Origin of the sequence: Colwellia sp. 12G3 (genome assembly GCF_002836775.1) — a bacterium.
Classification (GTDB): domain Bacteria; phylum Pseudomonadota; class Gammaproteobacteria; order Enterobacterales; family Alteromonadaceae; genus Colwellia.
This window is the reverse complement of record NZ_PJAQ01000005.1, coordinates 1-57,671: the sequence shown is the minus strand read 5'-3', so window position 1 is coordinate 57,671 and position 57,671 is coordinate 1. Positions and strand designations below refer to the sequence as shown.

At 37.2% G+C, this 57,671-nt stretch carries 42 protein-coding genes (1 of these 42 running past the window's edge); 16 read left to right on the top strand and 26 right to left on the bottom strand.

Features of this window, described 5'->3' with window-relative positions; genetic code table 11:
* The 5 genes from ald to infA all read left to right on the top strand — a co-directional run.
* Positions 1-208 carry the end of an alanine dehydrogenase gene (ald, locus tag CXF71_RS01720; protein ID WP_101231270.1) on the top strand. The gene continues 911 nt to the left of window position 1, outside the view, so only the last 208 of its 1,119 coding nucleotides appear in the window; the start codon falls outside the window, past its left edge; it ends in the stop codon at positions 206-208.
* A gap of 225 nt (positions 209-433) precedes the next feature.
* Positions 434-1,381 carry a thioredoxin-disulfide reductase gene (trxB, locus tag CXF71_RS01715; protein ID WP_101231269.1) on the top strand — a complete coding sequence of 316 codons (948 nt, stop codon included), beginning with the start codon at positions 434-436 and terminating at the stop codon, positions 1,379-1,381.
* Between the two features lie 66 nt (positions 1,382-1,447).
* Positions 1,448-2,179, top strand: a complete 732-nt coding sequence (aat, locus tag CXF71_RS01710; RefSeq protein WP_101231268.1) for a leucyl/phenylalanyl-tRNA--protein transferase — start codon at positions 1,448-1,450, stop codon at positions 2,177-2,179.
* Positions 2,180-2,265: 86 nt separating this feature from the next.
* A complete protein-coding gene (locus CXF71_RS01705; RefSeq protein WP_101231267.1) occupies positions 2,266-3,000 on the top strand; it encodes an arginyltransferase in 735 nt (244 codons plus the stop codon).
* 469 nt (positions 3,001-3,469) lie between these two features.
* Entirely contained in the window at positions 3,470-3,688 is a 219-nt protein-coding gene (gene infA, locus CXF71_RS01700) for a translation initiation factor IF-1 (RefSeq protein WP_011043571.1), read from the top strand.
* Positions 3,689-3,978: 290 nt separating this feature from the next.
* Here infA and CXF71_RS01695 read toward each other — a convergent pair whose 3' ends face one another.
* The 4 genes from CXF71_RS01695 to recC all read right to left on the bottom strand — a co-directional run bounded on the left by CXF71_RS01695 (position 3,979) and on the right by recC (position 14,493).
* Complete coding sequence (locus CXF71_RS01695; RefSeq protein WP_101231266.1) at positions 3,979-4,539, bottom strand: DUF3087 family protein; 561 nt, start codon at positions 4,537-4,539, stop codon at positions 3,979-3,981.
* A gap of 84 nt (positions 4,540-4,623) precedes the next feature.
* Positions 4,624-6,861 carry an exodeoxyribonuclease V subunit alpha gene (recD, locus tag CXF71_RS01690; protein ID WP_101231265.1) on the bottom strand — a complete coding sequence of 746 codons (2,238 nt, stop codon included), beginning with the start codon at positions 6,859-6,861 and terminating at the stop codon, positions 4,624-4,626.
* A 1-nt stretch (position 6,862) separates the two neighbouring features.
* Positions 6,863-10,828 carry a UvrD-helicase domain-containing protein gene (locus tag CXF71_RS01685; RefSeq protein WP_101231264.1) on the bottom strand — a complete coding sequence of 1,322 codons (3,966 nt, stop codon included), beginning with the start codon at positions 10,826-10,828 and terminating at the stop codon, positions 6,863-6,865.
* Positions 10,828-14,493 (bottom strand): exodeoxyribonuclease V subunit gamma, encoded by a 3,666-nt coding sequence (gene recC / locus CXF71_RS01680; RefSeq protein ID WP_101231263.1) that lies wholly within the window; start codon positions 14,491-14,493, stop codon positions 10,828-10,830. The genes CXF71_RS01685 and recC overlap by 1 nt, the downstream gene beginning before the upstream one ends.
* A gap of 288 nt (positions 14,494-14,781) precedes the next feature.
* On the opposite strand from recC, the gene CXF71_RS01675 reads away from it, so the two are divergent.
* Genes CXF71_RS01675 through msbA form a run of 4 tightly spaced genes read left to right on the top strand, consistent with a single transcriptional unit; the run spans position 14,782 to position 19,458 of the window.
* Positions 14,782-16,485, top strand: coding sequence for an AMP-binding protein (locus tag CXF71_RS01675; protein WP_198559802.1), 1,704 nt, complete (start codon positions 14,782-14,784; stop codon positions 16,483-16,485).
* Positions 16,486-16,545: 60 nt separating this feature from the next.
* Positions 16,546-16,776 (top strand): hypothetical protein, encoded by a 231-nt coding sequence (locus tag CXF71_RS01670; RefSeq protein ID WP_101231261.1) that lies wholly within the window; start codon positions 16,546-16,548, stop codon positions 16,774-16,776.
* Positions 16,766-17,698 carry a lysophospholipid acyltransferase family protein gene (locus tag CXF71_RS01665; RefSeq protein WP_101231260.1) on the top strand — a complete coding sequence of 311 codons (933 nt, stop codon included), beginning with the start codon at positions 16,766-16,768 and terminating at the stop codon, positions 17,696-17,698. Before CXF71_RS01670 ends, CXF71_RS01665 begins: the two co-directional genes overlap by 11 nt.
* 5 nt (positions 17,699-17,703) lie before the next feature.
* Positions 17,704-19,458: a lipid A export permease/ATP-binding protein MsbA gene (gene msbA, locus CXF71_RS01660; RefSeq protein ID WP_101231259.1), complete on the top strand. Its 1,755-nt coding sequence runs from the start codon at positions 17,704-17,706 to the stop codon at positions 19,456-19,458.
* An 82-nt stretch (positions 19,459-19,540) separates the two neighbouring features.
* On the opposite strand, the gene CXF71_RS01655 is transcribed toward msbA, so the two are convergent.
* The 6 genes from CXF71_RS01655 to CXF71_RS01630 form a co-directional block, all read right to left on the bottom strand.
* Positions 19,541-19,900 (bottom strand): DUF4870 domain-containing protein, encoded by a 360-nt coding sequence (locus tag CXF71_RS01655; protein WP_101231258.1) that lies wholly within the window; start codon positions 19,898-19,900, stop codon positions 19,541-19,543.
* A gap of 178 nt (positions 19,901-20,078) precedes the next feature.
* The gene (locus CXF71_RS01650) at positions 20,079-22,280 is read right to left on the bottom strand and encodes a transglutaminase family protein (protein ID WP_101231257.1); all 2,202 of its coding nucleotides are present in this window, start codon (positions 22,278-22,280) and stop codon (positions 20,079-20,081) included.
* A complete protein-coding gene (locus tag CXF71_RS01645; RefSeq protein ID WP_101231256.1) occupies positions 22,277-23,299 on the bottom strand; it encodes a DUF58 domain-containing protein in 1,023 nt (340 codons plus the stop codon). The genes CXF71_RS01650 and CXF71_RS01645 overlap by 4 nt, the downstream gene beginning before the upstream one ends.
* 9 nt (positions 23,300-23,308) lie before the next feature.
* On the bottom strand, positions 23,309-24,373 hold the full coding sequence (locus CXF71_RS01640; RefSeq protein ID WP_101231255.1) for an AAA family ATPase: 1,065 nt from the start codon (positions 24,371-24,373) through the stop codon (positions 23,309-23,311).
* A gap of 82 nt (positions 24,374-24,455) precedes the next feature.
* Entirely contained in the window at positions 24,456-25,508 is a 1,053-nt protein-coding gene (aroG, locus tag CXF71_RS01635) for a 3-deoxy-7-phosphoheptulonate synthase AroG (protein ID WP_101231280.1), read from the bottom strand.
* A gap of 331 nt (positions 25,509-25,839) precedes the next feature.
* Positions 25,840-26,100, bottom strand: a complete 261-nt coding sequence (locus tag CXF71_RS01630) for a DUF5062 family protein (protein WP_101231254.1) — start codon at positions 26,098-26,100, stop codon at positions 25,840-25,842.
* Positions 26,101-26,326: 226 nt separating this feature from the next.
* Between CXF71_RS01630 and CXF71_RS01625 the strand changes: the two genes are divergently transcribed.
* Positions 26,327-27,442, top strand: a complete 1,116-nt coding sequence (locus CXF71_RS01625; RefSeq protein WP_101231253.1) for a DUF3083 family protein — start codon at positions 26,327-26,329, stop codon at positions 27,440-27,442.
* Positions 27,443-27,579: 137 nt separating this feature from the next.
* Here CXF71_RS01625 and CXF71_RS01620 read toward each other — a convergent pair whose 3' ends face one another.
* Genes CXF71_RS01620 through CXF71_RS01580 form a run of 9 tightly spaced genes read right to left on the bottom strand, consistent with a single transcriptional unit; the run spans position 27,580 to position 34,988 of the window.
* Positions 27,580-28,359 (bottom strand): hypothetical protein, encoded by a 780-nt coding sequence (locus CXF71_RS01620; protein WP_232771338.1) that lies wholly within the window; start codon positions 28,357-28,359, stop codon positions 27,580-27,582.
* On the bottom strand, positions 28,359-29,246 hold the full coding sequence (locus CXF71_RS01615) for a hypothetical protein (RefSeq protein ID WP_101231252.1): 888 nt from the start codon (positions 29,244-29,246) through the stop codon (positions 28,359-28,361). The genes CXF71_RS01620 and CXF71_RS01615 overlap by 1 nt, the downstream gene beginning before the upstream one ends.
* Positions 29,236-29,583, bottom strand: coding sequence for a cupredoxin domain-containing protein (locus CXF71_RS01610; protein WP_442871911.1), 348 nt, complete (start codon positions 29,581-29,583; stop codon positions 29,236-29,238). The genes CXF71_RS01615 and CXF71_RS01610 overlap by 11 nt, the downstream gene beginning before the upstream one ends.
* A gap of 52 nt (positions 29,584-29,635) precedes the next feature.
* Positions 29,636-31,159, bottom strand: a complete 1,524-nt coding sequence (locus tag CXF71_RS01605) for an ATP-binding protein (protein ID WP_101231250.1) — start codon at positions 31,157-31,159, stop codon at positions 29,636-29,638.
* Between the two features lie 51 nt (positions 31,160-31,210).
* Positions 31,211-31,939, bottom strand: coding sequence for a response regulator (locus tag CXF71_RS01600; protein WP_101231249.1), 729 nt, complete (start codon positions 31,937-31,939; stop codon positions 31,211-31,213).
* An 8-nt stretch (positions 31,940-31,947) separates the two neighbouring features.
* Positions 31,948-32,865 (bottom strand): FAD:protein FMN transferase, encoded by a 918-nt coding sequence (locus CXF71_RS01595; protein WP_101231248.1) that lies wholly within the window; start codon positions 32,863-32,865, stop codon positions 31,948-31,950.
* Positions 32,866-32,900: 35 nt separating this feature from the next.
* On the bottom strand, positions 32,901-34,235 hold the full coding sequence (locus tag CXF71_RS01590) for a DUF3570 domain-containing protein (RefSeq protein ID WP_101231247.1): 1,335 nt from the start codon (positions 34,233-34,235) through the stop codon (positions 32,901-32,903).
* The gene (locus CXF71_RS01585; protein WP_101231246.1) at positions 34,235-34,483 is read right to left on the bottom strand and encodes a DUF4266 domain-containing protein; all 249 of its coding nucleotides are present in this window, start codon (positions 34,481-34,483) and stop codon (positions 34,235-34,237) included. The genes CXF71_RS01590 and CXF71_RS01585 overlap by 1 nt, the downstream gene beginning before the upstream one ends.
* Complete coding sequence (locus tag CXF71_RS01580; RefSeq protein ID WP_101231245.1) at positions 34,470-34,988, bottom strand: TlpA disulfide reductase family protein; 519 nt, start codon at positions 34,986-34,988, stop codon at positions 34,470-34,472. The genes CXF71_RS01585 and CXF71_RS01580 overlap by 14 nt, the downstream gene beginning before the upstream one ends.
* A 191-nt stretch (positions 34,989-35,179) precedes the next feature.
* On the opposite strand from CXF71_RS01580, the gene CXF71_RS01575 reads away from it, so the two are divergent.
* Positions 35,180-35,464, top strand: a complete 285-nt coding sequence (locus CXF71_RS01575; protein WP_101231244.1) for a hypothetical protein — start codon at positions 35,180-35,182, stop codon at positions 35,462-35,464.
* Positions 35,465-35,757: 293 nt separating this feature from the next.
* Positions 35,758-37,002 carry a sodium:proton antiporter NhaD gene (nhaD, locus tag CXF71_RS01570; protein WP_198559801.1) on the top strand — a complete coding sequence of 415 codons (1,245 nt, stop codon included), beginning with the start codon at positions 35,758-35,760 and terminating at the stop codon, positions 37,000-37,002.
* A 136-nt stretch (positions 37,003-37,138) separates the two neighbouring features.
* Here nhaD and CXF71_RS01565 read toward each other — a convergent pair whose 3' ends face one another.
* A complete protein-coding gene (locus CXF71_RS01565) occupies positions 37,139-37,882 on the bottom strand; it encodes a substrate-binding periplasmic protein (RefSeq protein WP_232771337.1) in 744 nt (247 codons plus the stop codon).
* A gap of 619 nt (positions 37,883-38,501) precedes the next feature.
* Here CXF71_RS01565 and CXF71_RS01560 point away from each other — a divergent pair.
* The 3 genes from CXF71_RS01560 (at position 38,502) to asnB (ending at position 43,634) form a co-directional block, all read left to right on the top strand.
* Complete coding sequence (locus CXF71_RS01560) at positions 38,502-39,104, top strand: DNA-J related domain-containing protein (protein ID WP_101231243.1); 603 nt, start codon at positions 38,502-38,504, stop codon at positions 39,102-39,104.
* A gap of 261 nt (positions 39,105-39,365) precedes the next feature.
* Entirely contained in the window at positions 39,366-41,540 is a 2,175-nt protein-coding gene (locus CXF71_RS01555; RefSeq protein ID WP_101231242.1) for an ABC transporter substrate-binding protein, read from the top strand.
* A 429-nt stretch (positions 41,541-41,969) separates the two neighbouring features.
* Positions 41,970-43,634 (top strand): asparagine synthase B, encoded by a 1,665-nt coding sequence (asnB, locus tag CXF71_RS01550; protein WP_101231241.1) that lies wholly within the window; start codon positions 41,970-41,972, stop codon positions 43,632-43,634.
* Positions 43,635-43,788: 154 nt separating this feature from the next.
* Here the strand turns inward: asnB and CXF71_RS01545 are convergent, their stop codons facing one another.
* The 3 genes from CXF71_RS01545 to CXF71_RS01535 form a co-directional block, all read right to left on the bottom strand.
* Complete coding sequence (locus CXF71_RS01545) at positions 43,789-45,462, bottom strand: amidohydrolase (protein ID WP_101231240.1); 1,674 nt, start codon at positions 45,460-45,462, stop codon at positions 43,789-43,791.
* Between the two features lie 170 nt (positions 45,463-45,632).
* A complete protein-coding gene (locus CXF71_RS01540; RefSeq protein WP_101231239.1) occupies positions 45,633-47,531 on the bottom strand; it encodes a YfiR/HmsC family protein in 1,899 nt (632 codons plus the stop codon).
* 79 nt (positions 47,532-47,610) lie between these two features.
* Complete coding sequence (locus CXF71_RS01535; protein WP_198559800.1) at positions 47,611-49,653, bottom strand: TonB-dependent receptor plug domain-containing protein; 2,043 nt, start codon at positions 49,651-49,653, stop codon at positions 47,611-47,613.
* Between the two features lie 296 nt (positions 49,654-49,949).
* Between CXF71_RS01535 and CXF71_RS01530 the strand changes: the two genes are divergently transcribed.
* On the top strand, positions 49,950-50,636 hold the full coding sequence (locus tag CXF71_RS01530; protein ID WP_101231237.1) for a cytochrome b/b6 domain-containing protein: 687 nt from the start codon (positions 49,950-49,952) through the stop codon (positions 50,634-50,636).
* A gap of 198 nt (positions 50,637-50,834) precedes the next feature.
* Here the strand turns inward: CXF71_RS01530 and CXF71_RS01525 are convergent, their stop codons facing one another.
* The 3 genes from CXF71_RS01525 to CXF71_RS01515 all read right to left on the bottom strand — a co-directional run bounded on the left by CXF71_RS01525 (position 50,835) and on the right by CXF71_RS01515 (position 57,462).
* Complete coding sequence (locus CXF71_RS01525) at positions 50,835-51,314, bottom strand: c-type cytochrome (protein WP_101231236.1); 480 nt, start codon at positions 51,312-51,314, stop codon at positions 50,835-50,837.
* 138 nt (positions 51,315-51,452) lie between these two features.
* On the bottom strand, positions 51,453-52,463 hold the full coding sequence (pyrD, locus tag CXF71_RS01520; RefSeq protein ID WP_101231235.1) for a quinone-dependent dihydroorotate dehydrogenase: 1,011 nt from the start codon (positions 52,461-52,463) through the stop codon (positions 51,453-51,455).
* Between the two features lie 133 nt (positions 52,464-52,596).
* A complete protein-coding gene (locus tag CXF71_RS01515; protein WP_101231234.1) occupies positions 52,597-57,462 on the bottom strand; it encodes an NAD-glutamate dehydrogenase in 4,866 nt (1,621 codons plus the stop codon).
* Positions 57,463-57,671 lie beyond the last annotated feature (209 nt).

Sequence of the window (57,671 nt, the reverse complement as noted above, 5' to 3'; positions counted from 1 at the left end):
CGTAGCGCGTACTTCAACGATGGCGTTAACAAATGCAACAATGCCATTTGCTGTTACCATCGCAAACAAAGGTGCTAAGCAAGCATTATTGGACGATGAACATTTATTAGCAGGCTTAAACGTTGCTGCTGGTAAAATCACTTACAAGCCAGTTGCCGATGTACTAGGTTACGAATATGTTGATCCACGTGTTGCTTTAAACGCATAAAGTATCACTCGATTGACACGACTGTAAAAATATCTTTTTTATAGTCAATAGCGCACTTTTGCTTACAGTTAAGCACAAGTGCGTTTTTTTTATTTACCGTTTTGTTTATCTTATAACGAACTAGCTATTTACCCCCTTGCTTTATTTCCTTATCATCCCAACTAATGAATGTAAGGTAATTAAAAATTACCTATTTGAAAGTAATCAATTTTTCTTGGAGAACCCATGAGCGACGTAAGACACTGTCCCCTTCTAATTTTAGGCTCAGGCCCTGCTGGTTATACTGCTGCTGTTTATGCTGCCCGCGCAAACTTAAAACCAGTAATGATCACTGGTATGCAACAAGGTGGACAATTAACCACGACTACTGAAGTAGAAAACTGGCCAGGCGATGCTGATGATCTTACAGGTCCAGCATTAATGGAACGTATGCAAAAGCACGCTGAGAAGTTTGATACTGAGATTATTTTCGACCATATCGATTCAGTAGATTTTTCTTCTAAGCCTTATAGATTAAAAGGTAGCAGCGAATACACCTGTGACGCGCTAATTATTTGTACTGGTGCTTCTGCACAATACCTTGGTTTGCCATCTGAAGAAGCCTTTATGGGCCGTGGTGTTTCAGCTTGTGCTACTTGTGACGGTTTCTTTTACAAAAACCAGAAAGTTGCGGTTGTTGGTGGTGGTAATACTGCCGTTGAAGAAGCACTTTATTTATCTAACATTGCCAGTGAAGTTCATTTAATTCACCGTCGTGATACTTTCCGTAGTGAAAAAATATTAACGGATCGTTTATATGAGAAAGTCGCTAACGGTAATATCATTTTACACACTGACCGTACTTTAGATGAAGTATTGGGTGATAACATGGGTGTTACTGGCCTGCGTTTAAAAGAAATGAATTCAGATGCGACTGAAGAGCTTGAAGTATCAGGTGTATTTATCGCGATTGGTCATAAGCCAAACACTGATATTTTTAAAGGCCAACTTGATATGAAAGATGGTTATTTAACTATTCAAAGTGGCACGCAAGGTAATGCAACACAAACCAGTGTTGAAGGTGTTTTTGCTGCCGGTGATGTTGCTGATCATATTTATCGTCAAGCAATCACGTCTGCTGGTGCTGGTTGTATGGCTGCATTAGATTCAGAGCGCTATTTAGACGCGTTATAATCATTGCATTAACGTCGTTGTATCAATGCAATAACGTTATTATAAATACTATTGAGAGGAAAATTAATGGGTCAAATTTTATATCAACTTGATGATAATAGTTTGACCTTTCCTCCGATAGAATATGCCCTCACTGAGCCTAATGGTTTATTAGCGCTGGGTGGTGATTTATCACCAGAGCGATTAATAACGGCTTACAGTCAGGGCATCTTTCCTTGGTTCAGCGATGATGACCCCTTCATGTGGTGGTCACCCAATCCCAGAGCTATCATAGACATTGAAGAATTACGTATAAATCGAACTTTACGTAAAGCCATCAACAAATCACCTTATCAGATAACGATAAACCAAGCCTTTAGCCAAGTTACGCAGTTATGTGCCCACGCACCATTTCGCAGTGATGAAACCTGGATACTGCCTGAGATGGAAACTGCTTACCTAACGTTACATCAACAAGGCTACGCCCATTCTATTGAAATATGGCATACAGACGAGCAGTGTCATAAAGAATTAGTCGGTGGTTTATATGGCGTCGCCATTAATGGATTTTTTTCTGGTGAGTCGATGTTCTATAAACAAAGTAATGCGTCAAAGTTTGCCCTTATCGCCTTGGGTCAATTACTTAAGACGGCTGATATTCATTTTATTGATTGCCAATTACTTAACCCCTTTCTAGAAGACATGGGTGCTAAAGAAATAAGCCGTGATACTTTTCTTCAAAAACAACAAAATGCACTAACTAAGATAATGCCCGATAATTTCTGGCAACCACGATCATTAACTTTATTAACGATATAAGTTTAAATTTAAGCGGCGATTTAGGTTTAGTTTATGATTTTAGTTATAATTAACCATAAGAGTTATATGCAATTGGCAAATTATCAATGAGTGATACTTCCTATACATTGGGTGTAAGCAAAATATTTCCCTGTAATTACTTACCTGAACAACAAGAGTGCTTGTTGATTGCCGTTGATGAACGTTTACATAACAGCGAAAGTTATGCCTGGTTGATGACACAAGGTTTTCGTCGCAGTGGCGAGCAAAGTTATCGACCGAACTGTCCTAATTGCAATGCTTGTCAATCCATTCGCGTGTTAACTGATGACTTTGTCCCCTCTAAAAGCCAGAAACGGTCGAAGAAGCGTAATAGTCATCTTATTGTGAAACAATCTTCGCAGTTACAAGATAGCTATTACCCTTTGTTTGAAAACTATATCAACACCTTGCATCAAGACGGCAGTATGTACCCGGCTTCTTTTGCGCAGTTTGAAAGCTTCTTGAGCTGTAACCTAACTAAACAGCTGTTTATTGAAACTTGGGCACCTGTAGATGAAGAAAATGGAGTCAACGAAGAGGTACTCGTCTGCGTTGCTGTAACTGATGTATTAAGTAATGGCTTATCTGCTGTTTATACCTTTTATCATCCTGACTATAAAAAAAGTGGTTTAGGTATATTCTCAATTCTTACCCAACTTAGTTTTTGCCAACAAATGGCTTTACCTTATTTATATTTGGGTTATCAAATTGATGAATGCCAAAAGATGAATTATAAAGACCGTTATTTTCCCTTTGAACGCTTTATTGGTGGTCAATGGCTATTATACCAAGCAGATTAACTTATTAGTCAGTTTAGAGTTACATTAGCGAGCTTAAAACAAACAAAAGGAGTTAAGCATAGTTATTCTATCTTTATTTCTTTTTGTGATGTTATCAGTTTGCTAATGAACTCCCGTAGGGCGAGTCCCGAATAAAAGGTAAAGGCTTACATTCTGCGTTATAGATTTCGACAAGGACGCTGCATGGATTCAGCTCATTAGGGATATTCTCCTGATAACCATTCTCTTCAATCCATGCCCTGCCTCTAAGCCTTTTAATCCTCGCTAAGCGACGAATAATTTATTCCGATTGGTATTTAACAACAAGCCCACCAGTAATAAGCATGAAATTGCTAAATAAATAGCCACAAGCCTTTACATTAGCCAAGCAATTAGGCATCATTCGCGCAGCTTTTTTATCTGCCAAGAGATATCACCAATACTGGGGTATTTAATGGTTATTTGCACAACATTAGAGGTTTAGCGCCCCATGGCGAAAGAAGAAAATATTGAAATGCAAGGTACGGTTTTAGATACTTTACCAAACACTATGTTCCGAGTTGAACTTGAGAATGGCCACGTTGTAACTGCACATATTTCTGGAAAAATGCGTAAAAACTACATACGTATTTTAACTGGCGATAAAGTAACGGTTGAATTAACGCCATACGACTTATCAAAAGGTCGCATTATTTTCCGCGCTAGATAAGCCAGTTAATGACTTAGCCTTCCTTTTTTAATTAATTGTAGAAGTCGAAACAATAATACTAAAAACCAGCAACTCTTTTAGAATGCTGGTTTTTTATTGTCTGAAATATGAGTTAAAGAATCACTTCAAGCTTAGTCGTAGTCTTAAATATCAGTGCCTAGCTAACCGCTTGTTAGACCAGAGCCCTATTCAAATTTGGATCCCCGATTAACACCGCGGGCATGATGTTTAGCATAGTAAGAAACCTAAAGATAAAGCAGAGACAGCGCTATAGGCTTTCTCTTCATTGATTATTTATAGGTTGCTATCAAACTTTTTTCGAATTGATCGGCGCTGATAGTCAGGCCGTGCTCAGCGATAGTGTCGTTAACGTTTTGAAAATGTTTTTCAATCGTTTCTAAAGTAATCGTATTATCATCAAGCTTATAAATTTGCAGTTGGCTTTGGTAATAAAAAGATAAAATAATCAATGCTTTCTCTTCACCCTCTTTAGCAGCCAACTTGATCTTTTTGAGTTTTCGATAGACTAGGTTTTGTAACTGCTTTATCCGCCAAACATAATAAATTTCAGTAAAAAACGCACTGTTTTTAATACTATGTAAAATAGCGCCATTAGCTAACAGTGCTAGTACAACACCTAATAGGTTATATCTAAAATTAGAGTCTTGCTCAACTTGTACTGCATCACTAGCCACTTTGATTAACTCATTAACATCACCAGCCGTTGAAAATAAGCTGATAAGTAATGTGCCAAAAAGTAGTGACAGTACTAATAAAGAGCTAATAAAACCTACAATAACAATATTTAAATGTTTTCTATAACGTACTTTATCTATATCAATCAATTGCATGAGATAACTATAATCCTTGGTTTAACCTAAATAAAAAGAGAAAAAGGTAACAATAAATGTAATGGGTGCTAAAGCACTATCTTATCATTTTGACGTGTCATATGAATATAAATGTAAGCCTGAATGTCGTTTAACTTGCCCGGTGACACCTTGTTGCCAAATTCGTTGATTAGCGGCTATGGTCAGCTGTTTTTTCGCCCGAGTAATGCCTGTATAGAGTAACTCTCGAGATAATAACTTACTGCCGTTTTGCTGTTTTTCTTGTTGCCCGGTTTGCGTTGCACTTTGTGTCGCCGAAAGTACCATAGCGACATGAGAGAACTCACTACCTTGAGTTTTGTGGATAGTCATGGCATAAACACTTTCAAATTTAGGTAAACGTGATGGCAGTATCTGTTTGATAGCTTGCTGTGATGCCTCACGCTGCTCAAGTATTCCACTGCCAATGTCTTTACTTTGAACCGTTTCATTTTGAGAAGAGCTATCTTCAAAACACGCCATCAGATGTGTTTTACCTGCTTGATCAACCACTCGCCAGATAATACCTATATCACCATTGTATAAACCTAAGCGGTAGTCATTTTCATTTATCATAATCGGCTGACCATGATAAAGCGTTTGCTGGTTTTGCTGAAATGGTGCGTTATTTTTCCCTAAATAACCTTTAATCACTTCATTAACATTCTCAACACCGTATTCTCCCTGCCTTGTCGCACACAGTACTCTAAACTGTGATAACAAGGCAAAAGCATCTCTCACATCAGCACAATACTCAATCGGTTGATAATATTGTTTCACTAACGGCGCTAACCAAGTAGAAAGTTCACCTTGGGCAAGTGATAACTGAGCAGATTGGGGCGTTTGCTGTGCTTGATTCAACAGTTGCCAACTACTTTTAACATCACCTTGAATAACACTATTGGCTATTAAACCTATACCACCCTTACCGTCAAAGCGTCTTGATTTAACGAGAAAAGATAAATAGTCAAAGCTAGATTCAATACTTTGATTATTCTGATTACTTGGTTGATTACTTGGTTGATTACTTGGTTGATTACTTAAATGAGTACTAACGAAGTAATTATTAAGTTGATCCGCGTTGAGTTGACAAACTTGTGTTAAATATTTTTCATTATCAACACTAAAGCCACCGTGTGGTCGTGGTGCTATATCAGCTAAAACACTGCCTGCGGCGACAGAAGGCAGTTGATCGGCATCACCTAATAATATGACTTTCGCCGTCTTTTTTAACGCTCGAAATACTCGAGTCATTAAGGGTAAGTCGACCATAGACACTTCATCAATCAGCACAATATCATAGGCCAATAGATTATCTTCATGGTGCCTGAAATTAGGTGAATTGGGTAATACACCTAACAAACGGTGCAGGGTTTGTGCTTGTGTAGGGATTTGGGCGAGGACTTTCTCATCAATTAAGTTTTTAAAACCAGAAACCGCATTAACGATGGATTCTGACAAACGTTGTGCTGCTTTACCCGTAGGTGCAACAAGGGCAATATTGAGAATCGGTTTACCCTGCGCTTTTGGTTGATCACTTTGCTGCTCTGACTTTGACTGTTCTAACATAAGCAACGCAGCTAATAATTTAGTAACCGTATAGGTTTTACCTGTACCTGGACCGCCAGCAATAACACTAAAATTTTTATTAATAGCATTGGCTACCGCCACTTTCTGCCAATCAATTTCCCGTGCTCCTAAGTCTGTACCTGCTGCTTGAACAAGTTCATCTGGAAAAAGCGCGGCGATACACTGGCTAATGTGGTCGTTATCATACTGACATTGTTGTCGTAAACGCGAGTTTATAGCCTGTCCCAAATCACTTTCAAACTGAAAATAACGACGTAAGTATAAATTATCATGCGCAAGCACTAATAACTGTTGGTCCGATGCTAGGATGTTTAACTTACTAAATAGTGTATGAAGTTGTGCTAAGGGCGCAAACACAAAACCAGCGTGGCTGAGTTCCTGACTTAAGTCATCACTATTTTCTTTAGTTGTGATGGCAAAGCCTTTGCCCCAGTGTTGATCGGCAATCTCACTCAGTGGCAAACAGCTGTGACCTGCGCGCAAGCTAGCACTTAACGCTAAGAATACGTGGTATAAATTACGCTGATTGTTCCTCGCCGCTTCTGACTCAGCAGTTTCTTCTATGCTTGTTTCGCCATTAGTTTGAGGGGTTAACGCGCTGAGCATTTCTTTAGCAAAGAAATAATCAATGGCTTCAACACCTTGGATGACTTCTTTTACTTGGCTAAAACGACTGTACACTTGCTTAACTACTCCATAGTTATTATTAGCCATGTTACGCTTCCTCACTATTTTTCAAACTATCGGTTTGTTGAGAAGCTGTTTGCTGACTACTTTTTTTCTGGTCTGCGCTGTTATCAGAAAATAACGCCTCTAAATTGTTGATTTCTTGCTCTGTTATTTTTCGATAATAAACCCCTGCCCCTTGATGCGCTGGATCTGTCGTCATACCACGTAAGTATAAGTAATACACACCACCAAAATGCTGGTTAACATCATAGTCCACTAGCGTTTGCTTTAAATAACGATGCAAGGCCAATGAATATATAAGATATTGTAAGTCATAATAATTTTTCTCAACATTATCGAGCAAGGCATCAAACTGATAATCTTGAAAGTTATCCCCTAAGTGGCTTGATTTATAATCACATAGGTAATATTTCCCTTGATACTCAAAGATTAAATCGATAAAACCATGCATCATACCGGATAGTTTCTTGTAGCTAGGCAACATTACTGGATACCTTAACGATGTGCCTTTCCCCTCAGTATTATTGCGCTCGGCACTATTTCGGTGATCGGTTAGCAAATTAGCTAATGCACTCGTGCCCCCGCCTTGCATAGGAAAATAGAATTCACTTTCACGTAAGGTTTTATTGCTAGCAAGGTCTGCAAGACATCCCAAGGCGTCATTATCAATATTGTTCGAGGTGTTGTTATCCTTCTTGTTATCGCTCTTGTTATTGGCAATAAAAGGCGCGCTAAGCACTTCTTCTAGCCAATCAATTAAATCATCCGCAATGAATGAAGTACCTTTACTACCAGTATTCGTATTATTGCCATTGAGTTCGCCATAGGCTAACAAGGGCTTTTGCATACTTTCTTGCCAGTCTGGCGTACAAAAATCAGTTTGTTCTAAAATATCGTGTAATAAGTTACCCGTATGAGCACCTTTGGTTAATTTAAAGCAAATCTGCTCGCTATTAGACGCAATGTTTATCTCGGTCACAGGTAATGTTGCTATTTGGGCACTTGCCGTATCCGTATCTCTGTCAGGATTAGAAACTCCGGCATGGCGAATATTACGACTTAAGGCTGAGAATGAACTTAACCACCAATCTCGCTCTATTTTACCTATGAATTTACTGACCGCTGTATCAGTTAAATCTTGTTTAGTTTTATTTAACTGATTCAGCTCAGCTTTATCATCACTGTCTTCATCAAGGTAACATTCCAGTGCTACTTCACGAATGCCTATGGCATGCTCAGCACTTTTTCTCAGTGCTTGTAACGGTTTAATGATGCTCTCTTGCTCTTGAAACTGCAGTGTTTTACCTAAAGGCGATAAATGATAGTTATCAAAAGAGCAACACAATACATAACATCGTCGCTCCGCTCTGGTAATTGCAACATACAGCAAACGAATACTTTCAGCATAGGCCTCATTGCTCATCGCTGTTTTAGCTTCTTTTGAGCCATCAAGACTCAAACATAAATCCCCATTTTTATCATGATATTCCAGATAACTTACTGACTTATTGCCAAACTTAAGCGGATCTTTATGACGACAGGCAAAGGGAATGAAGACATAAGGGAATTCAAGACCTTTACAACCATGTTGAGTTATCAAACGGATAAGGTCGCCGTCACTCTCTAAACGTAGCTCAGCTTCAACATCATTGGTTTCTAAATGGCATTGCTGTTCAAACCAATGTAACAGTTCTTGCCCTTGGCTTAATCGAACACTCGCCGCTTGTAAAATTTCAAATAAATGCAGCACATTGGTCAAACAACGATCTTTATTATTCTGAGGAACATCAAGTAGATTGTGCATCAGATTAATGGCCATGGTGATAAAACCTTGTCGTTGCCACTGAGTTCGATAATCGACAAAAGCAAATTTCAACGTTTGATAAGCCAACTCATCTTGTTGTAATTTATGGAGTTTATTCGCATCAAAGCCTAATAACCCACAGGACAGCGCTGCGACAAATAATCGCTCATTCTCTGGTAATAATACCCCTTTAAGTAAGCCCAATAACTGTTTAGCTTGCTCGGAATGAAATAAATTGGCTCGATCTGATAGAAACACACTGTCAAGTCCTGCTTGTTGCAAGGCATGTTTTATATCTCGCGCTTCTGCGCCATCTCTGACAAGTATCGCGATGTCTTTTGGTTTTACTTTAGCTGACGCATCTTTTGCAGTCTCTCTAGATGACAATAAGGTAACAATCTCATTAGCACACCAGTTAGCCAACATAGGACGACTACCTTGACTCACTTTGTCACCTTTTGGGTTAGTATCATCGTCGGCATTTTCATGATCTGTGAAATGGATAAATTGCAGCGCTTTATCACTGTCTGCGATAACTGGTTCATCAATGGCTTGGGCTTTTTTCCCCGCTAGTCCTTTACCAGCTAATACGGGTAAATATGGAATACCAAAACCAAAGACACTCTCACTTTTTTGTGTAGATTGCTGTGTAGCTGACTCTTCAACCAAAGACTCATTACGCTTATAGGTAAAAAATTGATTGTAACCTGCAATCATTTCAGGTGATGAACGCCAATTTGTATCCATCAACCAATGGTAGTCACAGCCACTACGGGCATTTAAATAGGCAAATATATCACCGCCACGAAAGCCATAAATAGCTTGTTTTGGATCGCCAATGAGGAATAAACCCGCCTTTGCTTTTTTAGCATTCTCACCATAATAAATCGACTGTAAAATGCCAAATTGCTTTGGATCGGTATCTTGAAACTCATCAATTAAGGCGACTGGATATTGAGCGAGTAACTGCTGTGCTAGAAGGTTCGAATTTTCATCACCTGAGTTTTCGTCGCTGGAAAAGTCTTCGTTTGAAGTTTCATCGCTCGAGCTACTACCTTTTAACATGTCAGCGTTAAGACAATTGGCTAAGGTATTAATAAGATCGTCAAAGTCTAATAAGTTTAGCGCTTTTTTCTGTTCAATCACTTGTTGTCGAATAGTATAAATACCCGACTTAACAATGCCGTACGCTTTAGCTTTATTAATGTTGGTCGCTATTTTTTTAACTTGCTCTTTAACTTCTTTAACCGGGGCGAACGCTTCAAGTAAATCTGCTTTAAAAGTCGATCTGGCATAACGTTTACCATCAAAAAAGCCATCCGGCATTTTGACCTTACCCTGGCCAACATCAAGCAGTGATAATTCTTTGCTGATAATGCTTTCAAGCCAAGCGGTTAATTGCAATAGCTCGTCACGTCTCTTCTCTTGATCTGCGCCCTTTTTAACTAATATTAAGGCGTTTTCAAATAGATCACTGTTGGTACTTAACGTTTGCGAGGCAAGACGAACTAGTGCAATAAACTCCGCTTCAATACTTTCCACATCAACCACAGACAAAACACTGGTGTGTCCTATCGCTTTACTAAAGCTAGAGACAAAGCTGTCAGGTGTCGCCCAAAAACTAGCAAGCAACATAAAACTTTCATCGTCTGACTTGGCTAAACTGCGATACCAATCTTGACAAACTTGCAGAGTTATTTCAGACGAATTGGCAGCCATATTGGCATTGAACGGTAAACCACTGGTAAAGGCATATTGGTTTAATACTCGCTGACAGAAACCATGAATAGTAAAGATGGCAGCTTCATCTAAAAACAGTAATGCACGTTTTAAAAGAAATTCTCGCTGAGGTTTGTTAATACGCTTATCAAGTGTAGCAAAGTAGGCGTCTTGCTCACACAAGCTATCCCAATCACTAAGGGCTAAGCGAATAAAGCTATCAATACGGCCTCGTAGCTCTTGCGTGGCATCTTTGGTGAACGTCATCAATAAAATTTGTTCTACCGTTAATTCGCGTTCAAGCAGTAAACGTAAGTAGATACGGGTAATATTATAGGTTTTTCCGGTGCCAGCACTGGCTTCAATAAGATGTTTGCCATTTAATTGAATAGTCGCGGCATCTAAGTTTTTTAATTCAATTGCATCAGAAGTCGTCTTTGTATTCGGCGCTAGTGTCGTATCAGTCATTATTTAGCCTCCTTGCTAACAGTAGTAGATAGCTTAGCAGTACTTGTAGTCGCCTTTTTAGCTGCCGGCTTGGCTGCTTTTTTAGTGACGACTTGATATAAGTCTTGATAGACAAACTCAAGGTCCGCTTGGTGATTATAATACTGCGGACACTCAGGCCAGAAATAACTCAGGTAATCATCATCGCTTAATCCACGTGTACTCATATCACCTAACCACAAACCTTCAAAACGTGCTTGTGTCATTTCAACGAGTTGGCCACGTTTTTTAGTAAAAACCTGCTCTGCTAATTCTCCGTTTAGCAACAATACTTGCTGTTGCCCTTTAAAAAATAGCTTAATGAGGTTAATAAGTTTTGATTTGGCATCGGGTATATTTGCCACAGTGAATTGTTCTACTTTTTGCGCTTTAGTATTAAAATACAAACCGATAGTCTCGGTTACTTGCTGCAGTTTATCTGCGTGTTCATCGGTACTTATTGTATTAGACGTGTTCACTTCATTGGCAATAACTTGATCTTGCCATACCTGTAAAACAAGCTGTTGAAAATACATGATGAACTTGTCTTTGGCTTTGGCGCTTGAACTACGATAGTGCACTAACAAGTTATTCTTAACCGCTAATTTGGTATTCAGCAAAACCTTGATTTTTTTAGCGCTAAGTCCGCCAATGCTAGCATCGTCGATACTATTACCATCGATATTAAGCACTATGTTGCAGTCAATAAGTTCTGGATTTTCACAGCTAAGCTTATTGATTTCTTCGCTAAATAGTTGCACATCATGCTGGTAATCAGTAAACAGCGTTGACGTTGTAGGTAGATCTGGAAACTTACCTGATAACTGTGCACGGGTTAATACTTGCTCAGACTCATCTTTATATGACTGAGTATCGATTGTTCCAGTTAATGCCGCACTGAGTAAGTCTTGTCGCAATAAATAGCTTTGCAAGTGATTAACGCTAAAGGGCTCAACATCTTCAAGTACTGTATTGTTATTATCAAAATATAAATTAAGCTGCTGTTGCGCGAACATCTTCGCCGGATGCTGATAAAAACGTATTAATTGCTGGCAAGATAAACTCACTTCATTCGTTTTCTCTTCACTTTGCATCACTACTTGGGATGCTTCTAAATTCATATCCAGATCATTTTCAATAGTGTCCGCTGGACCTTGCCCTAATGCTAACCAGTTAGCATCGAAACTTGGCCATTTACCTTGATAGTTTTTCGGACTAAACGCTTGCATAGCTAACTGATAGATAGCTGATTTCTGTTGCTCTGCATCACTTTCATCGGTCTCTTCAGTAAACTGCCAACCATAACCTTGTGCTAAGTATTCCATTAGCTCTTTTACAACCAGTGAGGGTTCTTTTTGTTTGTTATTCTTGATATTTCGGCCTTGATAGCTCAGATATAACGAATCTCTTGCTGAGATAATTGCTTCAAGAAATAAATATCGGTCATCACCACGGCGTGATCTGTCTCCTAATTCAGCTTTAGATAGCGACATTAAATCAAACCCTAACGCTTGGCGTTGACGAGGAAATTGTCCATCATTCAAACCAAGCACCGCTATGACTTTAAAAGGGATACTACGCATAGGTAACATAGAGCAAAAGGTTACTTGCCCTACCATAAACTGCTTACTGGCATCACCCTGACTAAAATGCTGTGATAAATAATCAACAATAATTAATAGGGAAATATCATCGTCAAAATGTGCATGATGACAATGTTCAACTAGACCGGAAATCGCTTGTTCAATCACCATCAGGCTATTTTCATTACTGACGTTGTCCGCATCAACTCGGCTAAATAAATACCCTAATTGCTCAAGTAAAAAGCTCTGCCATTGAACTGCAGTGCGCGATCGTTGTAGGTTTTCACTAAAATAATGTAATTGTTCGATAAATAGCATTAACTGGCCGAGTAAAACGCCATCACTGCCTTCAACATTACTTAATAACAATTGCTCTTGATAAACCTGCTCGCTATCTGCATAAGCAAAACCACGCAGTAAGCGTGACAAGCCTTGTTGCCAAGTAAAAGAAGCGTTTGCTTGCTCTCCTAACAATGATTGTTTATGGGTTAAGTCTAAGCCCCAGTGGACTGTAGCTTGTTCCAGCCAAGCAGAAATTTTAGCAAGGTCTTCTGAGTTAATAGCAAAGTTATGCGCCATGGCAGGTAAACGTAAAAATGACAACAATTGTGATACACCAAATCGGCTATCAGGTAAGGTCAGTAATTCAGTAAAAGCTGCCACTAAAGGGTCACTATCTTTTGCACTGCGATCAGCAATAGAACAAGGTAGCGGCGGTACTTCACCGGCTATATCTTGCCAGCCACGGGTAAATACTGCATTGACATAAGGGGCATACTCTTCAATTTGTGGACACATAACCAAGATGTCTTTCGGTGTTAGACTTTTATCTTGATTAAATTGATGCAATAGATAGTCATGTAGCGCTTGAACTTCCCGTAAAGCACTATGACAACTGGTGATAATAATTGAATCATCATGCTGTGCTTCTTTAGGGTTAGCAGCATCAACAGTGGGAACTCTTGCGTCAGACAGTTCAAGAATATCATTTTGTAGATGATGTAAAACACTGCTTACTTCACCGGTAATTAAGTCGCCGCCAATTAGTTCGCCATAGTCATTTACTGATTGGCCGCTTTTAGCTTGCTCAAATAATTCAACATCAATGGTACTGTAATCTTGTAATATTGAGATAAATTCGCGCCCTTGCTGGCCTAAATTCGCCAAGAGCGGATTACCAACAAAGCTTTGTACATCGTCGACACCATCAGACCATTTAGATAACTTATTTAAAGCATGTTTTTCTTTGACTTCTTGTTTCTCGGTACGAATATCGCCCCAATAAGAGAAACAAGGATTAAGGTGAAAAAAGTGTACTTCAACATGTTCACTTAAGGCATTAAGAAAATTTAACCACATCGGCGCCATGGTATTAAGACCAAAGAAACTAATGCGCGGCGGAATAAGCTCTTTTTTGTTTTTTATATTGGCAATTGCATCATTAAGCAATTCAACCGGGTTATACGCTAACTGTTCAATTAACAAACACCATAATTTACCTTGCCATTTATGCTCGCTGGTTGAAATATTTTCTAACCCTTTAAGTTCAAAATTACCTTTTTCCCAGTTGTCTAACCACTGCGGTCTAAATATCAAATACTGTTCATATAGATCGGCTAATTGTGTTGCTAATTGATAGCGTTTTAACTGGGCATGTTTACTTTCATGATAGGTGTTTTCATCACCTTCGCTTGCCACTACGTCACCACGCCAATAATGAGTAGCTTGGCTAAAATCAGTATCTTTAACGACTGAATTGCGTGCTAATATTTCATGAATACGCCAACAAAGCACCTCTCTTGAGTAAGGTGACTGATCGGGTACTTTATCATCGCTAGCAAGCGACCTGATTAACTTCCACAAAAATTGAGCTGGTAACGCGTAACGCATATTCATGCTAATACCACGTTCTTTAGCAATAGCTAAATTAAGCCAATGCTGCATACCAGCATTTTGCACCACAATGACTTCTTGATTGAATACACCTAGAGGAGAAAGCTGTGAAATTTTGTTGAGCAAAAGCAACAAATTTTCCATTTTGTTGGCCGGATAAAGATGGATCAAGATGATGCCTTAATGGGTTGGTAACAGATGAGTATTCCCTAATAACAGGAAAATTAATGGCGTAATACATTGATATAAAAAACCAGATAAATTTAACCATAAGACATTAAAGAATACGAGTTAAATTAATCATATATAACACAAATCCCCTGCTGACTTTTAGCTATAAATTACAATTTTTAACAAATATAGACATCATTCCGACAGTTTGTCGACACTACCCATACTGAAATCGAGACTTAATTTAGTTAAATTTATTTTCATCTAATCCGTTCAGCAATGAAAATTATGAATTTATATCAAGCAAGTTTTTTAAATACTGTACGTAAGTTTCCTCATAATACCGCACTGTATACCGAAGGTAGCAGCGCCAAAAGCAATCATACACAGGCAAAAACATTTACCTATCAAGCGCTATTTCAATTGTGTCAACGATGGGGGAGTTATATTGCTCACTTTAATAAGGAACAAAGTCCTGTTGCAATTTATGGTGGGCGACAATGGCAAATGTATGCCGGAATATTAGCGATTCTGAGCACAAATAACGCCTATGTTCCACTCAATACCAAGCAACCAGCCTCTCGCAGTTCCAAGGTACTGTCACAAATAAATTGCCGAGTATTACTTGTTGCTCAACATGAAGATCCAACGGCATTATTGCACTTAACGAAACAAGCTTTACTTGTGATTTATTTAGGCCGTGATACCCCTGAGTGGTTAATTAATAACAGCCATCATACGTGCGTTAAGATTGAAGACATTAATGAATCAACGCCCGTTACCCTTACTTTATCAACAGAGGATAGCAGCTCGATAGCAACTGAATTAGATGCCGCTGAACGTAAATTAAAAACAGTAAATCGTTATGCTTATATCTTATTTACTTCTGGTAGTACAGGAACGCCAAAAGGTATTGCGGTCAGTCATAGCAATATTGTTAATCACCTTGCTCGACTCGATGAACTATTACAGTTGCAAGCCACCGACAAAGTAAGTCAGTTTTTTGAACTTTCTTTTGACCTCTCGGTACATGATATGTTTAGTTGTTGGAGCAAGGGTGCTGCGCTGTACGTTATTCCCAGCGAGCAACTCATGTGTCCACTGTCCTTTATTAAACACAACAAATTAACAGTCTTTTCCGGTGTCGCTTCTATCCTGTCTTTTATGGATAAATTCAGTTTACTCAAACCACAACTGCTACCACATCTAAGAGTTAGCTGCTTTGGTGGTGAAAAGTTATTAACCAGCCAAGCGCTAAAATGGCAACAATGTGCCCATCATAGCCGCGTACTAAATATTTACGGCCCGACTGAGTGCACCATTACTGCAACTTATTATGAATTGAACAAAAATCACGCCATCACATCAGCATCTGTACCTATTGGTAAGGCTTTACCTGGATTATCAGCCATATTAGTTAACGATAACAACACCATCACCACAGCCAATACCTTAGCCGAGTTATACCTGTCAGGTGATCAGCTTGTTGATGAATATTTTCAAGATGAAGAAAAAACAATAAAAGCGTTTATCACCTTAAACACAACCATGGAAAGTGCTGTCAATCGCTACTATCGAACGGGAGATATTGTTTATTATGACGAGCAAAAAAATATTGTTTTTCATGGCCGAAATGATCATCAATTTAAAGTTTCTGGCCATCGAGTTGAAGCGGCAGAAATTGAAGCGGCTATTGTTAATTTTTCCACCGATATAACCTGGTGTGTTGTATCAGCGCAAACTGAGCCCACGGGTAACACCAAAATTATAGCCTTCATAGAAAACGCCCTAGAGCAAAGCCATTCGTTTCATTCAGATGATAGCGAGCAGCAGATGATAAGTGCATTAAGGAAGCATTGTTTACAGCACTTACCGGCTTATATGGTGCCTGATGAATTTAATCTCTACCCATATTTACCCCGTAATCTCAGCGGAAAGGTAGAAATTAAATCCCTGCTTAAAAATGACAATAAAACGACTGTCCTAAGCTAAAACTACAGCCAGTAAGTTCAAAAGAATCAATAAGAAAATTTATTCAAAAGAGGCTACACCGTGTTAATTCAGCAAAGCATTATTCAGTTCATCGAAGAAAAAACCCATAACCAATCAACTGATTTATCGGACCATTTACTAAACACGATCAAGTCATTTGATTTTATGATGTTAATACTTGAACTTGAGCAGAAATTCAATCTTAGATTACCTTTTGAACAAGCGTTATCGGGCAACCTAAAACAAATAGATCAGTTTATTAGTTGGGTTGAATATCACCATGAAAGTTAAGCGTTCAGACAGGTCTAACACTAACGTTTGGGCAAGTGAGCAACTAAGGTCGATAAAACAAAAGTCACTGAGTAAGCTAATCAAATTGATAATCAGTGGTTTAACACAGTTAACGAGAACTAAGCGTAAAACGCTGATCAAAAATATTGGTAAGACACTATTATATTTTGCTAAAAAAACGCGATTAAGAGCAATAAAGAATATTGCCAACGCCATGCCAGAGCTTAGTTTAAAAGAAGTCTCAGATTTAGCTTTCGATGCTTATGGTAATTGTGCGTTTGGCGTGGTGGAATCTTTTTGGCTTGCTGAGATTGAACCCGAAATCTTTTGCGACGAGGATACCTTACGAATTTTACAATCAGGTGAAGGCGCTTGTATTGCGACTATGCATATGGGCTGTTATGAAGCCGTGCCATTAGCGATAGCAAAATTTTCGAACCAGTCGGTCACGTTAACCAATATACCGAGCTTTATAGCAGACTCAATGGATTTTTATTCTGCTGCGAATATTACCGCTATCAATAAAAAATCAACCAATGCCTTTAGTGAGTTATTAAAAGAGTCGGCCAGTAACGCTTATATCTCTTTGCACTGTGATCTTTATGCTAACCAAACAGACGTAACCTTCTTTGGGAAAAAAACCAAAGCCCCTGCTGGTATTGTCCTATTGGCAAAAATGAATAGAAAACCTCTATTACTCGCCTACGCTATTTATCAAGGTGATGGGCATGTACAAGTTTTTTTCGAAACCCTCTACGTGAATCAAAAACAGACTGATACAAACTTATCTGAACATTCATCAGAGCAAAAGGCTGAAGTAACTGTTGAACAACTAATGTCAAATATTTACCAACGCTTTGAACACATAATCAGACAATACCCTAATCAATGGTATTGGTCATATAACCGTTGGAAAAAATAATCCCCATGACACACGACAACACTACCACAGAAAAATCGATAGCCAGCGCGAATTTATACTCTCGACTATTCTCTTACTATCGAGTATATAAAAAGCTAATATTGGTTGCTTTAGCTGGGCTTTGCCTGTTTAGTTTAGTTGATGCGGGTATGATTTATTTTGTCAAACCTTTGATTGATCAAGGGTTAGGTAAAGCAGATAGCAGTACTCTGCAATTAGGGGCGTTATTCGTTATTGGTATATTTTTCCTGCGCGGTATTGCAAGTTTCACCTCAAGTTACGCTATTGCTTATATCAGTAGTAAAGTGACTTATCAGATCCGACAACAAGCTTTTGAAAAATTATTATTTTTACCGCGATCATATTTTGATCAGAACAATCGCGGCAGCCTTATTTCAAAAATAATTTATGATACTGAGCAACTATCACAAGCCTTTTCAAGTGCGGTAGTTATTGCCATTAGAGAGTCGGTAATCATCCTCGTCTTATTTTCTATGATGGTTTACAACAGTTGGCAATTAACGGCAATATTTTTATTTATAGTACCCCTTATTGCGTTAATAATTACTAAGGTTTCTAAGCGATTCAAAAATATTAGCCAAAATCTACAAAGCAGTATGGGGCAAGTCAGTAATAAAACAGAGCAAGCCATTTTAAATCAACAAGAAATCGTGTTACTCGATACGAGAACACAAATCAGCGCACAATTTGATAAAATAAATAACCATAACCGCCAACAAAATATGAAACTTCAGGCAACAACTGCATTGAGTAACCCGGTAATTCAGCTTATTGCTTCTTTCGCTATTGCTGCAGTGTTATTACTCGCCAGCATCGACCAAGTATTAAACCAACTCACTCCTGGCAGTTTTACCCTAATATTAATAGCTATGGGTTCACTGCTTAAGCCACTAAAACAACTCAGTAATATTAATCAACAATTACAAAAAGGTTTAATAGCCGCGAATAGCTTATTTAGTTTTTTAGATGAACGCGAAGAAGAGGATACCGGTAAACAATACTTATCAAAACTGTGTAGGAAGATAACGTTTAAAAACTTATCTTTCAGTTATCTAGGTAAAACACAGCCCGCTATTGCCCAATTTTCAATGAATATTAAGGGCGGAACAAGTATTGCGTTTGTTGGTGAGTCAGGCAGCGGTAAAAGTACCTTAGCTCGTTTACTACTACGTTTGTACCAATCGCCCAAGCAAAGTGTTTTTATCAATGATATTGCCATTGAAGACTATAAATTAAGCTCACTAAGGGCTCAGTTTGCCTTTGTATCACAAGACATCGTATTAATAGATGATACGTTAGCAAATAACATTAGCTTTGGTTGTAACCGCTCAGTGACAGACGAAGAGCTCCAAAAAGCGGCGATAAATGCTAATGTTATGGCCTTTGCCAAAGAGCTACCCTTGGGCTTAAATACAGAAGTAGGAGAAAATGGTCGAAACTTATCAGGAGGACAAAGGCAGCGTATCGCCATTGCCCGTGCGATTTTGCGAGATGCCAGTATTATCATATTAGATGAAGCAACATCGGCCTTAGATAACCACAGTGAAAAATATATCCAACAAGCTTTAACACGTTTGACCCAAAATAAAACGGTTCTAATTATTGCCCATAAATTATCGAGTATTGAGCATGTTGATGAAATCATTGTCATCAATAAAGGTCAATTGGTAGAACAAGGAAACCATCAATCCTTACTCGCTAAAGGTGGTTATTATCAAGCGCTTTATCACGGTCAATAACGGGGTGAACTCTTGCCAAACTGATGGATTTGCTAATACATCAAGCAGCTATGTATCAAGCACAGATATCAAATGGTTCTGGTTATTCAATAAAGTCTAAATGCTGTTGATAAAAATCACCTAACAAAGGTACTTTGTATTCTTGTCCTTGAATCGCCGCATAAAGCCCTAAAGCCCAACCTAATAAGACACCAATATTCAGTACCCATCCCACTAAGGGTATCAATGAAAGGATAGCACCGGTAATAATTAGACCTAAAGATTGACGTAAATGAAAGCTTGCTAGTGAGGATTGATGTTTATCATAAATCACCATGGCAACGACCCAGCCGATAAGTGTAAAGTAACTTATCACAGCAACTAGGGTCGCCATTTTAAATCGTTCTGCGAGGCTTAATTTCTTTTCAAAAACATTGTCATAGTCACTTGGGGTATGTGGCATAACAGACACTCCATCGTTAATGCTAAGGAAGACGGCCTAAGTATTTTATTGCAAATAATCAACTTAACCCTACTTTAAACTTAGGAAAAATAATGCCATTCAACAAGGCATTTTTTTGCTGTAATTTACACTAACGTCTAAATGTTTCAATTTTATGAATAAACCCGATAAAATATTTTTATGGTTGTTTTTTTAACGTTTGACAGAAGTCTTGATATTGTTGCTGCATTGTTAGTGTTAATTTTAATTGTTCATCTTTAGCTAATGTTTGATAACACAAACGATTATAACTGACACTAAGACGAGTAAAAACAATAGCTAACTCGGGATATTGTTCTCTTACCTGCTTAGAAAAATTATTAACTGTCATAGCAGCAGGTTTAACTATGCCCTGCTTTGCTAATTGTCCTAGCGATTTTTGATAGACTAATTGCCACTTAGCTAACGGTTTCTTTTTTGATTTGGAGCGATTAAGAAGGTGGAGAAACAACATAAGCATGACCATACTGATGACCAAAGCTATGGCAATAATCAAAGCGAATTTCCAACTCGCCATCTTGCCAAACCAATGTTTTAATAAATTATATTGCTGCTTACTATTAAAGCCAATGACCCATTTGGTCCATTGATAATCAAGAATATCAAATTGTAAGCGTAAGATATTAAGCAATGCTATATTTTTCAATTGATATAAACTAAACAACTCATTATTAAGGTTTGACTGTTGTTGCAATAATTCATTAGACCACCCTGAATTAACACGTTCAGGGTCTACGGCACCGGTAGGATCAACACGAACCCAGCCTTTACCTTGTACCCATATTTCAGACCATGCATGAGCATCATATTGATAGATACTCAAGTGTCCCTTATCTGACAATTTATCCCCAGTATTTGTGCCGTTAAACTCCCCACCTAAATAGCCAGTTACCAAACGTGCAGGAATGCCTGATGCACGCATAATAAAGGTAAAAGCACTGGCATAATGCACACAAAAACCGGCTTGAGTATCAAAGAAGAACTGGTCTAAGCTATTGTTGATTAATAATGGCGGTTGTAAAGTATAGGAATAATTTTGTTGATTTATACGTGACAGTACCGCTTGTGCACGTGCTTGAGGTTCAGGGTAATTATGTTGTAACTGCAACGCCATTTGCTCTAATCGAGGGTTACTACCCTCTGGGTAATGTAAATTAACTGTTCTACTATGCTCTGATAATTCAAGCGCTAACGGGAGTGATAAGAAACTGCTTAGTTGGTAGGATTTCGCTTGCGTTATAATCTTTGAACTCATCAAGGTGTAATCACTTTTTGCCCTAATGTCATTGCCCTCATTCGAGGCAATAGCCGGTGCTAAAGCAAATAAATACTTTTGAAAGCTTGGCTCTACGGTAATTTGATAATTCAAGGGGACAATATCGCTGCCATTGAGATTAACACTAAAGGTGTTGCTAGCGGATGCTTTGGCTGAATTCTTCGGCGCTGCTTTTATCCTAGTCCACTGTCTACCATCGAAATCCTCTAACACCATAGCACGCCAATATAACTGCGAATAATTAGGTATCGCTTGTTGACCAAAATCAGCCCGAAATGCCAATTTAGTTGATCGGGATAAATTAGCAATATCGCCGGGTTTAACGGTATCCGACAACCCCGTTTCTGCTGACTTTGCTCGCGGCATTTGCCAAAAAGGTGATAATCGAGGGAAAACTAAAAAAAGTACCACGGCTAATATCGCACTTTGCCCCAGTATGACAGTCATCACTTTGATATTTGAGGCAAAAGTTTTCTCTGATGAAAAAAAATGTAACAAAACCGATAAGTTGATGACCAATAAAATGAGTGTAATAAAGCTAAAAACTAAGTCTTGTCTAAAAATAAGTGATGAGGCTAAAACAAAAAGACCTAAAAGTAGTAGTTGATAGAAATCCCTTCGAGCCTTTAATTCAAACGCTTTAAGTACATAAGAAAAACAAAGTAAATGTACCATACTTGCGAGAATCCCGACTTCTTTAGCAGTAATAGCAATGGCTATACAGCCTAGTAAAGCAAAAATTCCAAGTATGATAGGTGACACAATGCTTGCCTGTTGTTTTTTATGGTGATTGTGTTGTCGTTGACTTAGGTGTTTAACTGTACTTACTTTCTTTCTCGTTTTTACACGATCTCGGCTGTTATGTAATAAGAGTGCCTGCCACGCTAGTGACAATGAAATAATAGCCAGCATCCAAGTACTTAATTCTAAGGCAATCACGGCAATATTTAAACATTGGCACAACCAAAGTAACCAAGCATTTTTTCTACTTAAACAGAAACTTACATTAACTTTACCTAGGGTTCCCGATGATGATTTTTTAGTTTTATTATTGAAAAAAATCATGAATATAAAGCCAATGCGGTTAAACAGGCTTGTTGATGTTCAACGCCAACGTTGGGAGGTATGTTCATTGACTTATTGCTGATATCAGCAGAAAGCGATAAACCAAACGCTTGATTCGTTGCTGTTAGCTCGCTAATAAGGAAACTTAAATAGGAAAGTTGTGTTTCAACATCATTACTGGGCATATCCTTAAGTTTTAACCACTGCAATTGCCCCTGACTTGCTTGATAATGTTTTGAATAGTGTCCCTGCCCTTTTGCTAATTGCTTCCAGGCTGTTCTTGCTCTTGATTCTCCTCGCACAAAACTTCTTAGTTCTGAGAAATCATCAGTGCCCACACTGTGAGTCGTTTGATAACTTTCTATACTTGGCTCATCTGGTTGAGCAGAAAATTGGTATTGACCGACAACCAAACTTTTCGGTTTAGGATAAATAATGGCATAGTGACCAAAACCTAATACTGTTTTGCTCTTAAAAAGACCTAACGAATATTCACTAAATACGGTGACTCGACCTAAAGTGTGCTTGCCTCGTTTAGCTGATTTATAGCTTAATTTTATTTCTTCACCCCCCTGTAAACATAGTGGGATTTTTTCTACATGGCTGTTTAGGTTGCTATCGGTAAAATGAGCATTGATATCATAATGCGTTTTTTCAGCGAAAATTTTAATTGGAAAATATAACGCTTCACCAGCATAACCTTGTTGTTTTGCCATGCTATAAAAGCGCAATTGAGAGAAGTTATAAAAACTATGTAACATGACACTAATAAATAAGCTCGCCAATAGGTAGCTAAACAGCAAAATGATATTATTTTGGTAGTTAGTCCCTAATAAAAACACCAATACCACAAAGCCTAGATACGACAAGCCAAAACGGGTTGGATATATCATGATGTTACGGCTATTTAATTGATGTTCTTTGCTATTTGGGATCCTCTTTGCAAGCCAACGCTCAAATTTTTTATGAAAAAATACACTGACCGATTTAGGTAAAGAAAATAGAGTCGTTATTCCCATCACTAAACCTTATGAATGACCAAGAGGATTTAGCACGTCAACAGATTTAAGTATCTGATTAGCCACACTGTTATCATTAATGTGACTAGCGCCTAACTGTTGACTCGGTTGCATTTCTAATCGATGTTGACAGACCACATAAAACACGGCTTGGACATCATCAGGTAAAACATAGTCACGGTTATCAATAAAAGCCATCGCCTTAGCCGCTTGTAACAGTGCCTTTGACGCTCTCGGCGATAATGGCTTACAGTTAATTTCAGCATCATTTACTTGGGTATTAGTTTGAGTACTATGAGTTACGTTACTGTGACTGCTATAAGCACGTCTGCTGACATGACTTAAGGCTATAATATATTCAATAACATCATTTGAAACGTTAATTTGAGTAACCGCATCTTGCATGGCAATAAGCTCTTCTTGCTCTATTACTCCCCCATTAGCAGCCGTATTATCTCGCGTAGTTTGATTCGTGCGTTGAGCTGTATTTAATAAAATTTTCTTTTCGGCTTTTAAATCAGGAAAGCCCAAAGATAAACGCATCATAAACCGGTCAAGTTGTGATTCTGGTAACGGATAAGTTCCTGCGTGGAATAACGGGTTTTGGGTGGCAATAACAAAAAATGGTAGAGGTAATTCATGGGTAATACCGTCAATGCTCACTTGTTGTTCGGCCATGGCTTCAAGCAGTGCACTTTGTGTTTTTGGACTGGCTCGGTTAATTTCATCAGCCAGCACCACTTGATTAAAAATGGGACCTTTGTGAAGTTCGAAACGATTAGACTCTTTATCAAAAATGGAAAAACCAACAACATCTGCAGGCAATAAATCATTGGTAAACTGAGTACGCTGATAGCTCAAACCTAATGTAGTCGCCAATACATGGGCAAGAGTAGTTTTCCCCATGCCGGGTAAGTCTTCTATCAATAAATGACCTTGGGCGAGTAAACAGGCAAGCGCTAATCGACATTCTTTAGGTTTACCTAAGACCACGGATTCAATTTTATTTAAAATGGCAGTAATAGACTGTTGACTTGCTTGGACTGTATCGACAATGTTCGGCGTTTGGGGCATAAAAAAACGTCTAATTATAAAGAGTTAATTAGACGTTTTATCATGAATCTGGAATAAAGGGAATTGTTAGCCCTTATTCGTTTTAAATATGTCGGCGGCTAACAACCGCTTCATTTAACTGACTTAATAGTTTTTCCGTATCATCCCAACCAATACAAGCATCGGTAATACTTTGTCCGTAGACTTCAGCTTTACCATTAACCAAACTCTGGTTGCCTTCAACTAAATGGCTTTCAACCATAACACCAAAAATGTTGTCATTACCTTCACTTATTTGACCACTAACATCAGTAGAGACCACCATTTGGTTCTCGAATTTTTTACTTGAGTTAGCGTGGCTAAAATCAATCATCACTTTGGTGTTCAAATCAGATGCGGTTAATTGTTCGGTAACCGCTTTAACACTATCAGCATCAAAGTTAGTCGTTCTGCCACCACGTAGAATAATATGACAATCACTGTTGCCTGTAGTTTCAACAATCGCAGCATGACCAAATTTTGTTACCGATAAAAAATGATGTGATGCAGCCGCTGAGCCGATAGCATCAATAGCTATTTTGATTGTGCCATCAGTACCGTTTTTAAAGCCGACTGGACATGAAAGACCTGAGGCTAATTCACGATGAACTTGTGATTCAGTAGTACGAGCACCAATCGCTCCCCAACACATAAGATCGGCCATATATTGCGGCGTGATCATATCTAAGAACTCACCCGCGGTTGGTAAACCAAGATCATTTAGCTCTACTAATAACTTACGACCTAAACGTAAACCGTCATTGAGTTTAAAACTGTTATCCATATAAGGGTCATTAATTAACCCCTTCCAACCAACGGTAGTACGTGGTTTTTCAAAATAAACACGCATAACAATCTCTAGACTGTCTTTATACTTGTTACGTAATTGAACTAAACGCTGGCCATATTCAAGTGCCGCTTTAGGATCGTGGATAGAACAAGGACCAATAACCACTAATAAACGGTCATCTTTGCCTTTAAGAATATTGTGAATAGCAGTTCTACCCGCAACAACTGATTTAGTTGCTTGCTCTGACGCAGGAAATCGTTCCAATAAAGCAATTGGAGGTAAAAGATCTTTAATTTTATTGATGCGTACATCGTCAGTTTGGTACATAGTTGGCTCTCTACTGCTATTTCGTTGTGTATTCATTACTAATTTATTAGCTTGAATGTTGACGATACTCATTGACGTTAGTTTTACTTAAATGTTTAGTTTACTAGCGTTCTTTATACTCATTAAGTTGATTAATGTGGTATTGAGTACCTTATTATTAATTCCTAATTAGAATCCCAACATTAATCTAGCAGTGTTGATGTTTGAATGCCACGGAAAATTGCTGTTACAAGCTAGTTTTTAGAATATTTAGTCTAACTGAGTAAAAATCGATAAAACGAAGTAAGTAATATGCACTATGAGTGCTAAACAAACAGGTAAATTCAAGCGCTTATTTTAGTAATTCATGGCCTTGTGGAAGTTGCTTTGCTATCCATAGGGCGAGTTTGTGTTTCATATTGGGTTGATCTTCACTATCTACTGCTAATGGCTGAATTAACTTATCATTAACCAATAAACGATAAAGGCTTTCGACTTTATCCTTGGCTGAATTTGTCGCTGAAAAACTATTGTAACCACGATTGACTGCATATTTTTCGCCAATTGTTAATGCTTTCTTTAATAATTCCGCTTCATTTTTTAATTTTTTCATTTAATTTTCAATCCTGATTTACCACAAATTATATGCTTATTACCATGCGTGAAATAAACATAAATATCAAGTTAATAGCGATTAACTTCATCGGTTAAGGTTTTAACTACAAGCCCTACTTTATATTGATTTACATCATGTAAACTCTATAGTAGCCTCTGTATAATATCGTCATATTAATCAGTACAATTTTTATTAACCGCATACATAAATACATAGGTGAAACATGCCCATATCACGCACCAAAAATCTTCAACATAAAGTGTATATTCCGTCGTCTGCTCGAGAAAACCAATATTTAATGGCTAAAATAGCATTGACTGATGAATTACTTGAAAAATATAGTGACTTAATTGATAACACTGCCGATGCGCCATATGAAAAACTTTATCAAACATTAGCGGATTATTTTTTCGCTATCAACGATAAATTAGCCATTGAAAGCACACAGTTTATTGCTAATGATAAGTTTGCCCGTGTACGCTTTAGCCCTGAAAAGCTGACTGCACAAACCAAACAACAAGTTCTATTTTTATATAACCCTAAATATCATGCTAGCCAAAATGCTTTCTATAATGGTCAAAATAAAGCTAAAAAAATCACCTTAGTCTTTTTAGCCAATGGTAATGATATTCGTATTCAATCAGCACAATTTCATCGTAAAGTGAAACAAGCGCTTGAAAGCTTTGCTAAGCAAGCATCCATTACGCTAGCCGACATAAGAATTTGTGATCATCAACACTTAACCTACGATTTATTTGCTAAAAACAAAGGAATTGAAGGGAGTCAACCCCATAAATTCCGTTCAATGACCGACAGATATTCAGCTGATGAGTTAGCTTTGCCGGATAATAGCGATGCGCTAACTTATGCGATAGCTGATTTTCCGATTAACCGTCGAGTTAGAGCATTAGCGCCATTAGATGAAAATCAGCAAGAGCGTTATAACCCACTATATAATCTTATCAGTGATACGTTTATTAGCGCGGCAAAACAGTGTAATTTGAATAATGGTGCTGTTATTGCTAACGGTTTAGTGCCGATTGTACGTCGTGGTGATGACGAAAATGTTATCGCAAATGGCGAGTTACTGATGTTAGGTTACAATCCTAAACATACGAGTTGTGGTTATACCTGTAAATGGAATTCAGCCAAACTTGTCGATTCAGTACAGCTGATTTTTGTTGCCAGTGAGCAAGATAAAACGTCTCACGGTTATGGTAAGTTTGTTAATAAAGTAGAACAAGTATTACGCGACTTTACTGACAAGTTAGGTTTTGTTAATGACCAGGAAGAAATGACTGTTCGTTTACATCAACATGTTGGCTTTTATACGAAATAAATTATGCCTTATATAGGGGATTTCTAATAGCGTGCTAATGAGATAACTAATATAAAACAGCAGTAACCATAAAAACCCGATATTTATATCGGGTTTTTTATTTTCTATTCATCTCTCTATAATAAGCTTAACGTTCTTTAAAACTCATATTCAATGGCTAACCGTAATATATGCCCTTGGCTTTCACTGTTTATTCCCGTGATAAAAGCCGCTTCCCATTTAAGTTGTTTTTGTCCACTAAAACGCTGTACGCCCATAAAAGCAGGCCCTATACCTAAGTAGTTTTCTCCTGAGTATACTTCAATAGCTGGCTGGAATTGCTCAAGATGACGGAAACGATATTGTAATCTAAATTCAGTTTCCATTTCGTCCTCAATAGTGTCGCCCCATTCATAAATTAAAAAGGCATTTAACGTTAAGCTAGTACGACCAAATTCTTTTTCCATAATAACGCCAGAGGTCACTTCCCAGTTATTCTCTTGATGCTCTTTTTCAACCTCAAACAACATGCCCCAATCAGCCCAATATTGGCCTTGCTCTGTCATCATCCAGCGTGCTTCAATCTCATAAGCACTGAGGGTGAAATTATCATTACTGTCGCGTTCACCAAGTACATAAAACTCCAACATTAGATTGTCGGTGACCGATTGACCATAAGCAAAACGCTGTGCTAAATCGTTACTAACACCATTTTCTCGTTGAGCTAGCATACGCCATTCTACTTCTCGCTCGTTTGGCAAAACGTATGGGTGATACACCTTATCAACGACAATACCATCCGCTAAAGCTGTATTTGAAAAGATCAAAACAGCAGATAAAAAACTACCTATAAGCACATAGTTACCAGGCTTAGGGTTAAAAAAATTAAAGCTAAAAAGGTTATAACTTAAAAAGTTCAGGCGAATAAAAGTAAACATTAATAAGTCCCTTCCATTAAAGAAGCTGTAGAATTTTGTTTATAGGTGATTAATTTAGCAATGAGAATTGGCACAATAATAGCGGCTAAATAAACGATTAGTTCCATAGCGGAAGGTGTTGCTTCATAACCAAATAAAATCGTGAGAAAATAACCCAGTTCGGAGTCTTCAGCAATCAGGTAACTAGTACTCCATAAATGTACATTGCTAGAGATAATATCAACTTGTTCAAGCAGTTGTAGTCCTTGCATCAACTGGGCAACACCAAATAATAATAAAAAATAGCAAATGACTTTACCCTTTAATTTTTTATCAAACGTTATCAGAATAAAATACAATAAGATGGCAATACTTAAACAAATACCTGTACCGATGATCACGCCAATCACAATGCCAGAATACAAGGTATCAATCACCGCATTCGAAATCGTTAAACTCATGACATAAAGACTAAAGTAACTGCCATGAACACAAAGTACCAGTAACAAGATGCCAAGACTCATATAGGTTTGCATCTGATTAAAAATTTGGTTTTTATTCAATTTATGGACAGAAGCTCGATTGAGTAAAAAGGATATAACAATGAAAATATAAATGAAGCTAAATAGTATAGAGAAAAAAATGTCTAAACCCGTGCCATCAAATAGTTGGCTTAATCCGGGCATATAATGACTGAATAAACCGACAATAATTAACCCTACAATCGTTGTTTTCACTAATTTTAAGACAGGTAAATAAGTAGGCTTATTATTCTTTTGATACCTAAGTGGAGTACTGGTTTGATTACTAAGTTGCACCCTAGCACCTTGTTGTGCAAACAGCAGGCTAAACACTACAAAAATAGGCAATATGTTTTGTAAAAAAACTAACACGGTATTAATTAGCATTATCGGCCCCCTTAACAACAGGCTTAGCTAATTCAACTCCGCTGACAATTATCACACCTCGGGCACTGTTTGGGTGATATTCACCAAAAAAATCATAACGCCCTGGGGATAATGGTCCGATATAAATAGTTGATTTTTGCTTGGGAAAAAGTACTTTTTCGCGATTAAGAGAAAAGCTATCAAACTCTTCAATGCTATCATCTTGATTATCTATAACCAATTTAACTTTTTTATTTGCAGGTATACTAATTTCAGCCGGATAAAAAAGGTGATCCTTGAGAGTAACACTAAACTCTTGTCGCTGAGCAGAGACGTTATAACTTACCATTAGCAGTATATAACTGATAATAAGCTGTGCTTTAGACAGGCTTTTTGATCTTGTTAGCGTTTTAGACACGTTCATCCTTGTTAACTAATTTACCATCGCTACTTGCTACTGTGTTCACCTTTGAACTTGCTTGCGCTTGCATCTGCTCAATGTTCTGCTCAAAAGAAACGTCAACACGTAATCCACCTAACAATGGTGATTGAGACAACGTAATATTTCCGCGATGCATATCAACAATATGTTTTACTATGGTTAGGCCTAAACCACAACCCAGTACGCTTGAATCGTGTTGATCGCCCCCCACTCGATAGAATCGGTCAAATACACGGTGGTATTCTTCTGCTGCAATCCCTTTACCTGAATCTTCAATAACAACAGTAATTTTAGTTGTTTGTGTTTGCTTGGTATCCAATTGAAGACACTGAGTACTGACCTTTATCTCTCCATTTTGTGGGGTATATTTATTAGCATTTGAGATTAAATTCGTTAACATTAACTGCAAAGAAAGTTCATCGCCCTTAAGGATTATTTCATCACTTGTTAGGGTTATTGTTTGATGTTTATTCGCGATAGCTTGGTAGAGATCGCCAATAACAGCTTGCAATAATGGTTTCAATTTTACCTGCTGTTGACTCTGGTTTATTTGGTCGGGGTTAGTGCGATTTAAATGCAGTATCTGATCTATTACATGCCCCATACGATCAACACTTACTGTTAATGGCTTAATTAAGTCTGTTGGATATTTTTGTCCTTGCTCATTCAAATCGCGCGAAAGATTATGGACATTTATTTTTAAGACACTCAAAGGCGTTTTCAGCTCATGCGCGGCATCAGCGGCAAAGTGCCGTTCTCGTTCGAACGCTAAGTTTAATCGAGCAAGGAGTTGATTTAAGGTTGATACCACACTACTTAGTTCACTGTTATCAACCTGTAAATCAAGTGGGGTAAAATCATTACTTTGTTTATTTGCTAACGCGGTAGTTAGCTTATGTAATGGCTTTAAACCTTGTGTAATGATGCCATAAATGAGCAGAGACAATAATACAATGGCGATAATCATTGGAGTAACTGCCGCAAGAATGACCTCTTGAGCAAGAAGAAACTGTTTCTTTAATGGTTGAGCAACAATGATAACCAATCTATTATCGCTTCCTTTAAAGGAATGAACGAGGCCATTATCGGGAGTATTACCTGCTGAATTAGCGGAGGAACTAGCTTGTTTATCGGCTAAATAAATGGCATGCCAACGTTGCCCAGAAAAATTCACTTCTCCAAAATGTGTTGAGTTTTGCTGTAGACTCATTATTGGTTTAATGGGTGAATTCGCACTCTGGATAACTAAGTTATCTCCTTGCCACACTTGAAAAGCAAAGCTGGTTTGCTGTTTAATAGAACTTAGCTGCGGCTTTTTATTATCAAAGGTTTGGTGCAGGCCTTTTACTATTTTAGCAAAATCGACTAATTGCTGTTCAAATAGTTTTTCAGCACGCGTCATACTCGCTTTATAGCCTTGAATAGCAGCAATAAAAGTAATTAAGGTTAATAAGGCGACTAAGGTTAATACCAAATAACGACGAATGCTCATAAACTTATTTCTATGTGTGAGTTATTTTCAAAAGAGATGATCTCAAGGTAATTAGTTTTGAGGTTGATTAATAATGTAACCCACACCGCGTACATTTTGTATAAATTTACTAGGTAGACTCTTTCTTAATTTATGGATATGAACTTCGACAGCATTACTTAACACCTCTTCACCCCAATGGTAAAGTTTAGACTCAATTTGTTCGCGCGATTGGATACGTCCTGCATTTTCCATTAATGCCTTTAACACCATAAATTCTTTTTTGGAAAAGTGTACCTCACTTGCAGCCTGTTCTTCTTCTTTTGTGTTACTTTGTTCGTTGTTTAGCGCATCTGTGCTCGCACATGGTAATAAAAAAACTTTATGAGCCTTAGTATCCAAACTGACACGGTCAATCGTTATCATTGAGCTCGATGCTGTGCCTAATCGACGTTCTATCACCCGCAATCTTGCCAATAATTCTTGCATATCAAACGGTTTTGCTAAGTAATCATCTGCACCATAATCTAAGCCTTGCACTTTACTATCAATGCTATCTCTGGCGGTTAAAATAATAACAGGTAAGTCATTCTTTTTAGCTCTTATCTCTTTTAGTACCGTTAAACCATCAATGTCTGGCAAGCCTAAATCGAGAATCACCATATCATGACTAGGCACAGCTAAAGCAGTTAGCGCCAGTTTGCCTCGAGATAAGTGATCTATAACAAAGCCTTCTCGTTCTAGAGACTGTTGTAATGCTTCGGCTAGTCCTTGATCATCTTCTACTAATAAAATTCTCATGTAGTTAGTTACCTTCTTGTCCAAAAAGTAATGTCTTGTTCTGTTAAAAATTGTTCGGCATGCTCACCTTGTAATAACGCTAAAGTGGCTAAAATACCTGCTTGTATACATTGTGGCGCTACGGTTGTGATAGAGCGTGGCGCGTGTATAATCGGCCAGCCTGTTTTAGCATTTAATACGTGGCCATAGCGCACCCCATCTTTTATTAAATACCGCCTGGCATCTCCACTAGTAGCTAAAGCCCCATGGTTCAGTGCAACAATCATATCTTGTTGTTGGCCAAGAGCATCACTGTCAGGGTGTTCAATAGCAACTTGCCATGCTTGATGATTAAGCCGGGGACCTGTTACTGCCAAATCGCCCCCTAAGTTCACTAAAATAGGGGCATCCGTTAATTGTTTTGCTAATAATATGCAACGGTCAACGGCATATTCTTTACCTATACCACCAAAATCTAGTTGCATGTTTTTTGGTAAAGAAATACTTTGTTGATCATAAACCACTCTTTGCCAGCCAACAAAACTCAGAATTTTGTTAACGTCGGTTGCGCTAGGAAAGTGTTGACATTCACCCTTTTGCCCATCAAAAGACCACACTTTTCTCAGTACACCTGAACTAATATCAAACAGGCCGTCACTTAACTGATAGCATTGTTCGGCAAAATTAAGTAACAGATAAGTTTCTTCATCAATGGCAATATGTTTACCATTACTGGTATTTATTTCACTACAAATACTACGGCTGTCATAGCGACTGTATTTATCTTCAATACGCCAAACTTCCTCACTAACAACTTGAGCAACTTGCTCAGCTAGGCACCTATCTTGTGTCTGTATTAAAACTTCACATGGACTGGCCATAGCATTAAAACTAATGCTATAGCCATCTTTTTGATAGTTTACTTTAACTGAACGTGGTTTTTGCATAGTGTTTTATAACAACTAAATACTTTTCGAACAGTTTAAAATGAATAACTCACTTGCGCAATAACGGCTTCAACTACCGGATACAAATCCAAGCTACTTATTCCTTGAGGATCAACAAACCCAGCATTAGTTGGCATTTGACGATAATATTCAATTCTAAACGACAGTTCATTACCACCGTTAAGCACAACCCCATATTTTGCTCCGACAGTAACCGCTGTCATTTCGCCAATACGATAATCTGCACTAACAAAACTTATCGGAGCTTGTTCGTCGACTACATACGGTTGGTAGAAGTCCGCTGCACCTTGTTGATAAAAGCGAATATGCGGTTCAATATAACTTGCTGCTCCAACTGGAATAGTAAAGCGGGTATCAATAGTATGAGAGTTAATTCCCCAATCATCCCACATATAGCGATAAGAGACATCCGCTACCGTATTAAGCAAACTATCATCAAAATGATATTTTGCCTGCATAAAAGTACTCTGTTTTACCCGTGAATCTGGTCGATTTTCATAAATATAATCTTGGGCTATCCCTTCGTTATTTAGCACACTGACCACTTTAAACGGGTCAGTTAAATAGCCATCGACCATAGAATAAGAATAATTAAAGGCGGTGATCATACGACGATTTATTACTTGGGTAAAACCAACAAGTATATCTGCAGTACTCTTATCCTCGCTATCCCCTATCCTTGTTTTGGCAAATTCAGTGTCCCAATCTGATGCTCCAGAGTCACCAACTAGCATTGATGAAAATGGTTTTGGAATGCCTCCCTCAGGGGTAAAGGTATCTTGGAAATAACTTAACCCCATTGAGATAGTCGAATTTTTCCTATTAAAATCATAGGCTAAATTACCATTAACACCTAAAGACAAATAATCATACTCTTTCGAAAAATGCCCGCCAACACTGCCGGTAATATTTTCCGCTAAGGGTTGTGTCCATTGGCCATTAAACTGAACACGTGTATCATGAAAAGTATCATCAAGCGGTGTTTCACCTGCTGGAGTAACATACTGTCCATTACCCGAAGGACGAGTGAATGTTTGTGCGTTAGGCTGGGCAATAGCGCCATTAGCTGATGCACCAGTTAAGGCATCAACCGTTAATTTCAAACTCAAAACCTCGTCATTATCAAAGGTTTTTGTACCCGCGATAATCGCTTCAGTTGCACTGACTCGGTCTACTTCTGAATATACTAAAAAGGCACTATCAAATTGCCACTCATTAGCTTCTTTTGCTTGTACTGCTGACGCTGAGACAACACTTGTACCAAGTAAAGCACTAGTCGCCAATGATAACGCTGCCTTTAAATTTGTATTTCTATTTTTTTTGTTACTTGTTTTATTTAGTTTATTCATTAGTTACACCCACAACCACCGCCACCAAAACTTTTCCCACCACTTGATGCTTCTTTAGAGAAATAGATATGATCATCTAAAGCTGCATCAACAGGGCTGGACGTAAGCGCCATTTCTTTTTTCGCCAATAAATCACGTTCCCAAGGCTCTACCCCTAAACTACTACAGGCGCTAAGACTGACAGTGACCGCTGTTAATAAAACAAGCTTAAATGTTGACGTTTTAAATTCGGGTTTATTCGCTTTCATGGTTGCCTCTGTTTGTCTTTTTCGAAAGAGTGGTTGATGACGAGTTAAGTAACTGTTTAATCTCATCTTCATATTGATTCATTTTACCGGTAAAAAATCCACTATGGCGAAATTTAATCTCACCATCTCGACTTATTAGCATACTTGTTGGCATGCCCTGAATCGAAAAATGTTTGGCTATGGTACCTTTATGATCATAAATGACCGCAAATAACGCAGGATTATCTTTTAAGAATTGACTGGCTTTAGTTTCATCTGCATCTAGATTGATACTGATAACAGTAAAACCCTGTTCTTTATATTGCTGTTGGATTTTATTCATCCAAGGAAAAGATTTAACACAAGGTCCACACCATGAGGCCCAAAAATCAATATATACGACCTTACCTTCCTGTGCTAACAGCGCCTGTTCAAGAGACTTTCGTGGACTATCAAATTGATCTGCTGGTAGAGCTGAAGCAGTAAAGCTTAATAGCAGCAAAGCAAACACGAGTGTTTTTTTCATCTATATATCCCTAAAAACTATTTGTAGTAACTGTATTAGTGCCGTTAGCTTAGACAAGTAAACTTAACTAAAACTTAAGAAAGCTAATTCTTAAGTTTTAGTTATATTTTATCGCTAAATTAACGTTCGTTTAAAACTAATTTGGGTATATACTGCGCCGCCATGGCGATAATTAATGATTCAACAAAATAATGACGACTCATAAGGCTTTTGCTTTATTGTATTTTTTATTATGCTTTTGCTTTTTAAGCACAGGTTATGCTCAACCTTGCTTGGCAGATAATAACTCAGCTAATGACTCTCATTGCCAACTGTCATTAGAAGATTTGCCTGAATCTAGCGCACTGTTAAACAATAACCAATATATAACATCATCTGGCCACACAGTCCTATTCATTGAAAACACTCCTTTAGAAAAGCAAAGAAGTCATACCTTACCTTGCTGTAATCGTGGTCCCCCTCCATTATTTTTATAAAATAGCAACCAATACGATAAGCCATGACTTATAACGAGTTGAAATGGCTTAGCATTTTATTTTTATTAAACAGGTATTCTTTATTAACAAATTGATTTATTAACAATTAATTTGTTAACTACCCGTAACAATCAAGATGCAACTTTTACATGACTTTATTCCGCAAAAATTAATCAAATCATAGAATATATGCTTAAATTTTTTTGCTTAAAGTGATTTTAATTACCACTAAAATCCTGCACTTTGAATGTTAACGAGTATCGAAGCCTCTTAACGCGTTAGTAGCCCTAATTATGATTAATACTGTTATTCTCATCTTAGTTATCATCAGCTTTTTGATGATTATTACTGAAGACTTAATTCACATCAACAAAGCTAAAACCACACTATTTTTTGGGACGCTTTGTTGGATCCTTGCTTTTATTTTCCCTATTAACAATAACTTGGCGAGTGAAACCACTCACCAACTTAATGAAAACTTACTTGAGATTGCTACCTTATGGTTGTTTCTAATGTCGGCAATGACGTTTGTTGCTTACTTAAATAGCAAAGGTTTTATTTCCGCATTAGTACAAAGAATACTGCCAAATTCTGTATCAGAACGTGGTTTGATGTTTGTTATTGCTATATTTGCCTTTGTTTTCTCATCTTTTGCCGATAATGTCACGGCAACCTTAGTGTCTATTACCGTGGTAATGAACTTACAGTTGGAAGTAAAGAAACGACTAAAATATGCCACTTTAATTATTTTTTCAGTCAATAGTGGTGGCGTTTCTCTTATTACCGGTGATGTAACAACGTTAATGATATTTCTCGAAAATAAAGTCACTATTTCCAATTTACTTATTTTAGTTTTACCTTCATTTTTAGGTGTATTAACCTTAGCGAGTTTATTATCCATGAAACTCTCTGGAGTGGTTGAATTAGCACAAGCACGCATTAAAATTGAAAAAGCCGATATCATAATAGCCCTCATTTTTGTATTTACTATTTCAGGTACTTTACTGGCCAATGTGCTATTTCAAATTCCTCCGGTATTAAGTTTTTTGTTTGGTTTATCCGTCATGTTTTTAGCAGCAAATCTATTACCTAATAAAAATAATAAGGATGTTTTAAACTATATACGCGAAGTTGAATATGATGCCCTACTGTTCTTTTTAGGGGTCTTATTGCTGGTAGGTATTTTAAAAGAAATTGGTGTGTTGAATGGTTTTACAGCGTTGTATCAATATTTTCCCGCCATAACAGTTAATTATTTAGTTGGTTTTCTATCATCAGTAATTGATAACGTTCCTTTAACTGCAGCCTTATTAAAAGCCGATGTTGATATGAAGGTTACCGAGTGGTTAATGTTAACGTATGCGACTGGCGTTGGTGGTTCAATTCTAGTAATAGGCTCTGCTGCAGGCATTATTGCTATGAGCAAAATAAAAGAACTAAACTTCATCAGTTACTTGAGAAATTCCTTATATTTAATTGTTGCTTATACAGTAGGTTATATTGGGGTGTATTTCGCCGCTAATTGGGCACTCACTTAATACAATCTAAAAGTAATGCTTGTTCCCTCTAGGTACTAATAACCTTGGGGGAATAAACAATTAAGAGGTAAATATACCTAGGAACACTTATCTTTAGTGATTTTTTGTCGTTACTAATGGTGCTAACTGGCGCAATTTACAAGTTCAAATACTTATCATAAATCTTTTGGAATGCTCCACTTTCTTTCAAGTAACTCAAACCTAGATTAAAGTCGTCACGTATTTTTTTATCTCTAAATACAGGACGATAATTCATTGGATCAACAGTGATAAATGGGTGTTCCTCAACAGCACTAATTTCTAATTTATCGATTAGCTTTATTTGATTAACAAAGTATTTGAAAATATAGCGATCGCAAAGCACGACATCAAATCGTCCTAGATGGAGTAATTTAACTTGTTTTAATTGATCACTGACCCCAAAAAATCTTTTTTCATTTACTACTTTTTCTAACCAATGTGCATAGCGTTTTTCAGCACCTTGAAAAGATGCCACGAGTAGTGGGTTTAAATCACTCGGTTTATTTATCACAATCTTTCTACTTTTGAGGGTAATAAAGACGTTGTCATAGATTACAGCAGGATTACCGTAAAAAGCCCCCTTTAACTCTACCCCCATATCGCCCATTGCAGCATCAACGAGATTCTGAACATAAGCGAGAGGAACTCTGCCTAAAGGATAATATAAAGGCTTTAGTGTATGTCCCTTATAGGCTAGAGCAGAAGAGATGATGTCAATTTCAATCCCGGTATTATTTTTTTCAATAATATAAGGTGGGATATCTTGGCTAAAGGCCATGACTATTTCTTTGCCGATAGCTTTGCTACACATTAACCCAATAATAAAAATCACACTATATTTGAGTAATTTAATTGTCATTCCTAATATTTAGTAAAGCTATAAGTCGTATATAACAACGATAGTAATTAAATTTAATAAAAATATATAGTGGTTATTTACTTTTATTACCTTAAAACGTCAGCTTAAATTCCTTACATCACTAACCAATAAACCACGCAGCCTATCCATCGAGCTAAAGTGAATCAACTAACTTAATTGCGCTATAAATACTTATCTAACCTGAGGTTTGGATAAGAGTTTTGTAACTTATTGAAGTTAGGTGAACAAATTAACTTAAAGTTCCAGTGACGAAATTTAAGTGTCTATTAAGATATTTTTACAAACCAATAACTGGTTATTGGGAGTAAAAATAACGCTGATAGGCGCTTAAATAGCGTTATTGGGCAAATTCGCTTATCCGAAGTTCAGGTTATCTAATATGCACACTAGAGTATTTCGTATTTTAGCAACGCCTTGAAGCCAATAGGTTATTTATTAACTGTCTTGTTGGTATATTGGTTTTCTGTAGTAGGTAAAGCTGCTATTCCTACTTTTAAAGCGAAGCTAAATTAAGATTAATTACCACAATGCTGGTATGCTCGCCAGCAGACCAGATAATTATGTACTATACCACCAACATTAATGACTGAGATCTACAATGCAGACTTTCAATCCTTATTTAATTCCCATAATGCATGAAATTGATCAATTCTTGAATTGTTTATCGCTAAGCAATGAATACAAAATAATCAAAAACTTACAAGACAAAAAAATCCCGCCTTTTGACGATTTTTCATTAGCTCACCCCAAAGATTTATTTAGTGCGCACTTTCTTTGTATGCACGCGCTCTATCATTTAAAAAAACAATATCAACACTCGCAAAAATTCACACTTATCATTCAATCGGTGCATATACAAAAAATAACGTTACATAATCCGATAGCTGTCCACGAAGCGTCACAAAAAGCTCTTGAAACAACTGACCCACTCGAAAGTTATTACTTAAATTCAAAGTACTATTTTGAAACGCAAGAAGATGAAATAAATGACATGCTGAAATCATTTTGGCAAAAATATATCGCGCAAGATAACAAAAAAGAGGCACTTGATACTTTAAATCTTCCGACTCATGCTGATGCAAAAATGATTAAAGCTCAATACCTTCGTCTCGCTCAACAGCACCATCCTGATAAAGGCGGATGTGCTGAAACGTTTACCAAAATTCGTCAAGCGAAAGCAGTATTAGATAAGATATTTTAAACACGTAGGCTTTTAATACTACACCTAGCATTTTATTCAGCTGAACTTAACTCTAAGATTCATCTTTTACCGGTAAAGTCGACTCTTTCTTGTGTTTGCTTATTTCTTGCAATAGCTATTTTTTGTCATACAATTAAAGAGTTACTTTATTCTTAACAAGAGAACACCATCAATAAATATCTACTTTTCATCGGTCTTATACTTTTTAGTGTAAGTCAGAGTGTACTTGCAAATGAAAAAGTTGTTTTACAACTTAAATGGATGCATTCCTTTCAATTTGCAGGCTACTATGCGGCAAAGAATCAGGGGTATTATCAAGATGCTGGTTTTGATGTTGAAATAAAACAAAGGGATATAAAAACAAGTCCTATTGATGATGTACTCGCAGAACGAGCAACGTTTGGTATTACTGATTCAAGTATTGTATTACAGCGTATGAACGGTAAGCCTGTGGTTGTGTTATCTGCCATTTATCAACATAGTCCATTGGTACTAATAGCATTAGCTGAATCGGGAATTCGTAGCCCTGAGGATTTAATAGGAAAACGAGTTTCTTATCAAGATGGCCTAGACAGTGCGACGATAACGGGAATGTTTTCAGCGCTGAATATAAAAAAAAGTCAATATCAGTATGTGCCTTTCAATTTTAATGATGAAATATTGATAGATGGCGATGTTGACGCGTTTTCTGCTTACATCACAGATCAACCTGGTTTATATCAACAAAAAAATATACCCATAACCATTATTGACCCGAGAAATTATGGCTTAGATTTTTATGGCGATATGATTTTCACCACTCAACATTATGTCGAATCTACACCGGAACGCGCACAAGCCTTTGTTGAAGCGAGTATTAAGGGCTGGGTCTATGCATTAAATCATCAAGAGGAAATGGTTGATTTAATTATTAATAAATACCGTTCAACCAGCGATAAATCACTATTACTCTTTCAAGCAAAAAAAACCAAGCCGTTAGTTCATTCTGAAGTAGTGCCTATTGGAACGATCTACAAAAATAGATTTTTACGTATTGCTGATGTTTATCGAGAATTAAATCTGGTTGATCACGAGAGTTCGTTAGATGGCTTATTACTCGAAGATTATATCAATAAAGAGCCTTTTTTAAGTACTCGATATTTATTGATAGGCACAGCAATGAGCCTTTTGTTATTGATGATTACTATTGGCTTTAATCATCAACTGCGTCGTCGAGTACAAATAAAAACATTGGCTCTGCAATCCGCCAATCAAAGCTTAAGCGACAAAATCACTTTAATTAACGAGCAGTATGTATTGCTCGAGCATGCAAAAGAAAAAGCGGATGACGCTAACAAAGCCAAAAGTCTTTTTGTTGCCAATATGAGCCATGAAGTGAGAACGCCAATGAATGGTATTTATGGTTCGTTACAGTTACTTAAAAATGAAAAACTTTCTGCCAATAGTGTTGAGTTAGTGTCTAATGCGTTTTCATCCACCAAAAAACTACTAACCATCATTAATGATATTTTAGACTTTTCGAAAATAGAAGCGGGTAAATTACATATTGAACATTGTGAATATAATCTTGTTGAAATCATTAATGAAATCAAATCTGATTTTTCACGTTTGGCAAATAAAAAGGGCGTGAAGTTTCAGTTGTCAATTGCACCTAAATTCATGCACTACTGGTTAGGCGATCCCGTTCGAACTAAACAAATACTGGTTAATATTTTATTTAACGCGGTCAAATTTACTGAAAAAGGCGTTGTCATATTGGCAGTAGACCTTAATCCAGCGATCAAAGGAATACGCTTTACCATTACAGATACCGGCATTGGTATGAATAAAGAAGCTGTAGCTGAATTGTTTGAGCAATTTACTCAAGCAGACTCATCGATAACGCGAAAATATGGTGGCACAGGCTTAGGTATGTCTATATCTAAGAACTTGATTGATTTAATGGCAGGAAAAATAAATGTCAGTAGTGAAATCAATATAGGGACAAGCTTTGTGGTCGATTTACCTATGGTTCAAGTTGAAAAACAGCCTCTATTCAAAGCAGATAAAGAAAGTAAAATCATCCCGCCAGATTTATCAGATAAAGTTATTCTAATTGCAGAAGATAATCGAATTAATCAGATCATCTTAAAAAAAATGTTGCTGTTAACGCAATCGACAATTTTATTAGCTGAAAATGGTATTCAAGCGATTGAGCAATATGAGGCTTATAAACCTGATTTAATTTTAATGGATATTCAAATGCCAGAACTTGATGGCGTTAGCGCTTGTCAAAAAATAAGAGAGAAATCGAGCGATATAATTATTATTGCGGTTACCGCCAATGTAATGAAAACTGAAGTTGAGCATTACCTAGAAACAGGATTTAATGCTCATTTAGGTAAACCAATAGATCAACATGCTTTTTATCAGTTATTAACAAAACACTTAATGTAACTCGTTTACTTTACGAATAATCTGCGTGCCTCCCTTGCCCTTCAACTATTTATAAAAGAACAGTGTATTTTCTTACTAGTTATTAGCAATAACCGATTTTATCTATGTCCACTCACCAGTCATTTTAATTTCATGCACAAGAGATTTATTATTATTTTTCGAGTACAACATAAATGAAGAGCCGCTGAAGAAATCGTAACTATGTATTTCTTTGTTAACGTATCTCATGGCTACTAGTTATATCAAGTTCATTGAAGTCATCGGCCCTTATATCTTTTATTATAATTTTTTCACTTATAGGTATTGATTTATTTCGATAACATGTCACTGTATGTAAGCTGAATAGTTATTCTACCTTACTGATTAACAATAATGTTCGTATTCAGTCCACAATTCGATTCAAACAATAATTAAAGGAGTAGCGCTTCAATGTGTTCGATCTTTGGTATATTAGATATAAAAACAGGTGCAGATGCACTTCGTCCTAAAGCATTAGAATATTCTCGTCTATTACGTCACCGCGGTCCTGATTGGTCAGGAATTTATCACAACGATAATGCAATATTAGTACATGAACGCTTATCTATTGTTGATACTGAGCATGGCGCTCAACCATTATACAATGGTGATAAAAGCAATGTACTCGCTGTTAATGGTGAAATTTATAACCATAAAGCTTTAGCCAGTAACTTAAACGTTGATTATGCTTTTCAAACCGCGTCAGATTGTGAAGTTATCTTACCTTTATATGAAGAATTTGGTGTCGAATTTGTTGATAAGCTTCAAGGTATGTTTGCCTTTTGCTTATATAACGCCACCGACAATAGCTATTTAATTGCCCGCGATCATATTGGTATTATTCCTTTATATACTGGTTATGATAGTGATGGTAATTTTTATGTGGCTTCAGAAATGAAAGCACTGATGCCTATTTGTAAAACAGTGTCTGAATTTCCTCCTGGGCATATTTTAGATAGTCGTGTTGGCGAGTTGCAGCAATATTATAAGCGCAATTGGCAAGATTATGCTGCCATTAAAGACAATACCACTAGTACCACTAAAATTCGTGAAGCGTTAGAAGAGTCGGTAAAAAGTCATTTAATGACCGATGTACCATACGGTGTATTATTATCCGGTGGTTTAGATTCTTCATTAATTTCGGCTATTACACAAAAATTTGCTGCTCGTAGAATTGAAGATAACGATTTAGCAGAAGCATGGTGGCCAAAAGTACACTCATTTGCTTGTGGTCTTGAAGGTGCTCCTGATTTAATTGCGGCCCAAACCGTCGCTGACAGTATTGGTACTATCCACCATAGTATTGTCTTCACTGAGCAAGAAGGTATCGATGCGCTTAAAGAAGTTATTTACCATTTAGAAACCTACGATGTAACAACTATCCGCGCTTCAACGCCAATGTATTTAATGGCACGTAAAATTAAAGCGATGGGTATTAAAATGGTCCTGTCTGGTGAAGGTGCTGATGAAATATTTGGTGGCTATTTATACTTCCACAAAGCGCCTAATGCCCAAGAGTTTCATGAAGAATTAAATCGTAAGTTAGATCGACTTCATAAATTTGATTGTTTACGTGCTAACAAGTCTATGTCTGCTTGGGGCATTGAAGCTAGAGTGCCATTTTTAGATAAAAACTTTATGGATGTTGCTATGCGCATCAATCCTCAAGATAAAATGTGTGGCAACGGCAAAATGGAAAAAGCAATTTTACGCGAATCTTTTGAAGGTTATTTACCTAAAGAAATATTATGGCGTCAAAAAGAGCAGTTTTCTGATGGTGTTGGTTATTCATGGATTGACGGCTTAAAAGTTTATGTTAATTCACAAGTAACTGATCAACAACTTGAAAGTGCTAGCTTTAGATTTCCGGTAAATACACCAGATAGTAAAGAAGCATATTTCTATCGTTGTGTCTTCGAAGAAAGATTCCCGTTAGCGTCTGCTGCCGACTGTGTCATAGGCGGCAAGTCAGTTGCTTGTAGTACAGAAGAAGCGCTTGCTTGGGATGAGAGCTTTCAAAACAACGCCGATCCATCGGGTCGTGCTGTACTGAGCGTTCATAACGAAAGTTACTAGTTCAAGCGTGTAAGAAAATAACTAACTTACAGTAACAAAAAAAAGCCGATAATACGTATTATCGGCTTTTTTAATACCTGAGTATGGAGTCTTGAAGGATTTTAATGGCGCCATTGCAAGCGTATTTTATTACGCCCTACTCTTTGTAGCTCACTTATTTAGTTGATGAAACATCAATAGCAGAGAAAACTTTTTTACCTGCTACCCAAGTTTGTAATACCTTTCCTTGCCAAACTTTACTTTCCGCCATAGTAAATATGTCATCCGCCAGAAGAATGAAGTCCGCCTTTTTACCTGCCTCTAAGCTGCCTATAATTTTTTCTTGATGGCCAGCATAAGCTGCATCAAGTGTAAAACTCCTCAAGGCTTCAAGAGGCGTCATTTTCTGGTCTGCATACCAGCCACCAAGGGGTAAATCTTTATGATCTTGTCGGGTAATTGATGCATGTAAACCATAAAATGGGTTGGGTGATTCTACCGGAAAATCAGAGCCAGCGGCAATAACAGCATTACTATCTAGCAATTTTCGCCAAGCATAAGCACCTAAAATACGTGCTGTGCCCAGACGAGAAACCGCCATATTTTTATCACTCGTGGCATGTGTGGCTTGCATTGAAGCAATGATATTTAGCGATGAAAATCGAGGAATATCTTCTAAACGCAGCACTTGAGCATGCTCTATTCTATGACGTAATTTTTTAGTATCACTCTTTTGTATTGCTTGTTGATAAAGATCTAAAATCAATTTATTAGCATTATCGCCAATGGCATGAGTATTCACTTGAAAGCCTGCATCCATAGCAAAATCAATATAGTGCTTTAGCGTTTTATTATCATGCAATAACAAGCCTTTGTGGCCCGAATGATCGCTGTAATCACTAATTAATGATGCACCTCTACTGCCTAATGCGCCATCAGCTTGAATTTTGACACTGTGAAGAACGAACATATCATCTTCAGTTTTATAAGGCCCCTGCTGCAATTGTTGTTGCCAGTTCTTACTCGGTAAATACAACATACCATTAATACGAATAGCCATATTGCCTTCACGAGCAAGCATTTTATATAAACCAATATTTTTTTGGTCTATACCTGCATCATGTACACTGGTTAAACCTAAACTTGCCAATGACTTCATGGCCTTTGTTAAAGCGACTTTATCTTCTGCAAGTGAAGGTTGAGTTATACTCTCAATGATTAAGTCCATTGCATTATCAATAAAAACACCCGTAGGCTGGCCATTTTTATCTTTTATTATTTCCCCTCCCGCAGGCGCCTTGCTTGCTGAAGTAATTCCCGCCAACGCCATCGCTTTAGAATTTGCCCAGCCAGCATGGCCATCCACTCGTCTTAGCCATACAGGCTTATTAGGGAACGCTTCATCTAGGCTTTTAGCATTTGGATAAGCATTATTAGACCATTGCACCTGATTCCAACCACGACCAAGTATCCAACTCAATGAGGGATTCTCCTTGGCATAGGATATCGCCCGATTAACAGCATCATTCTCTGAAGTAGTATTGACCAAATCCACTTGCAGTAAGCTGTGTCCATACCCAAGGACATGACCATGTGCATCAATTAACCCCGGTAACATAGTATGACCTTGGCCATTAATCACAATCGCATCATTAGGCGTTTCAACCACATCACCTAGCAGGTAAACTTTATTTATCGTGTCATTAGTAAATGAAATGGCAGAAAACTGTTTTAGCGATTTATCGATGATAGTATAGCCATTAACATTCGTTATCAACGTTGTTTGGGCCATAAGTTGGGAGCTGATTAGCAGCATAGAAAAGGTACTAATAAATTTAATTTTTTTCATAGTATGTGTCTTATTATAGTATTGTTTCATTGACTTTTTTGTAGCTAACTCACCTTAACATGATCCTAAAAATATGCGAAAAGATCAAATAGTTAATACTAATTTTCTTACTATTAAAGCTTAAAGTATTGTGAGCATGCTCATAATGACGTTATCTAAATCACTTACGGTTAAATGACAAGAGGTAAGGTAATAGTTATGGATGTGCCAACGCCTTCTTCTGACGTCACTTTAATCAAACCTTTTAGCTGTTGATTAACTAAGTTATAAACAATATTCATGCCTAAACCTGTACTTCCCGAACCTCTTTTAGTGGTAAAGAAAGGTTCAAAAATATTTTCCAATGTCTGTTCGTCCATACCTTTACCCGTATCACGATAACTGATCTCAACGTTTTGCTTTGCGGTCTCAAGTATAGTAATTGTAATCCCCCCTGCTCGCACATCATCAAAACCATGAACCAGTGAATTCATCACTAGATTAGATAGCACTTGTGAAAAGACCCCTGGTATCGTTGTAATGAGTACTTTATCTAGACCATTTCGCTTATAGGTTATATTACGCTTTTTCATTTCAACAGAAAGTGTCGACATTACCTCGTCACTATATTTCGCTAAGTTTATTTCCCGGTGTTCACTGACTATTTGATCTGCCGCTACCAATTTAAAGTTTCTTAATAAATCTTTAACACGTTCCAGTGCTTTTTCAGACATAATTAATGATTGCTCAGTTTTATCTATATGCTCATCCATTCTGTTTTTACTTAATGAAGCACCTTCAATTTTATCTTTAATTTCTAAAGTATCATCTAATACCAAGCTATTAGCTGTTATCGCAATACTTAAAGGCGTATTTATTTCATGAGCTACGCCCGCCACCAACCGACCTAAAGACGCCATTTTTTCTGATTGAACTAACTGTTCTTGTGCTTCATTTAAATGGGCCAATGTTTTTGTTAATTTTTTAGTCGTTTTTTTATTTTTATTAAAAAAGAAGATAATGAGCAATGTTCCGAGTATAGCCATGGTTGTTACAACAGTGGTCAAAAACAAGTAGGTTCTCTGATTACTGATTATTTGTTTTTTACTCATTAAATCATCACTTTGGTCTTTTAACAGTGCTCTATGTTGAGCTAGTTCCCCTTTTTGTATCGTTAACACTTTTTTGTTTTGCTCAACAGTAGCTAATATCGCTTGGTTTTGTGCTGATTTCTCAGCTAGTTTTATTTGTTGAGAAATCAGCTCACTTTCTGTTTTTGTTGATTGTTCGGTTACTTGCTCTAAAGTGAGTCTTTGCTGCTCTAATTGCTGCTGCTTTTTAGTCACATTGAGCTTTAATTGAATTAATTCAGATTTTTGTAATTCTGCAGCGTTAGCCTTTTGAGATAATTCGCTATTTAACCTGTTAAGTGCTTGCTTAGAAATAGTTAATTGCTGTTGCTGCTTTGTTAAGTTATTTTGTAATTCTATACTTATTTCTCGAGTCTTTTGCATTGCCATTTCGGTTTCACGATAAAGTGTTGCTATATCTAATTCACTACCACCGAGCAACAATAAGTCTGCTGACATGCTAAGTTTTTCATAAATGATATTCGATTTGTTCACTTCAAAAGAGATTACAGTCGAGTTATCTTGATGCATCAGGTTTATCATCACATCGTGCTTATTTTGGCTATTGTCTGAGATTATTAAGGTATTAGTTCCGCGTAGAGCACTTGCTATTTTATGTAGATCATCATTGAATTGCTGCGGAATATATACGCTATCGGCGCGTTTTAGTTCGTCGACGTTATTAGCATAACTGACGAGGATTGTTTTGTTCTTAATTTTTTTATTTTTAAGTGCTGTAGAAAGGAAGTTAAAATAGTCAGACTCCTTATAAATAGCCAAATGATAGTTGTTTTTATTGCGCTCATTAGGCCAAGTAATATGTTTAAAGAAATTAACCATATAAGCTGATTTTATATGCTTTGCTTCGAAATTTTTCGCATTAACAACAGTAATGAAACTGACAGTAAAGTATATGCATAATAGCAAAAGAGGGTTATGCCAACCAAATTTTCGTGTCATTCATAATAATCGTATAATAGATTGTATTTAAAGCATAAGGCACCCTATTTAAAAATCAAGCCTAACGAAAGCATCTTGACTAAAATTGGTAAGATAAGCCGATTTCTATGGCTCGGCCTGGTAGTGGGTTACCTAGTTCACCATCGATAGAATGATAATAATGTTGATTGAAGACATTAGATATTTTTAGGTAGGTACTTATATAATCATTTTTCATGTTGTTTTGCCGAGAAAAAGTAATATCAAACCTTGAGATATAATCAAGTTCTCCATTAAAGTCACTATGATAAAGCTGCATAAGATTAACCGTAAACCAACTGAATATTCCTGTTAGTGACAGATTACTTTTAAACTTTGCAATATCGATTGTAGCTTCTTTAGAATCTTCTTTTGGGATCACTTGGCTGATAAAACTATTCAGCTGCCAGTTTTGGGCAAAACGCCACTGTAATTCGACTTCAGCACCATAGACAGAATAATCTTGTGATAAGTTTACAAAGGTATTTTGACTACTTATATTGTCATTCTTATTAACAAAAAATACTGGCTGACCATTTAATAAGTTCTCTGTATGGTTATAAAAATTATTAATCTTTATCAAAAAATTATTTTGCTGATAAGAAATAGACAACTCGGTAGAATCAATTGTCTCTGCTAGCAAATGGTTCGGAAGGCGAGCTAAAACTTTTTCAGGATTTTGCGCCTCTTGATTGATGAGTTCGATTGCTTCAGTATTTAATAAGTATTCTTTTAAACTAGGCGCACGAAAAGCAGAGCTATAAGACGCTTTTAGTGTCCATTGCGGGTTCAACACTTTGACCAATGCAATACGAGGTGACCACTGAGAAAAGCTATCCGTTAAATACTCCCCTTTATCAAATCGAATGCCTGCCGTTAAGTGAATATCAGCCAAAGAAGACAATAAGTCATAATATTGAAAATACACTCCCTGATTAGTTTTTATTGCGGAGTCTGTTCGAGGGAAATAGTCAACGCTGGGTAAATCATAAGGTGGCTGAGATAAGTTACTTTGATTAAAGCCTGTCGCGAAATAATCTCCTTGCTCTTGTCTTTCTTCAATTGAGGCACCAAATATTAAAGATTGCTGGTCCGCAATATGCCAGTTTATCTCACCTTCCACTAGCTGGGCATTTACCTTAACCCGATAGCGACTATAGGTAACAGTATCGCCTTGACTAATTTGCATACGGTTCTCATTACTTGATACGCCCTGCTCTGTTGAATCATTGTTGACAATCTTTATAGCCACATTAACGTCTTCACCAAATTGTTGTTGCCAAGATAGATAACTAATTTTAGTTGTCCAATCAATTTCATTCTCTATGTCTGAAAAGTCACCAGTCCAATGCTCCCCTAATCCACTTTGTCTATTTAATTCAATATAACCCAAGGTAAAGTTACCCAATCGGTCCGTTTTAGCGTGTTGTCTTGCATAAATAAACTCAGAATTTTGATCATCATAGTATTTTTGCATAGGAGAAAGTATTGGTCCTACTAATGCATCATCACTCTCGTTTTGATAATGCGAATAGGCAAGATAGCTATGTCCAAATTGAGAGTGTAAGTTCCCTTTCAAATTAGCTCTTATTCCTTTACTCGTATTTTGATAACTAGCTTGTGCCGAAAAATCATTGTCGCTATTAAATGCTGAGTTTAAACTTGTTACCCCTAAGAAAGCACTTTGCCCATAAAGCGCTGATGCAGGGCCACGTAATAACTCTAATTTACTCAACATCCACAAGGGTAATTCATTTTCTACCGGCGCTTTATTTGCCCTAACATGATTAATACGAATACCATCAAGTAAGACGAGATGTTTGTTATTTTCAAAGCTACCCGATTTTTGGCCTCGTGTTTCAAATATCCGTTCTCCATAGATACTGTAACTACTGTAACCTGGACTTATATCAGCTAAATCAGCTAATTGATGTATACCCTGCTGGAATAATTGTTCATGACTATAAGTACTTACTGTTGCAGGCGAAAGATTTAATGGCAAATCGACTTTCGACGATACTGAAACATTAACTCGTGATAACTGCTCTAGTGTTAAATCAAAGACAGACTCTTGTCCGACACATACTAGTGAGTTTAGTAACAACGAGCCTACTATGATTTTTTTATAATCGTTGGCCGTAGTGAAACATTTTAAAAGTGAACTAAACATATAACAGTAATGATCAATGGTAAGTTACATAATATTACTTTAGGTTAATTTATTTGATATTACAAAATGTTATCTGTATCTATCCAAACCTCCTTTACCTAATGAATTCAACTCGAATTAGAAATATTTTGAAGTAGTATAGGTATACATTTTGTCTTAACTTCAAAGAGTAAAATAGGGTAAAATAACCTTCTTATTATTAAGCTATCAAATCAATTAAAGGTTATCGCGTGACAGATAAACATCTTATTTGGGACTTACCCTTACGCATTTTTCATTGGAGTTTCGCGGTTACTATTCTAGCTTGTTGGTATACTGCTGAACAAGGCGCTGATCTGGTTGAAATACATATGAAACTAGGTTTTGTTGCCATAACTTTAATTGTATTTCGGGTTTTGTGGGGCTTAATCGGTCCTAAACATGCTCGGTTTTCTCAGTTTGTGCCTTCGCCAAAAACCCTTTTATCCTATTTACGAAAATCAAAGTCCGATAAAACAACACCAGGGCATAATCCATTGGGTGCCATGATGGTTATTTTAATGATATTACTCATATCAACACAGGCAATTAGCGGCTTATTTATCAATGATGATGTATTTTCTTCAGGTCCCTATTACGGCAGTATAAGTAACGGGTTAGAAAAAATAATGCGTTTATTACACCACAATACCTTTGACTTTATGATTGCAGCAATTGGCTTACACCTAGCAGCAGTTGCTTACTATTGGCGTGTAAAGAAACAAAACCTAGTTCTACCTATGATCACGGGGAAAAAATCTGCTGAACAAGTTAACGCTGTTGATGCCATACCCCATTCAAAGATAATTCTTGCCTGTGTTGTTGCGGTTTGCTGTGTCGGTTTTGTTTATTGGCTGGTTGTGATGAATGCGCCTGTGATAGAAGAATTCTATTACTAACGCTCAAATATATTGAAGTAAATCTAATAGCGCGAAAATATGACGAGTTTATCTTATGGTAATTGAGAGCAACACGACTTGGAATATTTAACCGGCACAAGTGGGTATTAATAATGGGATTGGTATTATTATAAAAAAACCTTTGCAGAATATAATCCTGCAAAGGCTATTTTAAAATAGTAAAGTACTAGGATTTATTTATTCTTCTTTAAAATGGTCATGACAACCACCACACGTTTTACCTACACCACCAATGGCCTTTTTAATAGCGCTTTCATCTTTTGACAGTGCGGCAACCATTAACGCTGTTGATGCTACCGTTAATTTATCGATATCTTTGCTGAAATGTTCAGGATCTTGCCAAATTTTAGCTAATGCTTCTGTTTTTACATTAAACTTAGATGTATCTGTACTAGCATAATCAGCAATCATTAAAGATAATTGATTGATACGCGTCGCATTTTTTTCAACTACTGCTGCATCTACAGGGATTTTTCCCTTAGCCATTGGGCCCAAAGGACCCATGTTACTACCAAGTAGTTTGAATATAGATTGACGTAACTCAGTTGCATAGACTGCATGTTTTTCAGAGCTTGCTGGTTGTGCCATGCTAGCGGTTGCAACCACTAAACTTGCTGAAACGGTTATCGCTAAAATACTTTTTTTCAGAACACTCATCGAGTTTCTCTCTTAATAATTATTATTTGATGATTTTTACAGGGCTAGTGTAGCGTAATAACTCGCCACAACAAGCAACAACTTGTAACTAAAGCCAGAGGCTTATTGCGGTTAAATAAGCCCAACTGTTAAAGCCGTTTATAAGCCATTAACAATTTCTTTAACTAATGGCGGTCCTTGATAAATAAAGCCGGTATACACTTGTACTAAACTGGCACCCGCTTGCAGTTTTTCATTGGCATCAGCGCTTGATGCGATACCACCCACACCGATAATGGGTAATTTATTATCAAGGGCTTCACTTAATAGTTTTATCACTAAAGTGCTTTTTTCTTTAACTGGCTGCCCACTCAATCCACCTTGTTCATCACCGAACTCAAGACCTTCAACACCTTCGCGCGATAACGTTGTATTGGTTGCAATAACGCCATCAATACCATTATCAATTAAAGATTTAGCAATAGATTTCACTTCGTCGGCACTTAGATCGGGGGCGATCTTAACGGCTAGCGGTATATACTTGCCATATTTTTCAGCAAGTATGCCCTGCTCTGCTTTTAATGCAGACAACAACTCATTCAAGGCATCGCCATATTGTAATGAACGTAAACCAGGGGTATTTGGAGACGATATATTTACTGTGATGTATGTCGCTAAGTCGTAGACTTTTCGCATACAGTGAATGTAATCATCTTTAGCATTCTCATCAGGCGTGTCTTTATTCTTACCAATATTAATGCCAAGAACACCTTTGAAATTTGCGGCTTGTACTTGTGATACTAAGTAATCAACACCTTTATTATTAAAACCCATTCGATTAATTACTGCGTTTGCAGACGGTAATCTAAAGATACGAGGTTTGTCATTACCTGGTTGTGGACGTGGCGTTATAGTGCCAACTTCGACAAAACCAAAGCCCATTGCAGCAAAGGCATTAATACACTCACCGTTTTTATCAAGGCCTGCCGCTAAACCCACAGGGTTAGGAAAATTAATCCCCATAACAGTAACAGGTTTATCTTGAACTTGTTGTTTATAGAACACATTAAGTGGAGATTTTCCTGTGTTTTTTAAGCCTTTAATAGTCAACTCATGGATGGTTTCAGCATCAAACTGAAAAAGTACTTTACGAATGGCTGGATAAAACATAATGCCTCGGCTTATTGCAAATTATAAAAATAAAAAATCCCCGCGTGGCGAGGATTTTATCAGTTAAGGCTAGCATTACAATATGCTAGCTCTGTTTGACTAAAATAAACTTACTTCATTGTACTTTTGGTGTTTATTTAGCTGAAACAGGTTGGCAATTTAAACTCAATAACATTAATTCACGTAACGCGACTGAGAATTTTGCGAAATCATGAGATTGGCCAACTTTAAAGTCAGCTAAAATGTGCTTCCAGCGTTCAAGTGGCTGCTCATTCGTGTCAATCCATAGGGTAAGTAACTGGTCTAAATCAGCAAATTGTGTGTCACATTGACATCGTAAAACAACCGAGGTCAATGAACGTTGCTGCCAATCCAACTCTTCTCTAAATGATGCACGAGCAAGTGCTTGCCAATGGTTTGCCACTGGCTGGCGAGTAATTTGGTCTAAGAACCAATGTAACTCTAAACGTGCCCCAAGTTGAAAGTACAAACTTGCTGCTTGTTCAACGGTACAGTTATTTTCATGGGCAATTTCAGCAATATCCATGGTTGAAAATAACGTACTTAGTTGCGAGAGTCGTGTAGCAATGACTTTAGGTACACCTGACTCAACTAAATCATGAGCAACACGCTCAATTGATTCCATTTCATCACTGTTCATAAAGCTAGCTAATTGCTCAGTCAATATTACAAAGGTAGGTTGATATAAGGCAATTGACTCTGCAATAGACAGTGATTTATTACGGTGACGTAAGAACCAACGAGTTACACGACGAACAGTTCTACGATATTGGAACAACATTTCGGTTTGAATAGCCGTTGTTATTTGGTTGTTCAACACTTCAATTTCTTTCCAGAATTTTTCTAGTTCAAATACAGCACTGGCAATAGTGTAGCAATTGGCTATTTCAGCAACGCTTGCGCCTGTTTCTTCTTGCATACGGTTGACAAAATTAAAGCCCATATCGTTACCAATTCTGTTGGCAAGTTTGGTCGCTATAATTTCTGCACGCAATGGATGCAGTTGCATTTCATTTTGATATTTTTCACGTAATAGTTTAGGGAACGCTTCTATCAGTAGCGCGTTATGGTAAGGGTTATCTGTAATTTCAATGTGCACTAAATCATCTTTGAGTACCATTTTACTATAAGCAAGTAATACAGATAGCTCTGGACGTGTTAAGCCTTTACCTTTTGACAATCTATCCGCAATTTCTTCATCATCAGGAATAAACTCAAGACCTCGATTTAATTTCCCTGCTCTTTCAAGCTCCTGAATAAAGCGAACTTGCTCTTTCAATTGATTAACACCACGCATTGCTGTGATAGATAAAGAATGCGTTTGACGGTAACAATCTTCAATAACAATTTCACCAACGTCATCGGTCATATCGTAAAGTATGTTATTACGTTGCTTAACGGTTAAGTCACCATTTTGGACCAAGGTATTGAGTAATATTTTAATGTTTACTTCATTGTCTGAACAATCAACACCACCAGCGTTATCAACAGCATCCGTATTAATGCGACCACCGTTGGCTGCATATTCAATACGACCTAATTGCGTTAATCCTAAGTTACCACCTTCACCAACCACCTTGGCTTGTAGATCTGCACCATTGATACGTAACGTATCATTAGCTCTATCGCCCACTTCAAGATCTGTCTCTTTAGAACCTTTAACATAAGTACCAATACCACCATTCCACAAAAGATCCACTTCCATGGTTAATATGGCTTGCATCAAATCAGTTGGCGCCATGCTTTGCTTTTGTGTGCCAATCATTTTCTTAATTTCAGGCGTTAACTTGATTGATTTAACATGGCGACTGAAAATACCACCACCTTTAGAGATTAGTTCTTTGTTATAATCTTCCCAAGTACAACCCGGAAGGTTAAATAAACGTTCTCGTTCTACATACGAACTCGATGCTTCTGGGCTTGGGTCAATAAAGATATGCATATGGTTAAATGCGGCTTGTAAACGAATATGCTTTGATAGCAACATACCATTACCAAAGACATCACCCGCCATATCGCCAATAGCAATACAAGTAAAATCAGTGCTTTGACAATCAACATCCATTTCTCTGAAGTGACGTTTAACTGATTCCCAAGCACCCTTGGCTGTAATACCCATGGCTTTATGATCGTAACCAACACTGCCACCTGAGGCAAAAGCATCGCCTAGCCAGAAGTTATACTCATCTGAAATAGCATTTGCAACATCAGAGAAAGTCGCTGTGCCTTTATCTGCAGCAACAACTAAATAAGCATCATCTTCATCTAAACGAACGACATTTTTTGGCGGTACAATTTCACCTGCAACGATATTATCAGTAATATCTAGTAGAGCGCGAATGAAGGTACGGTAGCACTCTTTACCGGCTTCAAATATTTCTTCACGAGAACCATCAGGTAATTGTTTACAAACAAAACCACCTTTAGCGCCAACAGGAACAATTACACTGTTTTTAACTTGTTGAGCTTTAACTAAACCAAGCACTTCCGTACGGAAATCTTCACTTCGGTCTGACCAACGCAGTCCACCACGAGCAACTTTACCGCCACGTAAATGAACACCTTCAATTTGCGGAGAATAAACAAATATCTCAAATTTTGGTACCGGTTGAGGCATTTCACTGATTAATTCAGGAAGCATCTTAAATGAAATGTATGACTTATCACCTTTAACTGGATCTGGTTGAAAATAGTTAGTACGGATAGTGGCATTAATCATTTCAACAAAGCGACGAATAATACGGTCATCATCTAAGTTAGCCACATCCTCAAGTGAGCTTTCGATTTCAGCTAATAGTTTGCTAGTCGCTTTCTCTTTCGCACTTGGAGTAGATTTACTTTTTGGGTCAAAACGTAAGGTAAATAAGTTGATCAGCAATTCAGCAATTTCAGGATAACGAGAGAAGGTATTCTCGATATAACTTTGAGTGAAACGACCTGCTATTTGGCGTTCATATTTCGCATAGGCACGTAAAATAGAAACAGCACGGCCTTCAATACCAGCACCTAAAATCAGACGGTTAAAACCATCGTCTTCTAAGTCCCCATGCCATACTTTGGCAAAAGCATCTTGAAACAGTGTTCTGACTTTATAGACATCAAACTTACCTTCACCAGTAAGTAACATGGAGAAGTCTAATATCCAACTCGTTTCTTCTTCTGTTGTTTTAATAGCATATGGGCTTTCGCCAATAACACGTAAACCAAAGTTTTCTAACATAGGTAACACATCACTTAAGTGAATTGGTTCGCCTTTGTGAAATAATTTTAGTTTTACAAAACGGCTCTCAGCTTTCTCTTCAAGCGGTTGATAAAAAAGCATTTCTAGATTATTTTCAGCACTGATATTTTCAAGCTTTTCAATGTCAGCAATGGCTGAGCCTGGTAATACTTCGTCTTTGTAAGCTTGTGGGAATTTAATATATTTACGGCTAAGGGCTTTAGCTGCAGATTCACCAAGATTATCACCTAATGCACTGACCAATTTATCGTCCCAGTTACGGGCCGCTTCATTTAAATTCTTTTCTATTTCTTTCACATCAATATCTGCTTTAGTTGAGTTCACTCGAACGATGTAATGGGTTCTAGCATGAACCGACTCTGAGAAGAAGGTGGTGAATTCAACTTCTTCATTACTATTAAACACTTCTTGTAATAAGTTTTGCGTTTCAATACGTAATTTAGTGTTGTAGCGCTCTCTTGGTACATAAACCATACATGAGTAGAAACGATCAAATGAATCACGACGAACAAATAAACCAGTATAATCACGTTCCTGCATCTGTAAGATACCAGTCACATTGTGCAGTAGCTCATTTACAGAAGACTGTAAAATTTCATCTCTTGGATAAGTTTCTAGTATATTAATTAACGTTTTATAATTATGTGTACCTTTCGCGAACGGAGATGCTTCACATACAGCCATTACCTTAGAATTGATAAGTGGTAAATCTAAAGCACTGTTTGTGTAATAAGCAGAGCCAAAAAGACCAATAAAGCGCTCTTCACCAACAACACTACCTTTATCATCAAATCGCTTAATACCGATATAATCAAGCTGGGCTGGACGATGTACACGCGAACTAGAATTGGTTTTTGTTAAAACAAGATGGCTATTACCCAAGGCAACTTCACGACCTTTTTCGCTTAAACTGGAGACTAATCGAGATTTAGAACCCTGTGAATTTTTCATCAAACCAAGACTAGACTCAACATTCGCTTCTAAGGAAATATCACCTTTAACCGCTTTAACATCATATGAACGATAGCCCATTAAAGTAAAGTTGTTCGCTGCTATCCAGTTTAAGAAACTTAAAGTATCTTCTTTTTGTTTTTTAGTTCCAGGCAATTTAGCTTTTTTAACTTCCGTAATTACCTTGTTTAAACAAGACAACATTGGCTGCCAATCACTTACCGTTAATCGAATGTCTTCGACAACAGACAATAGCGTTTCTTTAATAGCATCTAATTCTTCTTGGTTAGATTGGCAGTCTATTTCAATTAAAAAGACAGTTTCTTTTGAGTCAGCTTTAACCTGATGATCAACAATGGCGGCTAACTCAATGACTTCTAAGTTTTTGCCTCGCACTATTTTAAGCGGTGCATTTAACATCAAATGTGGTGATAAACCTAGGCGGTTTAAGGCGATCCGGATAGAATCCACTAAAAATGGCATATCCTGAATAATCACTTCAATTATTGTATGACTAGATTTCCAACCGTTCTTACTTACAGACGGATTGAAAACATGGATAACAGGGGCATCATCAGTATGTTCATTAAGAGAGCTCCACAAACTCAATACTGCACCATACATATCACTTTCATTACGGTGGTCGAGATCTAACGATGACATATTGCCATAAAGCAAGTGGGTAAATTGCTCAACTAAAGGAGCCGTTTTACCATCTACTTTTTGCTGGATAAGATTTGCTACATTGCTAAGTATAACCGAGGGTGAACCGTTTACTAATGCCATGGTGTTTCCTTTTCCTTTTAAAAAGAAAGCTTGAAATAACTGAATTTTTTTTGATAAAAAAATGCTTTTGAACTCAAGGAGCCAAAAGAATAATATTTATTCTTTTTATATTTTATATTTTATCTATCAGAATAGACTAATAAGTGAATTTTATGAATAAATTTAGGCTTTTGCGAGCGTTATTTTGTATTTTAGTTAGTTAATTTTCA

What these genes read in the sequence shown, in the direction of transcription:
- trxB (WP_101231269.1), top strand. Translation starts at nt 434, where the DNA reads ATGAGCGACGTAAGACACTGTCCCCTTCTAATTTTAGGCTCAGGCCCT.
- CXF71_RS01650 (WP_101231257.1), bottom strand. Translation starts at nt 22,280, where the DNA reads ATGATTTTTTTCAATAATAAAACTAAAAAATCATCATCGGGAACCCTA.
- CXF71_RS01620 (WP_232771338.1), bottom strand. Translation starts at nt 28,359, where the DNA reads ATGTTTACTTTTATTCGCCTGAACTTTTTAAGTTATAACCTTTTTAGC.
- recD (WP_101231265.1), bottom strand. Translation starts at nt 6,861, where the DNA reads ATGGCTAATAATAACTATGGAGTAGTTAAGCAAGTGTACAGTCGTTTT.
- CXF71_RS01565 (WP_232771337.1), bottom strand. Translation starts at nt 37,882, where the DNA reads ATGACAATTAAATTACTCAAATATAGTGTGATTTTTATTATTGGGTTA.
- CXF71_RS01625 (WP_101231253.1), top strand. Translation starts at nt 26,327, where the DNA reads ATGCCCATATCACGCACCAAAAATCTTCAACATAAAGTGTATATTCCG.
- nhaD (WP_198559801.1), top strand. Translation starts at nt 35,758, where the DNA reads ATGATTAATACTGTTATTCTCATCTTAGTTATCATCAGCTTTTTGATG.
- CXF71_RS01575 (WP_101231244.1), top strand. Translation starts at nt 35,180, where the DNA reads ATGACGACTCATAAGGCTTTTGCTTTATTGTATTTTTTATTATGCTTT.
- aat (WP_101231268.1), top strand. Translation starts at nt 1,448, where the DNA reads ATGGGTCAAATTTTATATCAACTTGATGATAATAGTTTGACCTTTCCT.
- CXF71_RS01525 (WP_101231236.1), bottom strand. Translation starts at nt 51,314, where the DNA reads ATGAGTGTTCTGAAAAAAAGTATTTTAGCGATAACCGTTTCAGCAAGT.
- CXF71_RS01675 (WP_198559802.1), top strand. Translation starts at nt 14,782, where the DNA reads ATGAATTTATATCAAGCAAGTTTTTTAAATACTGTACGTAAGTTTCCT.
- msbA (WP_101231259.1), top strand. Translation starts at nt 17,704, where the DNA reads ATGACACACGACAACACTACCACAGAAAAATCGATAGCCAGCGCGAAT.
- CXF71_RS01705 (WP_101231267.1), top strand. Translation starts at nt 2,266, where the DNA reads ATGAGTGATACTTCCTATACATTGGGTGTAAGCAAAATATTTCCCTGT.
- CXF71_RS01640 (WP_101231255.1), bottom strand. Translation starts at nt 24,373, where the DNA reads ATGCCCCAAACGCCGAACATTGTCGATACAGTCCAAGCAAGTCAACAG.
- CXF71_RS01590 (WP_101231247.1), bottom strand. Translation starts at nt 34,235, where the DNA reads ATGAATAAACTAAATAAAACAAGTAACAAAAAAAATAGAAATACAAAT.
- CXF71_RS01605 (WP_101231250.1), bottom strand. Translation starts at nt 31,159, where the DNA reads ATGAGCATTCGTCGTTATTTGGTATTAACCTTAGTCGCCTTATTAACC.
- CXF71_RS01685 (WP_101231264.1), bottom strand. Translation starts at nt 10,828, where the DNA reads ATGACTGATACGACACTAGCGCCGAATACAAAGACGACTTCTGATGCA.
- CXF71_RS01695 (WP_101231266.1), bottom strand. Translation starts at nt 4,539, where the DNA reads ATGCAATTGATTGATATAGATAAAGTACGTTATAGAAAACATTTAAAT.
- CXF71_RS01630 (WP_101231254.1), bottom strand. Translation starts at nt 26,100, where the DNA reads ATGAAAAAATTAAAAAATGAAGCGGAATTATTAAAGAAAGCATTAACA.
- CXF71_RS01580 (WP_101231245.1), bottom strand. Translation starts at nt 34,988, where the DNA reads ATGAAAAAAACACTCGTGTTTGCTTTGCTGCTATTAAGCTTTACTGCT.
- CXF71_RS01545 (WP_101231240.1), bottom strand. Translation starts at nt 45,462, where the DNA reads ATGAAAAAAATTAAATTTATTAGTACCTTTTCTATGCTGCTAATCAGC.
- CXF71_RS01615 (WP_101231252.1), bottom strand. Translation starts at nt 29,246, where the DNA reads ATGCTAATTAATACCGTGTTAGTTTTTTTACAAAACATATTGCCTATT.
- CXF71_RS01585 (WP_101231246.1), bottom strand. Translation starts at nt 34,483, where the DNA reads ATGAAAGCGAATAAACCCGAATTTAAAACGTCAACATTTAAGCTTGTT.
- infA (WP_011043571.1), top strand. Translation starts at nt 3,470, where the DNA reads ATGGCGAAAGAAGAAAATATTGAAATGCAAGGTACGGTTTTAGATACT.
- CXF71_RS01645 (WP_101231256.1), bottom strand. Translation starts at nt 23,299, where the DNA reads ATGGGAATAACGACTCTATTTTCTTTACCTAAATCGGTCAGTGTATTT.
- CXF71_RS01655 (WP_101231258.1), bottom strand. Translation starts at nt 19,900, where the DNA reads ATGCCACATACCCCAAGTGACTATGACAATGTTTTTGAAAAGAAATTA.
- CXF71_RS01600 (WP_101231249.1), bottom strand. Translation starts at nt 31,939, where the DNA reads ATGAGAATTTTATTAGTAGAAGATGATCAAGGACTAGCCGAAGCATTA.
- CXF71_RS01595 (WP_101231248.1), bottom strand. Translation starts at nt 32,865, where the DNA reads ATGCAAAAACCACGTTCAGTTAAAGTAAACTATCAAAAAGATGGCTAT.
- pyrD (WP_101231235.1), bottom strand. Translation starts at nt 52,463, where the DNA reads ATGTTTTATCCAGCCATTCGTAAAGTACTTTTTCAGTTTGATGCTGAA.
- aroG (WP_101231280.1), bottom strand. Translation starts at nt 25,508, where the DNA reads ATGTACCAAACTGACGATGTACGCATCAATAAAATTAAAGATCTTTTA.
- CXF71_RS01515 (WP_101231234.1), bottom strand. Translation starts at nt 57,462, where the DNA reads ATGGCATTAGTAAACGGTTCACCCTCGGTTATACTTAGCAATGTAGCA.
- CXF71_RS01665 (WP_101231260.1), top strand. Translation starts at nt 16,766, where the DNA reads ATGAAAGTTAAGCGTTCAGACAGGTCTAACACTAACGTTTGGGCAAGT.
- CXF71_RS01540 (WP_101231239.1), bottom strand. Translation starts at nt 47,531, where the DNA reads ATGACACGAAAATTTGGTTGGCATAACCCTCTTTTGCTATTATGCATA.
- CXF71_RS01560 (WP_101231243.1), top strand. Translation starts at nt 38,502, where the DNA reads ATGCAGACTTTCAATCCTTATTTAATTCCCATAATGCATGAAATTGAT.
- CXF71_RS01555 (WP_101231242.1), top strand. Translation starts at nt 39,366, where the DNA reads ATGCATTCCTTTCAATTTGCAGGCTACTATGCGGCAAAGAATCAGGGG.
- asnB (WP_101231241.1), top strand. Translation starts at nt 41,970, where the DNA reads ATGTGTTCGATCTTTGGTATATTAGATATAAAAACAGGTGCAGATGCA.